This is a genomic window from Paenibacillus sp. DS2015 (assembly GCF_050433705.1).
In the GTDB taxonomy this organism is placed as follows: domain Bacteria; phylum Bacillota; class Bacilli; order Paenibacillales; family Paenibacillaceae; genus Paenibacillus_AQ.
Genome location: NZ_JBNPWS010000005.1, coordinates 57,672 through 115,342, shown reverse-complemented (window position 1 = coordinate 115,342; position 57,671 = coordinate 57,672). Strand labels below are relative to the sequence as shown.

Here is a 57,671-nt window from a genome sequence, read left to right as displayed (position 1 = left end):
TCGATCGTTAAATCATTAGAAGAAAAGAGAGCTGGCTTTAATCCAAATACGGGCCCTAGTCAATATTTCAAAGACTTCAATTATAGTAGAATGTTCCAATGGTAATCACTAAATTTCAAGGACGGAGTATGGCATGAAACAAAAAACCTTTATTATGCTGTTCGTAGCGATATTGATAGGTATCAGTATATACGTTAGCCCACTCTCTCCTGTGCAGGCAGCTTCACCAACGGTTGAAGTTCTAGTGGACTACGAGACAGCGAAGCCAGTGGCAGAACCCATCGGTGTTATTAAACATAATATGGAGATTAGCATTTCAAGATAATACAATCCTCTTCATAACTGCCTATAACAAGGAACAAATAATAAGTAGATAGGAAGACATGAGTAAGAGGGTACTAGAATCGAAGACAATTTACTTAGCTACAACGGATGAACAAAATATAATAAGAGGAGCCATAATCATGAAAAAAATCGCACTATTACTCACCCTTATCTTCACGTTCACCCTACTATCCACATCGTTCGCTTCAGCAGAGGATGTCAAGATTCGTGTTGTAGTGAACGGGAGAAAAGTTAATTTTCCAGATGCCCAGCCGTTTGTAGATGCCCAAGGCAGAACACAAGTGCCATCGAGATTTATTGCAGAAGCCTTAGGTGCAAGCACCACATGGAACGCGAAAGAGCAGAAAGCTTCGTTTGAATTAGAGAAGAATAAGCTCGTATTAACCATAGGACAGAGTAAGTACCTGCTAAACGGTGGAACCTACCGCATGGATACAGTAGCGATTGTTAAGAATGCGCGGACTTACGTACCTGCACGGTATGTGGCGCAAGCATTCGGGGCATAAGTGAAGTGGGACAAGGCGGTACGGACAGTGTATATCCAGACCAACACCACGGGAGAGGTGACGCCTGCACCGGAGCTTGTACCTGAAGGGGGAACGACGAAGAAGTATGGTGGGATCTCCTTTAACGATGTAACCGATGTCGATCAGTATGGTCGGATGACGAAGGAGAAATCCATTGAGTTCTTAGAGAAGCTTGCCAGCCAGATCACCTTCGTAAAGGAGAATGGCAAATATGTAATCAAATGCACGTATCCTAAATTGCCAAGTGAGCTTAAATGGTCGGTAGGGATTACCGTGGAAACTGGGGTGAAAAGTGAAAGCTGGAGTGGCTTAATTGAATCGAAACAATCGCATATTCCTTTAACCGGTTCTTTCACGAGGGAGGTAGCTTTTGTCAAGAATGCAAAAGATGTTGAATTGTATAGTCTGGTATTAACGATAAATCCTATAGATTATTCCAGGTTGGATGGAAATGATGCGAGTCCAGGGTTATTTGTGATCGATGTATCATCAGATGGATACAGGAGTGTTGGCTATGTTCCAAGAACCGGTCCTAGTCAATATTTTAAAGACTTCAATTATAGTAGAATGTTTCAATGGTAATCACTAAATTTCAAGGACGGAGTAGGGCATGAAACAGAAAACCTTTATTCTCGTCGTAGCGTTATTCATAGGTATTAGTGTATACGTTAGCCCCCTCTCTCCTGTGCAGGCAGCTTCACCGACAATTGAAGTTCTAGTGGACTACGAGACAGCGAAGCCAGTAGCAGAACTTATTGGTGTTATTAAACATAATCCAGCTGTGGAGCTGTGGCATTCTAGTGGAGGATACTGGAGTTACAATAATTTAATTATTAAAGACAGCCAGTTGGAGAATAGACTTAGTGATGCTGACAAACTTGCGGAAGCAATGGATAAGGGACTCAATAAAGATCCCAACAAAGAACCAACCAATATTATTCATTCCGAAATCCCTCTCAATAGTACCTTATATACGAAGTTGATGAAGGCGAACAAGGTGCAAGTGTATGTCTCCTCAACGATGAACGGGAAGAAATTGTCTGAGCTGTTCTATGAGAAGCCGACCGTCACCCTGAAGGACAACAAGGTCTATTTCGAAGGGAAGCCTAAGTTTCATTTTTACAATGAGGATAAAATGACTTATAAGACTTTTGTGGGTGATGAATTAGGGGTGACAATCCCTATTGTTCATCCGGATTTCGGCTATAACAGATATTCCATTTGGGGTAGGTCTTCTTCCGTGGGATGGGGGGCTACAAACGGTTTTTTTGATAAGGGTAAACCCTACGCCCCGGCTCCATCCGGTTCGGGCAAGATTGCGCCTAGTCAGATCATGAATGTTCAGGGGTACTTAAAGAACGGATTCACCGTGATAGCAAAGAATAACAAAGCTGTGACGAGTACGTTAAACTCAGGCACTGTATCCGTTGGCGATGGTACGTTTAATGGGGGTGGGGCAGTGGCCATTCACTTTGAATACCCCATTATGCTCTCGTTCTATACGGATGAGACCGAAGACCTCTCCGCTGAATTTGAATCTTTTCCACCAAGCTCTCCGGAAGGATCTAGTGTGGAGATCGATGTTCGCGTCGAATCGACTTTTGGATCTATACAGAAAGATGTTCCTTACCAGTGGGCTATTACCACCAAGAGTGGAGATCCCGTTCCGGTCACCTTCTCGGGTCATATTAAGAATGAGAGCAAAGGGAAGATCGCGAGCATTCCAGCGAAGGGAGAACGGTTGCTGACAGCGACCTTCATCATGCCCAATGAGGGTGTGAACATCACATTTGAAATCAATAAAGGGGGTAAGGCCCCGATCGAGGAAAAACTGGACAACAATGTGCTCCAGTCTACGGTTACGCTAAGCACCCCGATATCGCTTCCCTACGATCTACTTTCTAAACAGGTGAGATTAGAATTGCCAAGTAATACGGTGAAGTTGACTTTGCCAAGTTTACCAGATGCACAATGGACGGGAAATGCCAAGGGCGGTCTGCAAGTGTCCAATGGGACGGACGATTTACAGCGGGAGTTCGTCGTTCTCAATAACCCTGCCGTCAATGAGAACAGTGTGACCATTACCCGTACACCGGTGGCGACATTTACGATTAAACGCGAGGACTTCGGCGATGATCCATTGAACGAGAAATGGAAAAATTTAAGTGACCCAGGAGAGCCCTTAGAACGAATGGGAGAAATCCACAATTCAGGTTCGGTAAGTAGACCTTATCAGTATACGTATTCATGGCAGACGTGTTCCCGAGTAGAGGAAGAAGTCGTCTGTACAACTCATTCAGAGACCAGAAACGGAACCGTAACGAGTGAATTTAAATCCGACACGGTTCAGAAACCCTATCAGATGTATGTGTATAACGGGCGCAAAGAAATCCCAGAGCACACCTACCAGAATGTCATTGAAGATGATGCTCTAGATTCAAGGAAAAAGGAGCTCTATTGGACCAACGAACCTTATCTCTATTCTGTCATAAGGTGGATGCACCACCAGAATGTTAGTGGCGTGAAATATAACTGGACCCAAGTACCCGGTCAATACGAACGGTCATTCATTCAACAGGCGAGTGGAACAGTAGGGTGGACGGTAGGAAGTTCTATGCAAAATGAGTATAGCCAAGCTAGAGAAGCAGCTAGAAGTAAACTAAACAAGAAAGCACTCTATGATAAAGCCGTATTTGCAACCGATCAACAATTACAAAGCTATGATTACCCGATAAAATCAGGATATTATTTCAACCCCAGAGGGAGCTACAACTTGACCGTGAAGACGGTGGTATTCAAGCCGACGGATGGGGAGACGGAGGATCATCAGGATATGGTGAATGCCGTCATTAATTCATTCCGCTATGAGACAGATCTAATGTATATCAATAGTAACAAACAAGCGGTCAATATTCGGAACAAGCCTCTTCATCCGATCGGTGGAGGATTTGAACGAGAAACAGGCATTTTATCTGTGAAAAATAGCGAAAGTGTGAACAGAGTGAAGTTGATCAGTGTGCTAGATAAAAATACAGATGAATCCAGATATACAAAAGAAGTGAATGAGATCCCGTATACGGATGCACGTGGTGGGAGTTCTCATAAGTTCTGGAAGCAGGTTCTAGAAGGGTATAGCGAGTCGTACACCGAGGGTAGCAACACATATTATAACTACCGGGAATATGTGAAGGCAGGCCAGCATATGTACAAGATCACGGAAACGACACAGGTGACGATTGTCGTTAATCCAACCAATATACCACTATACACCCATGCCAACATGCCAAACGGTACATATGGCATCAAAGTATGGCTAGATGATACCGTCCTGTCGAAAGGAAATCATGCGTATAAAGTATTAGACAAGCTTGAGGGAATCGAAGCGTTGAACGCCATTCCAATCACCGTCGTGGGTTCGATGTACGATGATCTGAACAATTAAAATCATATAGTAGAAGATCCCATCCCCGCCATTACATCGAAGTCTAGTCCAGGATAAGCACGACTAGATGGGAAGGTAATGACGGGGATTTAATCATGCCAAGTTGAGAGGATTGGAGAGAGAGGCGTTGAATTATGAAACAGCGAGTCGAACCGGATAAGATCCGGGAGCTTTCAGGGGGAATGGAGCGTCTCAACCGTATCATGAATGATACAAGCCAGATGTATGCGGAGATGAATAAGCTCATAAAGGATATCCCCACCCAATATCCAGAGTCCGGCTATGTTCAATCGGCTACGCGAGAGGTCGATGACCTGCTGCGTGAGATTCGAAATCTAACGTTGTCCCTCCATGAGAGATTGGATGGCAAAGCGAGCACATTGAAGAAGACCGCCGGGCAGTATGAGGAAAACGAGGAGAAATTAAAGTTAATCCTTTCTAAATCCCCCTCGATCAGCTGGGTGAACATGGGGACGAAGTGGGACGGAAAGGTGGCGGTCAAGTCTTACTCAATCGATAGGTGGCAGTTATTTTTTCTTGAATTCCAAAAGAACTCCTTGGAGAAAAGCTTAAAGCCGTATCAGGGAGAACCGCAGATCGCCATCCTCCTCGAACTTCTGAAGACAGGAACGATAGTGGAACAGAGACAAGCAGTGGAGCAGCTTAGCCAAATCTCGCGAGCATTTGACGGCATTGAGCGGAGTCAGGTCGCCTATAGCATTTACAGTAAGTATGAGAATAGAACCTATATGGATGAAGTACAGCAACAGGCAGAGCAATATCGACTGGAGCTTAAAGCGCTAGGGATCTCAGATGAGTGGTATAACGCAGATGTGAATCTAACGCTGAACTATAGTCGTCCACCGCTAACGGCCTGTGATTTTGATCCGCTACAACAGGATGGCACACCAATGCCAACAGTACTTTGGGGAATTGAAGATCATCAGTTGACGAGCGACAAACAGATCGTTATTCTGCTATTAACAGACCAATACTTCCAGGCAACCACCAAAGAACAGCGAGAAGAGATCATACGAACAGCGAATGGGATTCGGGATGGAACGTTAAGTGCGTACCAGATTATTGGGAATAAGACGGATGAGAGTACCGTTTCTAGTATCATGCAAAGCTTGGTTAATAATAAGAAGGTACTGGAAGAGATGATGGGAAGCATCGAACATGATTCCAAGTTGAGCGTGTTTGCGAACATGAATCTTTCCTATCACACCGAAGCCGTAAATCAAGCGATGAAGGTATTGAATCAGGATTTACAAAGTGCAGAGAACAGCTTTTGGAACAGTGACACGTTTACTGATCCGAATTGGTGGAAAGATGAGAATAAGCTGGCGATTGTGGCTCAAGCGATCGCCCGTGAAGCCCTGTTGAACGGTAGCATGAGTCTCCCGGAGGTTCAATCTGGGAACAAGATGGCAGCAATTCAATATCTCACAGGGGCGTTGCCAACGAAAGAATGGGATGGCCCAACCTACGATAGGATTCAAGCGATCATGACGAGGTATAGCGTCGAAGGGAACCCAACCGTACTAACACCGGAAGTGCTGGGGGCCATTATAGATCGGTATAATCAAGAATTAAATGCACCAAGTATAAAATGGGGGCAGGTCGGATTAGGGGTAGTGCAAGCGATAGGTGGAGGATTTGAAACCTTTTTTGGCGTCACGCTCGGTATAGCAACATCCGAAACGGTAGTTGGAGGGTTGTTGGGAGCGTATGTTGCAACGCACGGATCAAGTAATGTGACCGGTGGGATTTCGCGAATATGGAACGGATTCAATGGATCTGATGCGGGGGACACGGCAAACTTTGAGAAGAATATGTTTGAGGGTGTTGGAGGTGAAGTAGGAGTCCAGCTCTATAACGGAATTGATTTGGCTGTTGCCTTCGCCCAACCCGCAGATTTAATTACGAAGATGATCTATAAGAGTCCAACGGCTGCAATCGATGTATATAAAGCTGGAATAGCCGTAGACGCTACAAGGTCCACTGTTACAACTACAAGTAAAACGACGATTGAGGGGACGGGTGATCTTAAATATACGTATAATATGGTTGAAAACCCAGGTCCATTAGCTGAAATAAATCCAGGAGCAGGAGCTACTTTTAGAAGTGGTATGTATAATATTGAAATACTTCAGCAAGATACTATTCTATATAGAGTAGGAAAAGCCGGTGGGGAGAAAAATGCCCTTGGGCAATACTTTACATGGAACCCCATAACTAGGATTGAGGGTAGGATTGATATGGCTATTAAACCACAATGGATTGACCCTAACACTGGAAAATTAACTGGGTCATCTCCCTTAGATTCGGTTTATGCAATAAAGATACCACAAGGTACAACAATATATGAGGGACCTGCGGCGAATCAAGGTAGTATCTACACAGGGGGAGGCAATCAAATATTCATTTCAGAACCATGGAAAATAAAAGGTGTACAGCCCATTTCAGAAACGCCATTGAAGTAATTAAGGAGATGACCTATCAAGTGGAAAAAGTTCAAGAAATAAAAAAATCATATGAAAGTTTATTAGTACTTCTAAAAGAACAGCATGATTCTGAGCTAAATTACATTATAAGTAAAATCGAGGAATCAATAGAACTCATAAATAAATATCCAAATGACCAAATGATCTTTGAGTTGAATGAAATATACCTAAAAATAAACAATGCAAGGGTTGGACTATCCGATTATTTTATCTGGAGGAATGATTTTGATGAAAGATTGAAAGCAAATGAGAAACTTGATGAATTAAAAATAAGACTTAATTCATATTTTTAGAATAGAAATAAAGGAATATAGAAGGTGGTAATTGCTTTTACAATTACCACCTTCTATATTTCCAAATTTAAGATTACAACTTAGGGGACGGGTAATCATATAGATGATTTGTTAAAGAAATCGACAAGCAGTGTCGATGATCTTACAGGCTATCTTAAGAAAATGGACGCATACAACGGAACAAATTATGCTGATGAGTTTGCATCATCAGGTAAGTGGCCAAATGAAATACAAATACCAAAAGACCCAAGCGTACTAAATGCAGATGGTTCGATTAAATGGTCGGAAGTTCCTAACGGTGGTTATGTCCTTGATAAAAATGGGAATGCAATAAAAGAAGTATTTGTACCTAAAACAGGAGACATTATCGATAGGTATGGGCCGCCAAAAGTAGATATACCTCACCTGTTATAGATGGGAAACCATATAATTATGACCAGAGGTCATTGCCATATGTAGAGGATGTAACAAAATATCATCAGTACGAAGTGATAGGGGACTTCAACGATATAAAGACTTATATTCAGCAAAGCCCTGATGTAAATGTTAGACTGAAGGCTGAAGCATATATGAAAAAATTTAAATTATCCTACGATGATCTAAAGGTACAGAAAGGTCATATTGCAGAAGGTTTTGGTACTTCGGGCAGAGGCATTCAATTTGAATTACCATTACCAGTAAATATGTTGGAGGATTTAGGTTTGTTAGTAAAAGTGAACTAGGAGAGTGATTTGTATGACAAGAGAAGAAACGTTAAAGATAATCGGAAATGAAAAATTAAAGAACTTCAATTGGTACGGTGACCATGCCTTAAGAGCGAATGAAGTTGTAATTAGAGAGGTATCTACAAGGTGGAGTGTCTATACGGCAGATGAGAGAGAAAGTGTAATCTCTGAGGTGGTATACGATTCTGAGAGTGATGCATTGGAAGACTTCATTAAAAGGTTAAGGGCGGATAAAATACTGAGTGAACTATAATACTGCCTAAACTATTTTGAAGGCTACCAAGTGTCGAATGAACCCATTATTCAACCAATAACACACTGAACCCATGTGATACCCGTAAATAGATTTCGTCATTTTGGTTGTACGCACAGTAATGCTTGAAAAGTATAACCTAATTAACGCTAAAGCGTTACATAAAACAGGTTGATTATGGTCAGATACCACCATGATTGATCTGTTTTTTGTTATCTTCGCTTTCTCACCGATTTTTCGAAGTTGTTTGCTATCGTAGAATACTCCGCCGCGATAGGAGAGTGAAGAGATAATTTCTGTAACTCCAAAGTGACATAGTCGACCACTATAGTACAGGGCTTGGAATATCTGTTTTGCTCGGCAACATTCAGGACATAAGCCGCGATAGTTATTGTGCAAGCCAATAAATCTGGTGACGACCAGTTGACATGACGAGGTATACCGTCGAAGGGAACCCAACCGTACTAACACCGGAAGTGCTGGGGGCCATTATAGATCGGTATAATCAAGAACTAAATGCACCAAGCGTAAAATGGGGGCAAGTCGGATTAGGAGTAGTGCAAGCGATAGGTGGAGGATTGGAAACCTTTTTTGGAGTCACGCTCGGTATAGCAACATCCGAAACGGTAGTTGGAGGGATGTTGGGAGCGTATGTTGCAACGCACGGATCAAGTAATGTGACCGGTGGATTTTCGCGAATATGGAACGGATTCAATGGTTCTGATGCGGGGGACACGGCAAACTCTGAGAAGAATATGTTCGAGGGCATTGGAGGAGAAGTAGGATTACAATTCTATAACGGAATTGATTTAGCTGTTGCCTTCGCCCAACCCGCAGATTTAATTACGAAGATGATCTATAAGAGTCCAACTGCTGCAATCGATGCATATAAAGCTGGAATAGCCGTAGACGCTACAAGGTCCACTGTTACAACTACAAGTAAAACGACGATTGAGGGGACGGGTAATCTTGACTTTATCGATGAGACAGGTCGTCTCGGTGGTAAACTGTATAGTGAAAAAGATTTAAATCTGTTAGGCAGCTATCTTGAAAAAAGAGGAATAACTATGAAAGTTGGAGATGAATTTGTACCATTTGGAAAAGGAGGCGGTTTTAACTATAATACTGCTACATTGGTACTGAGAAATAATCCAACACAATATGAGGTTTGGCACGAACTATCTCATATCATACAGTATCGAAGTATAGGAAAAGAAGCATATTCAACTCTACCACGTACTGGACGAGTTCCTATGAATGATTTAACACAATTCAATGCTCCAGAGCAATTCGTCTATGATATGCTTGCAAATGGCCCTAATAAATGGAATGCTTTAAATGAAGCCGAACAACTTCACGCTAGCTGGTATATAATGGAATTTGGGGGGTATCAGATAATGGAACTATCAAGAGAACAAGCAGAAAAATTGGCACTCGAATATGTGAATAAAGATACGAATGGAAATTACGAATTGATACTAATTAGTGTTGAGATCTCTAAAATTTCCCCTCAATATTGGGCTGCTGCGTTTGAAGTTAGAACTATAGAAGGACATTTGATAGAAGGACCTTTACTTATACTTGTTGATGATAATCTAGAAAAGGCAATGACTTTAGATGAAGCTGTAGAAATACATTTTGCTAATCGTGATAATTAAAGATTACGTAGGTGTATAAAAATCTATTGTGGCTACCCAGTACCGAATGAGCCCATCGGAATAACACATATAACCCATGTAATACCCGGATAGAGATTCCGCCATTTGGGCGTTACAATGAACAGGTCAATTATGGTCAGATACCACCATGATTGACCTGTTTTTTGTTATCTTCGTTATCTTACGATTTTTACAAATTCATTCGCAATGGGTATCCTTTTCATGATATGAACCCACCTGTTGCATGGAATGGCCAAATGGTGATCTGCTTCTTGACTAACATGAAGGGGGAGTTACTTAAATCCAAGCTTATGCGAGGATACCCAACCAAATCTTCACCGTAGTCGCTAAAATAAGGACAGCTAAAATGATTTGAAGAATTTTAGTGTTCATTTTTTTACCAGCCATTGCTCCAAGAGGAGATGCGATTATACTAGCTACAATCATGATTAAGGCCGGATAGTAATCTACTTGTCCTGTGGTTACTTTGCCTACCGTTGCACCAATTGAAGAGATAAAGGTTATCGCAAGTGAAGATGCGATGGTCACGCGTGTAGGGATTTTCAGAACGACTAGCATAATGGGTACTAATAGGAAGCCACCTGCTGCACCCACAACACCGGAACCTAAACCTACGATTAAAGCTAATATTGCGGCAAGCCATTTGTTGAATTTGACCTCGTTTAACGGAATATTATCTATTCCTTTCTTCGGAATAAACATCATGACTGCTGCGATTAAGGCTAGTACACCATAGACCATATTAATCCCGTCTTCTGACATGGACTGCGATCCGAAACTTCCAATGACACTACCGATTAATACACTGCCTCCCATATATATAATGAGCGTTTTATTCAAATATCCGCCCTTACGATAGGCCCAGACACCAGCAATCGAAGCAAATAATACTTGAACAGCACTTATTCCTGACACATCATGCGCACTGAATGCTGCGATACCGAAGATAGGTGGTATATATAGAAGCAGGGGGTACTTAATAATGGATCCGCCTATACCCAGCATTCCGGATACATAGGACCCAATAAACCCAATTAAAAAGATCGTAATGATAAATGTAATGTCCATATTCATTCTCCTTTATAAAAGAGAAGGGAACCCTATTGGTTCCCTTTTCTGTATCAACCTTTTTTAATCAAAAATTTAAAAATGCCGTTTTCTTCGGTAGATTCTAACAGCTCATGTCCACCAGATCTTGACCAAGCAGCTAAGTCTGCCTTAGCCCCTTTATCTGTAGCATGTATTTCTAACACTTGACCGGATTGTAAGTCATTCATAGCTTTCTTTGTTTTGACAATCGGCATGGGACAAGCTAGTCCCTGAGCATCTAACACTTTATCTACATTCATCATTCATTTCTCCTCTATTTGTAGTATCTATGTTATCTGAGTCAGTATTTCGTGATTAACGAACCGCACAACGATTCGGTCCAATTTCCATCTCACGTTGTTTCTCATCATCTGGCGTGATTTTACCCATATTCGTTTCACGGATTTCTTGATAGGCATTCGGTTGTGGAGGTAAGTTTCCTGTAACCATCTCTCTAAATTCTTGTTCATCCGCAATGTTTAAACCATGATTCTCCGCAAATAACGTACCTAATTGCTTAGCAACACTGCCGTTCTCATTTAGTTCTTCAATAATCATAAAGTGAGAAGGCAATACGATTAAATCATCGGATAATTCTCTATAACGGATATAAAGGGTTTCTCTCAAATCGCCCACCCAGTCCTCAGCTAATCCTGCTAGATCGGGTCTACCAATGGAATCAATGAATAGAATATCTCCAGACAGCAAGTACTTGTCATCGACAACAAACGATGTTGAACCAATGGTGTGACCAGGAGAATATATGGCATGAATGGCTATAGCTGTACTTCCAATGGTTACGACGTTCCCGCCTTCTAATGGCTGGTATTCAAATTGAACTTCTGTTGCATCTTTGGGAGGTAACCAATAGGTTGCATTCGTCTTTTCTGCTATTTGTCTTCCACCTGAGATGTGATCCGCATGTAAATGTGTATCTAACACATGTGTAATTCGTGCACCAATATGATCTGCGAAGTCTAGATAGACGTTTGTCATTCTTGTAGAGTCAATAACAGCGGCCTCACCGTTAGATATGACCATGTAAGATAAACAACCTTTACCAAGACGTACAAATTGATAAATTTCGCCACCATGAGTCAAATCCCCAATTTTGACGGGTTCTAAATGTTCACTCCAAGCTTTCATTCCGCCCTTTAAATAAGACACGGTAAGTCCGGCCTCAGATAACATTTCGGATACTAGAACGGAAGAGCCCTCCTTGGCACATACGACTAATATGTCCTTATTAGCTGGGATGTTTTTCATTACTTCTTCTACACCATCAAGTAAATCAAAGTAGGGGGTATTAAGGATCTCAATACTCTCGCCTTCAATTTTCCAATCTGTAAAATCGCCTTCATTCCGCACATCCAGAATAAATAGTTGGTCTTTATTGATTACTTTCTTAGCAACCTCTTTAGCTGTCATTTCTTTTACTGACACAATTTACTCCTCCTCATAATCATGAAATACACATCTATATAAACTCACACACACATCATCCTTAAATTTAGAATGTTAAGGTCACGTCGGCATCTTTAGCGAACTCTAAGAATGTTACAGCGCCGCCTACTTCAATTCCGTCTACAAAAGCCTCTTTCTCAAGTCCCATAACGTCCATGGTCATTTGGCAACCAATGAATTTCACATCCATTTCTTGTGCCATCGCAAGTAACTCTGGAATAGCAGGGACATTAGCCTTTGCGAATCCTTCGGCGAAATGTTCTTTCCCTTCTGGCATTGGAAGTTGTTTATTGGCTTCTTTATGAATAAGATTCAACCCTTCAAATGTAAAGAAGATGGCAACCTCTTGATCTGTTGCAGCTGCTGCTGTTGCGATGTTAAATACCTTATAAGCGTCAAATAGTCCGCCATTACTTGCGATGATTGCTACTTTTTTAGTCATGATGAATTCCTCCAAGGTTGTGTTTGTATTGTGTTTGATTAGTTTAGTGACTTTTCTACAGGGCCGTCCCATTGACTCATGCCAGGAATTACGTTGATAACGTGCTTGAATCCTGCTGATGTTAGTTTTTGTGCGGCTAAGTCACTTCGGCTACCTGTACGGCAAATGACATAGACTTCGGTATCTGGGTTCAATTCACTTAAACGTCCTTCTAGTTCCCCTAAAGGAAGTGATTTAGCGTTCGGAATATGATTAAATGCATATTCCGCTGATTCGCGAACATCAAGCACAGTGATATTGTGGTTAGAATCTAATTGTGCAAGAAGTTCTTGATTAGAAGTAACATGTTCATGCTTCTTGTCTGTTTCTTCTTCTCTGCTTGCTTTTCTCAAGTAATGTTTCAGAACAGTGCCTTCTTCAACGGTACCTAGATATTGATGGCCTGTACTTTCTGACCAAGCTTTCATGTCCGCCGTTGAACCTTTATCCGTCGCTTGGATTTCCAATACCTGACCGGGTTCCAAACCGTTCATAGCTTTTTTAGTTCTTACAATTGGCATTGGACATGCCAATCCTTTGGCATCTAAAACTGAATTTGTATTTATCATCATTATTCCTCCTTATTTATATACGAATGGGGGTATATTTTTGAGCGAAAAAATTATTCTTTTGGCCCATTATACTCAAGCATACCGCCCGTCATATTAAGTACTAGATATCCATGTTCTTCAAGAAACTTAGCAGCCTTTGAACTTCTGCCACCTGACCGGCATATGATAATATACTCTATTGTTTTGTCCAGTTGTTTCATTGTTGATTCAACTAAGCCTAAAGGAATATTTATCGCTGTAGGGATCATTCCTGTTGCCACTTCATCTTCTTCTCGCACGTCGATCATATGAATAGGAGCATTTTCTTTTACTAATGCCTCTACTTCAACAGGTGAAATTTCTTTCATACCTATATAGCCTCCTTTGATTAGCGCCAAGCACTCATGCCGCCTTTAACATTTGTTATGTTGTTGAATCCAAGTTTTTTTAACAACTTACTTGCTTTGCTACTCCTCATGCCACTTTGACAAATGACCACAACTTCTTGTTCTTTTGAAAGTTCCTGCGCTCTTTTTGGAAGATCAAACAAAGGAATATTATGAAAGCCCTTGATGTGATTACCTTTAAACTCGTTAGGCGTACGGACATCAATAAACTGTTTTCCCTTTTGAGTTAACTCTTGCTTTAACGCTGTCGTGCTGATATTCTTAATGCCCTTTACAGGCACTAATCGCTGATATACAAACCAAACAACGGCCACAATCATCACGGCATTTAGAATCGTACTCATCAGTTGAGAACCCCCTTTAGATTAGATAAATAAGTTGACGTTACCGTCTTCAGCATCTGCTAGATAAGCTGCTACTCCTGCATACTCAATTCCGTCTAACAATTCAGCTTGTTGTAAGCCCAATAAGTCCATGGTCATGGTACAAGCGATTAGCTTCACATCTTGTTCCTGTGCCAGCTCAATTAATTGAGGGAGGGTCAACGCGTTATGTTTTTTCATAACATGCTTAATCATCTTAGGACCCATTCCAGCAAAGTTCATGTTGGATAATCCCATCTTATCTGCACCCCGAGGCATCATTTTCGCGAACATTTTTTCAAGGAATCCTTTTTTTAGTGTCAATGGCTCGTCCTTACGTAAAGCATTTAGTCCCCAAAAAGTATGGAAGATGACAACTTCATGATCATAAGCGGCAGCTCCGTTGGCAATAATATAAGCTGCCATAGCTTTATCATATTCACCACTAAATAATACAATTGTTGTTTTTTTCTTTTCAATCATTCAAGTTTTCCCCCTGGTAAAATGATCCTTATACCCCTATGGGTATATTTTTGGATAAATTTTTTTCTATTTTTGCAATTGTCGTAGTAAGTAGCATAGCATCTAATGTCTATATACCCATACCCGTAAGGGTATATATTAAGGTAAAAAAAAGAATTCGTCAAACTCTTATTGGTTAGTTCCTAACCAACTATGATTACATTCGCTCACCGGTAAATAACACACAAGCTTGAACAGCTGGAAGGGGACTTGTTTACTTTTCGAATAAGAAGAATAATGAATATCGGGTCAAGTTGTTACCTGAATATTAGAGTGTTCATGAAGATTTATCTGCTTTTAATCAGTAATTCCACCGCTTCTTTCACAAGGTGTTCCGTTCCTTCGCCTTTCTCGACATTCTCCCTAACGCATTGTTCAAGATTTACACTTACAATGACGCCCATTGTACGATCAATAGCATTACGTGCAGCTGATAATTGCGTGACGATCTCTCTACAGTCTTTGCCTTGTTCCATCATTGCTTGTACACCCTTAATTTGACCTTCAATTCTTTTTAATCGATTGATTACACTCTTATCGTATTCCATACTCAGATTTCCACCCTTCTGTTCATGTTTTTCGTGAGATTCAGACCGGCAAGGCGCTTTATCTTTACAAACCCAGTGTATACCCCGACGGGTATATTGTCAAGGCAATGGAAAGGAGATTAAGACCGTATCGATGTAGCAGGGGGCTGTTTACTTTTGATAGATGAGGAGTGTAGAACTATCTTCTTTATCTCTAACAACGAAGGCAAGCGTACTTCCATCTCCGCTTACCGTATAGTGATCGATTCGATCATCCTCCCCGAGCTCAGGAACAAAGGTTGTACTTAAATCCTTGGTTTCCATATTAAATAGATGGAACTCTTCTTCATCTGTGATCAGCATGACGTTACCATCCTCAAGAGGGTAGGTGGTAATACCTTTGCCAATCTCGAAAGTTTCTTTTGTCTCTAAGTCAAAGGCCATTTGGAGCATTCCGTGATCGGCGTCCTCAGTGTAAAAAAGTACATAGCGATCATCTGTGGTTAGAATACTGCTTTGAGCTTTTTCATTGTTAGTAAAAATATTATCCGTCGTGTATACCCATTCCGCTTGCTTGGTTTGCAAGTCATAGGCAATAATTCCAACATTAAAGACAACCGCTACTAATTTAGACTGGTCTTGGTTCAAGGCATAGTGAGGATATATGGACAGTTCTTCTTGCGTCTCTGTTCTTATGGTCTCTGTTAAATCTATATCTGTGATTTCGTTAGTATCCATATTCCACACAAAGGGCCGAATCTTATCTTTCTTATAATCTTGAATACCGATAAACATCCGTGGATTTTCACTATAATTTGTACGAGACCCAGCCAGAATTTCATCACGATCACCGTTCAGGGTAAATGTTGCTGTTTCCTTTGTTATAGGATCATATTCCTTAATAGCATGTCGCTCAGATACGGGCTGATCCCAATCGGTATCGTTGTAAATGACTTTCCCGCTGTCAGACAAACTTTGAGAACCCATCTTCATCTCATCTAAGGACAATGGCTCATGGTTGCCACCACTCCAGACATGAATCCGTTTCGGATCAGCAGATTCTACATCCTGTTCACCCCAGATGAGGGTGTCTCCATCATTATCTAAGTCAAAGACTGTACTGGCTATGTATCCATCTATTGCGATAGATTCTACCTCTAAGTAAGCACTTGCGGTGTCTATATTTGTAGGGCTATTACTCGGTATGTCCTTTCCTTGGGAGGTAACTGGTGAATTCTTACTTGAGTTAACCTCACCACCCTCATCGGAGGTATTTCCACATGCGGTTAATAGGGATAACCCTAGTATGCTACTTAATATTGCTGTTCTCTTCATGGGTGCGCTCCTTAAATAGTGAATTCATGAAAATTTTAATCTTATTAATACTTAATGTAATTAACCAGTATGTAGAAACATCAAACTATTTTCAATTACAAATTCTGATAAGTGAATAAGTCATTTTTAGTAATAGAAGGAGGAAATTTAAATGGAAATACCCACAAAATATGAAATATAAGGTAAAATGAATGAAGATATAATGAGCAGGAGATGAGCTACAATGTCCATTAAGTTACAAGGTGAAAGAGTTGTTCTACGTGATGTGATGGAAACGGATCAGGTGGCTATGGGACAGAAGCATTTCGAATGTGGATCCATTATTTATTCAACAATGTAGACACGGTTCGCTTAGGAATCAGTACATGGTCGGGTAATGAAAGAATGAGAAGACTTGCCTCCAAATGCGGAATGATGGAAGAAGCTTGCATACGTAAGGCACGAATCGTTAGAGGCGAATATTATGATGCCATCAAGATGGGGATTCTTCGTGAGGAATGGGAACATACCTTGAAATAGAGGAGATGGGGCTGGATGAAGCCGAAGAAGAGATCTTCACTGCGACTGTTTGTGGGCAAGCGTTATTTCGTTTATCGAAGATATGTGAAGTGGATCATAGGTGCCGAACGTTACGCTAAGACGATCTCTAATCATTTATTAGACCATACAATTAGTTCTCATGCGACACCGCTATTAAGAGAATTGAAGAATGTAGATATGTGGATGCAGCACAACAAAGTGAACAATCTTCGAATTGCACTGAAACAATTGAACGGCATTGTCATTCAGCCAGGAGAAATATTTTCTTACTGGAGGCTCATTGGAAACCCGACAAAGCGTAAAGGTTATCAAGAGGGAATGGTGTTATTCTATGGAGATTTCAAATCAGGTGTTGGTGGAGGATTGTGCCAATGTTCGAATCTCATCTATTGGATTACACTCCATACCGCATTAACGATCACAGAACGGCATCGTCATAGTTATGATGTGTTCCCCGATGCGAACCGAACCCAGCCCTTTGGCAGTGGGGCGACCTGCGCGTACAATTATTTAGATCTACAGATTCGTAATGATACAGCAGTACCCTACCAACTACATCTTATGATGGAAGATAATCAGTTAGTAGGAGAGTGGCGTGCGCGGGAATCAGAACGATATACATATGAAGTCTACGAACGAGATCATCGAATGATCCTTGAACTATGGGGGGGATATACAAGGCACAATATCATTCATCGTAGAAAGCTGAATGCCGCCCAAGAATGTGTAGAGGATCAATTTATTACGGAGAATCATGCGATTATGATGTATCAGCCTCTATTGAAGGAGAGTGCAGAAGGAAATTAATATTTACATAACGTATCAACTGATTCAATTAATTTTTGCAGCACATTTGTATAAAAAGAGATTTATTGTTGTTTCTGGCAGATTGCCCTAGAATATAATTTTTGTGTGAAAACACTTCGAAAGGATTTGAGATGATTTGCTGAAAAGACTACTTAATATTATGATAATTATTTTTGCTTTTGTCTTCTTATATTTTGTATACAGAGTAGTATTTCAAATACCAACTGATCCTCAAAAAATTGCTGATATACAAATCAAATGGGGTATTTCAGCACTCCTATTGGTGCTTGCCCTCTTTACAAGATTTCGATTAAAATGAAATAATCCTTCCCAATTTGGGAAGGATTATTTTCATAACATAAGGTTATTCTTAGTTATATTTATGATTAAAAATATAATTTCTTATGGATTTATAGTGATTTTTCCAAACTGATACTTGTTAGGATTAAGAATTGCATATGGGTAACTTCCATATTTGGAGCTACCATTCCATAAATAATAGTTGCCACTGGAGACAGCCTTCTTGTAAATTAATCCAGTTTTTTAGAAGATGCGTCCTCCAGCCTCGCCAATTGTTGCCCTTGGCTTACAGTTGAAACACCCGAGAAGAGTTTAGCAATTGTACTCCTACTCAAAACTCTTTAGTTACGCGGCCTTGCCGCGTATATGTATGTCCGTGCATTAACAAATTCATTTTGTTTTCGCTTTTCTTCACCAACTAAGTCGATATTTAATGACATGAAAAATTCTCCCTTCCAGTCCCGTTAATATGTGAATAATTAAAACCTAAGCTACGATTGCAAGATTGTTGCTTAGGATTATGGCATTATGGCAAGGGACGAAAGAATAAAGGTTGAATAACATTCACCGTAAACAGTAACTTTATGAAAGTGAGCAGACTTAGAAGCCGTGGCTCTTGCCGCCGCTTTTGACGTAAGGAGATATTCAGTGCTGACTAACTAAAAATATTTCTTGAAATCGCTACCAAAGGAAGTTATAATAAACAAATCGAAACGTTTCACTAATATATATATATCATGTTGTGGTGAATGTTGTGAAACACGTATCCATGAAAGTTTAACGCTAATTATAATTGGGTATAACTAAGTAATACCTGAAATATCCCAATATAATCGCTTGTTACTGGGTTGTCGGTCTTTATAAAGTCCAATGTGTTGATTTTTTTATTTTTTTAGGAATTAATCGAAACGTTTCGATTAAAGTGCTTACAATGAGGATTTTACAAGCAATGAAATTTGATAATGGGGTGAATGAAGATGAAAAAATCATTAAAACTGATGTTGGCCGTACTCCTTACCTTTTCAATCGTATTAGCGGGTTGTTCGAGCAACAATACAAGCAAAGATGGAGACAAAGTTCTTAAAGTATGGATCATGGGTGAAGGGAGTAAGAATTTTCAGGAGATCGCTAAACCTTTTGAAGAACAGAATCCAGGTCTGAAGGTTGAAGTTCAGGCGATTCCATGGGGTTCTGCTCACGATAAGTTGCTAACAGCGATTGCATCTAAAAGCGGACCAGATGTAGTACAGATGGGGACAACATGGGTTCCTGAATTCGGTGGAGCAGATGTGTTGCTAGATCTGACATCCTACTTAGAACAGTATCCGAATCTAAATAAGGAAAACTTCTATGAGGGATCTGTAGATACAATGAGTGTGAATGACAAAATTGTGGGGATTCCATGGTATGTAGAAACTCGCGCGCTCTATTATCGTACGGATCTGCTAGCAGAAGTAGGTTACCCAGAGGGGCCGAAGACATGGGATGAATTAAAGGATGCGGGTAAGAAGCTGGTCGCAAATGGTGAAGGGAAATACGCAATACCTATTGACGCGAAGGATGCCAACTATCTAGCTATGTATGCGTATCAGAACGGAAGTAAGCTTATTGACGAGAATCGTGAAGCGCAATTGAACCAACCAGAATTTCAAGAGTCTATCGAATTTTTGAAGAGCCTCTATGATGAAGGCTTAACGCCAACAGGCAGTGACCGTGATATCTTTGCGGCATTTAAAGATGGTACATTCCCTATGTTCATTAGTGGACCATGGATGATTGCAAGTGTTAAGGAAAAGGCACCTGAGATTGATGGTAAATGGGCTATTGCTGTCTTGCCAGCTGAGAAAACAAACACCTCATTTATGGGTGGAGCTAACTTGTCGGTATTTAATTTCTCCAAAAATCAAGATGAAGCCGTTAAATTTATTTCTTATATGACTGACAAAGAGACACAATTGAAATGGTATGACCTAGGTAAAGATCTTCCTTCCGTGACAGAGGCTTGGAGTGATAGCAGATTAGCAGATCCATTGATCGCGACATTCGGAGAGCAACTGAAGAATGCTAAACCCGTTCCATTCGTAAAAGAGTGGGAGGAAATTAGTCAAGCCATAATAGCATCATTTGAGGAAATTACAGTCGGTGGAGTAGATGTGAAAACGGAGTTAGATAAATTGAATCAGAAGGCTACTGAAATTCTAAATAAACAATAATAAGCTTAGTTACACATGATCCGTACACACGCGGATGCAACCCGCCACTATCGTTGGAAGACGAAATAAGTCGGGTTGTATCCCGTTTATTTATAAAGGATAAACATAGGAGGTGAATGACCGTGCAGAGCATTTGGAAACGCTGGAATCAATATAAATATCCATACTTATTTATTGCACCAGCACTATTGCTATTAATTGTGTTCTCGATCATTCCAATCATCATTGCAGCTGTAATCAGTTTTACTAATATTAACTTAGCAGGACTTGCTAATTATAGTAATATCAAGGGTGTTGGGTTTGATAATTACTTCAATATCTTTAAAGATCCGATCTTTCTAAAATCTATCTATAATACCTTTTACTATGTTATTATCGGTGTGCCATTAGTTATTATCCTTTCTTTGACAGCCGCGATGCTACTGAATTATGGAACAGGTCTGTTGTTTAAAACATTCCGTGTTGTCTACTATATGCCTTCCATTACTAACATTGTTGCTGTGGCTGTGGTATGGGGATATTTGTATAATAGTCAGTATGGGTTATTTAATTATATTTTATCTTGGTTCGGTGTCCCTGGGCAGGATTGGTTACAAGACCCTGCACTTGCGAAGTTATCTCTAATTCTTCTTGCAGTATGGAAGTCTATGGGTCTGAATATGATCATTTTTCTGGCAGCACTTCAAGGTATACCTCGTTCTTATTATGAGGCAGCTGAAATTGATGGCGCTAGTAAATTGCGGAAATTTATATATATTACGTTACCTTTATTAAGCTTCGCTACGTTCTTTGTTACGATTACGACGCTGATCGGCTGGATTCAATTCTTCGAAGAACCGTTGATCATGACTAAGGGTGGCCCACTTAATTCAACAACTTCCATGGCACTCTTTATTTATAACAATGGTTTCCAGCTTAGCAACTTCGGCTATGCAGCCGCGGGTTCATTCGTTCTCTTCATCATTATTATCGCGGCAACGATTGTACAGTTTGCTGTGAAGAAGAAAGATGTAGAGTACTAGATGATGGCAATAAAGTCGATTCGTAATTGGAGGAGGACAATACAATGACAGCGAGAAGAATTGAGAAAGGGACGATGATAGCCCTTCTTATTATAGTAGGTCTTGTGATGATGATTCCGTTCATATGGATGTTCGGATCGTCGTTCAAGCCGGAGAATGAGTTTACAGCAATTCCGCCGACATTTATTCCTAAGCATCCTACATTGGATAATTATATTAATTTATTTGTTCAGCTGGATTTCTTAATATACCTTAAGAATACATTAGTCGTTGTTTTTTGGGCTTTTGTAGGGTTGCTACTTAATGCGGTTGCAGGTTATGCCTTTGCTAAATTTGAATTTCCAGGTAGAAACAAATTATATTACCTCGTGCTAGCCACGATGATGATTCCGGGACAAGTGACCATGATTCCCGTATATCTGATTATCAATCAAATGCATTTAACAAATACGATGGCAGGGATCGTGCTTCCGGGTATGGTCGGTGCGTTCGGGATCTTCTTATTCCGTCAATTCATGTCTACGATTCCTAATGATTTACTTGAAGCAGCGCGACTCGACGGTGCGGGAGAACTTCGAATATTCTTCACATTAATAATACCAGTTGCTAAACCTGTATTCGCAGTACAAGGAATATTAGCTTTTATCGGAGCTTGGAACAGCTTCTTATGGCCGCTCATTATGGCGAATGATGAAGATTTGTATACACTATCTGTTGGATTAGCGTTACTTAAAGGTCAGCATGCTTCCAATTTCGGATTACAAATGGCGGGTGCAGCATTTATGGTCATTCCCATTGTCATTATTTTTACATTCTTCCAGAAACATATTATTGAAGGCTATACGATCTCAGGTATGAAATAAATAAGCGGTTATGAATATGCGATTTGGATAAGGAGTGAGATGGAATGGCAACGATTAAGGATGTGGCGAAGCTAGCGGGGGTCGCTTTGTCGACCGCCTCATATGCGCTGAGTGGAGATAGTAAAGTGAGCGCGAAGACAAGGACGAAGGTGATTGAAGCTGCCCGAGAGTTGAATTACCGCAAGAATGGAATCGCCATGGACTTGAAGCGAAGCCATACAAAGACTATTGCCCTGATCCTGACGGATATGTCAGGCCCATATTATTCTGAATTGATCCACAGTGTACAAGAGGTTGCACTTGCCAATGGCTATGACCTCATTGCCTGTAGCTCTATGGGAGGGCGAGACTCAACAGCGGTTAAGTTCTTGCGTGAACAAAGAGTAGATGGTGCTATTGTACTTGCCTATAATATTCACGATGAAGTTCTAATAGAGGCCTCTTCGCAGGGATTTCCTATTATTGTGATGGATCGGGAGATATCAAGTGATTATCTGGTTAATGTTCTGGTTGATGGTGAACAGGGTGGCTATACGGCAACGCGTTACCTAATCGATCATGGACATCGTACCCTTGCTTATATCAGTGGGCCTGCCAACTCCTATGATAATCAACTGCGGTACAAAGGATTCTTACGGGCCATGGCAGAGGCTGGTTTAGAAGAACAGTCTAAATGGCGGCTTAGCGGTAATTTCGTACGAGAAGGTGGATATAGCGCCACCAAAATGCTTATTATGCAAGGTGAGCTTCCTTCTGCCGTCTTTTATGGTAACGATGAAATGGCTGTGGGTGGAATGAAAGCATTCGAAGAAAGTAACATTGCTGTCCCTTCGCAAGTTTCGATCATCGGATTTGATGACATTCAATTAGCGGAGTTTCAGAATCCGAAACTCACAACCATTCGTCAACCTAAGAGTGAGGCAGGTTCACTTGCTGCACATCTTCTGTTCCAGAAACTTGGCGGTGCAGAAGTGAATAGAGACTATAAACTAACGATCGAAATGGTGGAACGAAACTCTGTGAAATCAATGACTTAGCTTACATGGAAGGTAGCGTAGATGGATGGATTATGGATTGAATATCGATGATATCGAGTGGGTAGGAATCCTTCATAGAATGTGATGCGGGATTATAAAGAAATAGCTGTGGTCATGCCAAGGGAAGGTCTCAGCTATTAAAGGAATATGACGGGAAGAACCAATGTTGCTGTATCGATATTGCGGAACTTGGGATACAACGGAAGTAAGAAGTAAGTAAGAAGTAAGAAGTAAGAAGTAAGAAGTAAGAAGTAAGAAGTAAGAAGTAAGAAGTAAGAAGTAGGAAGTAAGAAGTAAGAAGTAAGAAGTAGGAAGTAGAAGTACAGGGTGACCACATTGGGGATGATGGGGACCCCGATATTTACCGTAGGTTGGATGGCTACCCATGGGTTAACCATATGATGAATTTGGCGCGTCTATGTATCGAAACGTTTCGATTTTGAATATGAATGATGAATGATGATAACAAATAGACGAGCAAATGATGAGAGATAGAAGAACGTTAATGGAGGATGATAACGGTGGATAACCAACAATTGTCTGGATTACTAGAACAGATGACACTCGAAGAGAAGATAGCACAAATGCTGCAATTAGTGGCGTCTTATTTCGTGGGATCAGAAGACGATGGTCAGATCACAGGTCCAATGGAATCGCTCGGAATCACAGAGGAAACAGTGAACCAAGCGGGTTCTATATTAGGACTAGGTGGGGCAGCGAAAGTAATCCAAGTGCAACAAGACCATCTGAAGAATGACCGATTAGGGATTCCGATGATTTTTATGGCGGATATCGTACATGGTTATAAGACTATTTTTCCCATACCGCTAGCTATAGGATGTTCATGGGATCAGGAATTAGCAGAACAAAGTGCGGCTATTGCAGCTAAGGAATCCGCAGTATCGGGTCTACATGTTACGTTTGCACCAATGGTTGACCTTGTGCGTGATCCACGTTGGGGACGTGTGATGGAGTCGACAGGAGAAGATCCGTATTTAAATAGTTTGTTTGCTCGTGCCTTTGTACGTGGATTCCAAGGGGAAGATTTAACGAATGACGTGAGCCGTGTAGCGGCTTGTGTGAAGCATTTTGCAGCATATGGTGCTGGAGAAGGCGGGCGTGAATATAATACGGTCGATCTGTCTGAGCGACAATTGAGAGAGTACTACTTACCTGCATATAAGGCTGCTTTGGATGAGGGCTGTGAGCTAGTGATGACCTCTTTTAATACCGTCCATGGTTCTCCAGCTACAGGGAATAGAACTTTGATGCGCGATTTATTGCGAGCAGAATTAGGCTTCGACGGTGTGCTTATCTCTGACTGGGGCGCGGTGATTGAGCTCATTGCTCACGGGGTTGCAGAAGATGAATCCGCAGCGGCATACCTAGCTGTTCAAGCTGGCGTTGATATCGAAATGATGACCTCATGTTATGTTAAGCATTTACCAGAACTCGTAAGAAGCGGCAAGGTGGAGGAGTCTCTGATTGACGAAGCTGTGCTACGGATATTGAATCTGAAGAACAAGCTGGGTCTATTCGATAATCCACTACGTGGAGCGGATCCAGAAGCTGAACGGGCAATCGTATTCTGTGATGAACATCGCAGTGTGTCCCGGGAGCTTGCGTCCCAATCATGTGTTCTTCTTAAAAATACAGGTGTTCTCCCACTTCAAGCCGAGCAACGAATTGCTCTAATCGGTCCATTCGCACAAAGTAAAGACATTCTCGGCTCATGGTCTTGGATGGGAGCTGAAGAAGATATTATGACGCTGGATACAGCTATTCAGGCTAAGGCTAAAATCACATCCTCTAATGTGTTAGTGGCTGAGGGTTCAGGTATCGATTCGATAACAGAAACGCAATGGAAGGAAGCGCTAGACGTTGCCCGTCAAGCTGATGTGATTGTGCTTGCTGTGGGTGAAAGCTCACATATGAGTGGCGAAGGCGGAAGTCGTGCGGACATTCGTCTACCCGAAGCACAACTTCAATTGATGGATCACTTAAGAACGTTGGATAAGCCCATCGTGACGGTAGTGTTCAATGGACGTCCTCTAGATCTTCAGGGTATCCATGATCAAGCAGATGCTGTGTTGGAAGCTTGGTTCCCAGGTAGTGAAGGAGCTACAGCAATCACTGATATTTTATATGGTGAAGTGAATCCTTCAGGGCGACTGTCCATGTCATTCCCGCATGCTGTGGGACAGGTGCCGGTGTATTATAACCATTTCAATACAGGCCGTCCGCAAAAAGAGTCCGAACCGGATAATCGCTACTCGTCTAAATATTTGGATATCCCGAATGAGCCCTTATTTCCATTTGGTTACGGTTTAAGTTACACGGAATTTAAATATGGTGAAATAGCACTCTCAGCGGAGGGAATAACGACAGACCGTCCTCTACAGGTTACAACAACGATCACGAACACAGGAGATACGGCAGGAGTAGAAGTTGTGCAACTCTATATCCGTGATATCACGGGCGAGGTTGTTCGGCCGATGAAGGAATTGAAAGCTTTCTCCAAAGTTCTACTGCAACCGGGAGAGTCTAAAGAAGTTAGCTTTACTGTGACTGAAGAGCAACTGCGGTATCATCATTCGGATTTGAGTTACACAAGTGATACGGGTGAATTTGCTGTATTTGTAGGAGCGAATAGTAGGGACGTATCGGAGCGTAGATTTCGTCTTTTGAAATAAATAGATAGATAAATCAACAGGATCGAGATAGGAGTGTTGAGAAATGACAACAAAGACGGATACGAAGCTTCGTCTGAGAGCGGGAAGTCTAGCTTTTACATTTTTACCGAGCGGGGATCTATATCAAGCTACTTGTGGAACAACGATGATCAACCAACTGTTATCTAATTCAATCGATGGCTCGCTAAACAATATATATTTACGTTTACATGATGAAGAGGGAATTCAGGCCTTTCCTTTGCTCGGGGTTAACTCTCGGAGTCGGGTTCGTAAGCTAGAACATGGGCTTGTATATGAGGGAGAAGTAGCTGATGTCCGTTATCAAGTGATGTTTACGCCGACGGAGCAAGGCATATGGTTCTGGGATATTAAAGTCCAAGGACAGGGTAAGCAGATAGATGTGATCTATGGACAAGATATCGGGAACGCTGATCCAGGTACGGTTCGGAGTAACGAGGCTTATTTATCACAATATATTGATCATACCGTATTTGAAGATGAGCAACATGGATATGTGGTATGTTCTCGGCAGAATCAGCCGCAAGGTGGAGCTTTCCCATACATTCAGCAGGGGTCGCTAACGAAGGCAGTTGGCTATTCGACAGATGGTTTTCAATTCTATGGATTGTCATATAAAGAAACGAATATACCCGCTTGCTTAACACAAGAGGCGCTAGCTAACGAAGTCTATCAATATGAATTCACCTATACAGCCTTACAATCGGAGCGTATTCAACTAGATGGAGAAGCTAGCTTCGTATTCTACGGAATCTGTAAGGATGATCATCCCACGGCGATCTCTACGCTAGAATTCGGAGACGAAGTATTACAAGCTCGTACAGCGGTGGAGACACTTAGCTTCGATGGAGGAACGCTTCTGGATCAGGTTTCTTTGCTTCCTTCCATGGGGACTCCGTTGCAGACGGAAGCTTTGACTACAACGGAAATAAATCGGTTATTCCCTAATCGTCATCAAGAGGAACTAGAAGGGGATGAATTGCTAGCTTTTTTCACAGAACGTTATGAGCATGTGGTGCTGAAGGGAAAAGAGCTAAGAGTCGAGCGTCCACACGGACATATTCTAATGAGTGGCGACAATGTGAGCCTGAAGAACCCTGTGATGACGACAACCTCTTATATGTACGGTATTTTTAATTCTCAGCTTGTGGTGGGAAATACGAATTTCAATAAAATGACGACAAATGCGAGAAATGCGCTCAATGTACCGAAAACATCAGGTCAGCGAATCTACGTGGAGATAGAAGGTACGTATCGATTATTGACCATGCCATCACTCTTCGAGATGGGGTTCAACTATGTACGCTGGTATTACAAAACACAAGATGATCTCCTGATCATCACCAATTTTACGACAGTAGACACGCCAGAGGTACGATTGAATGTCCGTTCTGAACAGGGCAAATCATACCGTTTTCTAGTGAGTAATCAGATGACGATGAATGTGAATGAATATGAGGTTCCTTATCATGTGCATGACCATGGCGAATATCTATCCTTTCATGCAGATGGGGCTTCGTTAAGTGCGGATATCTACTCGGCGTTGGAGTACCGTATTCATGTGGCAGGGACGAACATGACGGTTTCAGATGAGCGTAAGCTTGCAACCCATGTTGAAGCAGGAGAAGCCTCATTGACGGTGCTGGAACTGGATGCCAGCAGTGAATGGACGATGACTTTTCAAGGATTGCTGAATGGTGGGGAACTACCTGTAGTAGAGCGTCAGGCTGAAGAAGAAATAGAACGTTATCGGGAATTTATCCGCTCTGTGATGAATGGATTCCATTTATCAGCAGGGAATGGGGATGACGCAGAACTATTTAAGGTGAATGGACTCGCTTGGTGGTATACGCATAATATGCTTGTCCACTACTCTGTACCGCATGGTCTAGAGCAATATGGTGGAGCTGCATGGGGGACGCGTGATGTCTGTCAGGGACCTGTCGAGTACTTCATGGCGACACATAAATATGATCAGGTACGTGCTACAGTATTAAATATCTATTCTCATCAGTTCGAAGATGACGGTAACTGGCCACAGTGGTTCATGTTCGATCAATATACGAAGGTGCAACAGGAAGAAAGCCACGGTGACATTATTGTGTGGCCGCTGAAAGTACTTGGCGATTATTTGAATGTGACGCGCGATTATAGCATATTGGAAGAGCTAGTTCCTTATACAAACAAACATAACTTTGAGTTCACAACGGAAACGGCAACGATATTAGATCATGCCTATAAGGAAATTGAGTATATCAAGAGTCATTTTCTCCATGGCACGCATTTATCTTCTTATGGTGATGGCGACTGGGATGATACCCTTCAACCTGCTAATGCACATTTGAAGCAGTATATGGTCAGTAGCTGGACGGTTGCACTAACCTACCAGACCTTGAAGCAATTCTCACACGTAATGGAAGTTGTTGACGCGGCTTCAGCGGCAAGTTTGCGTAGTCTGGCTGAGGGAATCCAACGGGATTTCAACCACTATATGCTGCAAACCGAAGTCATTCCAGGTTTCTTATACATGGAGAACCCTGAACAGGTGAAATTGATGGTACACCCAAGCGACACGGAGACGGGCATTCAATATCGTCTGTTACCGATGACACGTAGTATGATCAGTGAATTATTGACACCTGAGCAAGCGGCTACGCATTACGACATCATTCGTGAACAATTGTTCTGCCCAGACGGTGTACGGTTAATGAATCGTCCTGCCCAATATGTGGGAGGCGTAAGCACCCACTTTAAACGAGCTGAGCAAGCCGCTAACTTCGGACGTGAGATTGGACTTCAATATGTGCATGCCCACATCCGTTATGTGGAAGCTATGGCGAAGCTCGGTAAACATGATGAAGTCTGGAGCGGGCTCGCGCGGATCAATCCAATTGGAATTCAAGATGTAGTTCCGAATGCCGAAATACGCCAAAGTAATGCGTACTTTAGTAGTTCGGATGGTAAATTCAACACGCGTTATGAAGCGCAGGAGAGATTTGATGAATTGCGTAGCGGACAGGTGCCTGTAAAAGGGGGCTGGAGAATCTATTCTAGCGGTCCGGGGATCTATATGAATCAGTTGATCTCTAATGCTCTAGGAATCCGCCAAGAGGCAGGTGACTTGATCATAGATCCTGTGTTACCAGAAACGTTAGAGGGTCTACATTTCGACTTCGAATATGCGGGAGCTCCAGTACAATTTGTATATCATTTAAATAGTGACGGAGCTCATCGTGTCACTGTAAATGGTCAGAGCGTTGCTACCGAGGAGACAACCAATCGTTATCGGACAGGTGGGCTTCGGATGGCTCGGAAAGAATTCGACCGTGTACGTTTGAACGGGACGAACATTGTGGATATCTATATGTAGAACGATATTAAATTAAAAGCTATATTAAAATTTATTCGGAACATTATGAAGACTCCGCTTTCCCTTTGGGGAGGGTGGAGTTTTTGGTGTTTTCTTTTATCTTACGCCGTTAGATGGTTATAAGATGTACATGTACGGGCAGGTTAAATACTGGGCTAAAACTGGACCATATAAATTGTTTGTATACCGTTTGGATGGTAAAAAGAGAAAAGACATTCAAACCTTTACTCTAAATGTATTTAATGATCCAATAAATAAGCTAAATGCCGTTCCTCCTCCGCCAAAGATATATAAAGGTAAAACGATTAAGTCTGGAGATATACATACTTGCGAAAAATGTATGGAATATCATGATCGTTATGTCTATAATCCTAGTAGCTCAGGTAGCGTCCCATCAACAGGATACGAAACTTGGTTTAGAGATATGTATGGGCCGACCGGTCTAACGCAGTTTTGGCAAGGTTCAGCAAAGTTAATTGCTTGTGATAATAAAGTAGGGAAAGAACTAGTTACTTGTATTGTGGGAAATATTGGTATGATACCGATTTTGGGTGAGGCTGCCGATGCAGTAAACGGAGTTATTTATCTAGTAGATGGACAGTACGGAGAGGCACTTTTATCGTTAGGTTCGATGGTCCCCATTGTAGGAGCCTTTGTGCCGGGTGCCAAGAAAGCCTTGCCAGCTTTCAAGAAGGTTAAACAGATTTATAAGAATAATCCTTGTGGTTGCTTGCCGTGAAAGGTAAAGGATGGGTACCGGCCGATGAACTGTCGGTAGGCAATGAACTGGAGATGAAAGATGGATCACTCCAAAAAATCAGTGCCATTACTCTTAGTAATGAATCAACAAGTGTGTATAATTTTACCGTTACCGATTTCCATACGTATTATATTTCAGATATTGGTATTCTTATCCATAATCTTCAAGCAGCATGTAAAATCGAAAATTATAAAAATTTGAGTCCAAAATTGTTGACAGATGTTAAGGGTACACCGAGTAAGGTTTTGACAGCTGAAATTGAGGAAGCAACAAATATGAAAAAACCTGATGGTTGGGTTTCTCATCATCTTGTGCCCTATGCTGACGCACGATCTCAAGCTGCGATAGATACAAGAAAAATATTGGATGATCTTAATATTAATCGTAACTCTTCTGGAAATGGAGTATTTTCACCAAAAGAAAAAGGATCGTCTACTACGATCATAGATGGCCAAACGATGGCTACGCATAATGGAGGACATGCCGTGAGTTACTATCAATTTGTTCTGAAGAGATTAGAGAAAGTAAAAGATAATGAGGTTAAAGTCCTTGAAGAGCTAGATTTTATTCGAGAAGAGCTATTGTTTGGAAGACTTAAAATTGGAAATATTTCAAATTGAAGGAGAATGGTAGAGTGAAAATTTATGAATTAAATGCTCATGATTGGACATCTATTAGACTAGAGACTCTCTATAAAATGACATATAAAGACTTCCCTGTTTACAGGGTTGGAAAGCCTGTTATTTCGGAACGTGTGAAGGAAGTCATCGCTCCAGTTGTTTCAAATGAAACTGAAATCTTACCATTAATACATGATGACTTGAATCTTCATGTATTAAACATAATCAATGTACTGGATTGTGTGGATTGGGAGCGTACAGACAGCCGAAGGTATAAAGATGGGTCATGGGCAGATTTTAATAAACTTGTATTTGATTTGAATAGAATTCCTGATAACACGTATATGTTTAAGATTAAAGAAGTAGCGACAGTAACAGTATACGTTACAGAAGCCTTTAAATACTTAATCGAAAGCAATAATCTGAAAGGTCTCGACTTTTGTGAAGTATATGATTCAGAATTCACAGAGGAAAAAGAACAAGAACAGAAGCTTGCTTATGAAGCGGCACTAGCAGCTGTTGATCATAATAAAGGGCAGGAATTTTCATATGAAGAAGCAGTGGATCGAGTGAATCAGGGAGCAGCAGTAGCCAGCGGTAAATGGAAGATGCAGTTGGATGATAAAGGTAGACTGTGGCTTGGCGAAATCATATTAGATTTAAGCTATCAATGGATTATGCCCGTATACATACCACCCGTGTTACTAGGCTTTCAGTGGCATGAAGTAGAGAAGTCAGTACTTTAACCGTTCAGCATAGCAATGAAAAGGGTCAGGAATCATGCGCTAAAGCGCATGATTCCTGACCTTGATAAATAAAATTTATGTTGGTTCAATCTATAAACTACGGATTGAAGGATTGAATGATGAATAACAGGAAGTCCTCCTGCTAATATGACTTGTATACTGCTGGGAGATCATCTAACTGGAATTTATCCACCTAATTCTTACACAACACCCGGCACAGACAACCCCAGACCCTCAGCTATACGCTGTCCGAATTCTGGATCAGCTTTATAGAAGTGTCCAATCTGGCGAAGCTTAATTTCGTCCAAATCGACAGGTGTCATCGCGCCCACAATGTTCTGAACGAGACGAGTACGTTCATCTTCACTAAGGAGACGGTATAAGTCACCTGCTTGTGTGAAGTGATCATGATGATCGTAGCCAACGCTATCCGCTTCGCCCGATACCTTGAAAGCCAACGGCTTATCCGCTGGAGATTCTGTAGGACCGCCGTAACTGTTAGGCTCGTAGTAGACGGAACTTCCACCATTACTATCTGAACGCATTTGCCCATCGCGTTGATAATTGCTGACTTTTGCATGGGGACAATTGATGGGTAGTGAATTATGGTTGGTGCCTACACGATAACGATGAGCATCAGAGTAGCCAAAGAGACGACCTTGTAGCATCTTATCTGGTGAAGCTTCAATACCAGGCACGAAAGAACCAGGGGAGAATGTAACCTGCTCCACTTCAGCGAAATAATTCTCCGGATTACGGTCGAGTACCATGCGGCCAACCTCGATTAATGGGTAATCTTTCTGCGACCACACTTTAGTAACATCGAACGGGTCGAAGCGGAAGGTGTCGGCATCTTCAATCGGCATGATCTGCACATGCAATCTCCAGACAGGGAAATCCCCCTGGTCAATCGCATTGAATAGATCCTCTGTATGATAATCTGGATTCTCACCTGCGAGCTTAGCTGCGAGGTTAACATCTAGGTTCTGGATGCCTTGCTCTGTTTTGAAATGATATTTCACCCACACCGCTTGGCCTTCCGCATTTACCCATTTAAAGGTATGACTTCCGAAACCATGCATATGTCTAAGAGTAGCCGGAATTCCCCGGTCCGACATTAGAATCGTTACTTGATGCAAGGATTCAGGTGATAGTGACCAGAAATCCCATACCGCATTCGGACTCTTCAAGTGTGTCTGTGGATGACGTTTCTGTGTATGAATGAAGTCAGGGAACTTAATCGCATCACGAATGAAGAAGACAGGAGTGTTGTTCCCTACTAAGTCATAGTTACCTTCTTCTGTATAGAATTTAAGTGCGAACCCACGTGGATCGCGTACCGTATCAGCAGAACCAAGTTCACCAGCTACGGTAGAGAAACGAGCGAACATAGGAGTGCGTTTACCTACTCCAGATAAGAAGGCAGCCTTCGTATATTTAGATAAGTCATTAGTCACTTCGAAATAACCGTGCGCTCCAGCACCCTTAGCATGAACGACACGTTCTGGAACACGTTCCCGATTGAAATGTGCGAGTTTTTCTAACAAGTGTACGTCTTGGATTAGTGTCGGACCGCGTGAACCGGCGGTCATAGAATTCTGATTGTCTCCAACAGGAGCCCCCGAGCTAGTTGTAAGTTTGTTGTTATCTACCGTCATTTCGGCAATCACCTCATCTAATTTTTTAATAATACTTACTATATATGCTCCGCTAAATAAAATCAATACTTTTTAATAATTATTCTAATCTAGTGGAAAAACTGACTTTTATTGAAAAAATACGGTTTATTAAACATCTCCTGCGCAATAGTCACGGTATAATAATAATGGATTATTCCAGAAAATAATATGACGAAACAAGCATGGGAGGTGAAATTTACGTTTTATTTGTAAGCGTAATCATTCATCTGAAAGTCTGTCTCACGATCTACAAATCGATAAATGGAAAGTGAAGGTGATCAGGGAAAATGGGGAAGATGAGAACAGCTAGTAAGCTTCTAACAGTAGTTCTAGGAGTAAGTCTAATGGTTAACATAACGGGTCTAACAACTGTGAGTGCCAAACCGAACCAAGAAGCGAGTAAGAGCGGAGGCATACAATTAGAGGACCTAGACAGAGGTCTAGTTGCAGCTTCGACTTCGGAGGGAGTATTTCTAAGCTGGAGGTTATTAGCCCATGAAGTCACAGGTCACTCGACGATTGGATTGACAGGCGTAGACTTCAACATTTACCGTGATGATATTAAGATTGCGACCGTGAAGGATAGCACCAATTTCTTAGAACAAGAAGGAACACTTGCGGCGAAGTATTCAGTATCTACGGTTATTAATGGACGGGAAGCAGAGCGAAGTGAGGCTACTACCCCTTGGAACAATACTTACTACGATTTGCCACAAACCAGCAGACGGTGTGACACCCGTGGGAGAAGCGTACACCTACTCAGCGAATGACATGAGTGTTGGGGATGTCGATGGAGATGGTAAACATGAGTTTTTCGTGAGTTGGGCGCCATCGAATTCTAAGGATGTATCCCAGAAGGGGTACACAGGTCCAACGTATATTGATTGTTACAAGATGGACGGAACGCTTTTATATAGAATAGATATGGGTGTGAATATAAGAAAACCGTTGAAAAACACGGACCAGCGTACACTCATTTAAAGGCGCTTCCATGCCCGCGCCCGAGTGTGACTAACGGTGACGGTGTACGGTCAGGAGAGGACGACCTTGCTACTTCCGAGAGGAAGGAGCGGCACAATATCGAGCGGAAACGCAACCATTGGGGAGGTCTGATGGGTTCAAGGTATTGGCAGTGTAAGAGCTGCGACCGGGCATGGATACGGAAACCTCATGACGATCCTACGTGGCGTAATGGAGTATAGGGTTTGTTCTATGTGTGATCTCAAAGCAACTATGTTTTGTGGTCACATATAGGGCAAACCTATGCCATTTCCTACTCAGAAGCCATAAAGCGTAGTGGTTTAAGACCTTAATCGTCAAGTAAAAGTTTCACTATAAAAGATAATATGATGAATATCGGAGTATAAGGATGTTCACAAGTCCGCCGAGTGAATCGATCGATTGTGGTCAACATGTTTTTCGTTGTCCATGATCGTGAGATGAACGAAGCGGTATAGATTTAGAATGTTGATTGTTATGGATCCAGCTGGAACAGAATGCTATGAGAGGATGATTGGATCGTATGAAGAAGAAAACTAAGTTGAGCGTTATACTTGGGGGTGCATTATCGGGTTTAGCTCTGATTTCTTTGCTGGAGTTGATTAACGTGGATAATAAAATAATTTCATACATTTCATGGGCTTTTACATTAGTGCTGGGATTGTATGGTTTGAGAGCTGAAAACCGTGGACGAGTAACGGATATGAAGGTCAGTTATGTGTATGATTGATTTTTGTGATTTTAGGATATGGTTGGATGATGTTATAAATCGTAATAGACAAGCGCAACAGTGTATATAAGCCTATAAAATAGGATGAGGTATTTTTAAGGTACTACATGTAGATGTCTTAGAATGTCTCTCAGAGGGTTATACGCGTTTAGATGGATGAGATGGGTTAATTAATTGCTTACTCTACTAGATTAAATCGATCTCAGTGGCGTTCAGGAGCAGGATCGCCTCTGAGTTATATTGAATGACTCATGAATGAATGTATCCAGATTCGTTCATGGTGTAATGATTTATATATCAATGGAAAATTCGTGGTGTATGCGTGGTTTGTATGTGAACGTGAATGAATGAACGGAGTTGATTTTATGAGTTGGTTATCGGTTTCTGAGGTGAGTGAACAAGCTGGCATACCGCCGGAGCCGGTTCGGAGATACATAAATATAACCTACATTTGCAGATCAAGAAGGGGCATAAATCGTATCAGATAGCGGAGAGCTGCGTTCCTGTGTTTATTCAAATCCGATCCCTGTATGCTGAGGGTAAACAGGCAGACGAGGTAGAGACAGCACTCGCCAGATCGGGACGACCGACAATCGTGACCGTGAATGAATCCGGTGACTCCGTGAACGTAAATATGGTCGAATCCCTTGCTGCGCTTGATTCTAAGATGAATGTAATTATAGGTATGTTCGTGAACGTGGATAAACGTTTGAAAGCCGGAGAGAAAAATCGTAACGAGGTAAATGAGGATATGAAGGCGATCCGTGAACAGGTGATGAATGTACATTCAGAGATGGCAGCCACAACGGAAAAGTTTCAGGAGATCTAAAAGGGCAATAATGAGATCTTATCGCGCTTGGAGATCCACGGTAAACGCAAGAAGTTTCTTGGATTATTTTAGGCGTATTGTTCCGGAAATTCTTGTTCTAATATAGGAGATGCACGTCGAAGTTGCTCCGAGTACCGTGGCGATGAATGACATAAAATTAACCTTATTCATAAATAATGTTAATTTTATGTCATTCATCGCTTCAATTGCTCTGATATAATTTCTACTAGGTAGATGAAAGGGGAATATGGAGTTGAAAAAACAAATTGTTGTATTAATGTTGTTAAGTGCTGTTTTGCTTTCGGGATGTGGTTCAGATAAGTCAGGAATTGTTACGCAAGGGGTAGGCGAGTCTCCTAGTAAACAGGTAACAACGCAGCCGGAACAAGAGACTAATGCAAAACTGATTGAAGCTTCGGAGAATAAAGAAGTGAAGCTTTATGCTGTCAACGAAACAGACGGCGAAGTTCAAGGGGTTACCGTAGATGTTAACGGCAAACGGAAGGAATTTGATTGGAAGATCGCAGATACAGGAACTAAACCGCAGGTATTCTATACTAATCTTACGGGTGACGGTAAGGAAGAAGCTGTAATCCTAATCCAGACTGGTCGAGGGACAGAGCTCGATACTTATGACATTCATGTACTTCATGCGGAGGATTTAACTGAAATTAAAGTACAAAGTTATGAGGACATTGTTACCGATCAGATTGAATCGCATGTTGCTAAAAGTGATGATGGTACATTAGCAATTACAGTTAAAACGCAAGGAAAAGAATCTAAATTCGATTATGGTTTTGATTCAGATCCAGATTATAATCAAGATGAGCTTGCTTTCGGTGGTGTAGTTATTTATTCATTGAAGAATCAAAAAATAAAATTGAGCCTCCCGGGATCTGTTGGCGTATCTCCCACATATGTGTGTGAGTTCAATATCACATATAAATTCGATAGTGCCAAGAATGAATTCGTTGCGGATCAAATTGAAGTTAAACCTATTGAAAAATAAAAAAAGGTTGACCAATTTGTGGTCAGCCTTTTTTTGGTGATTAAATTAAACGACATAATCAAAGAATGTGTGTCCACCGATTACGATTTTGGAGCTGACTACAACCGTGCTTCCACCTGGGAAATTATAATAAAGTTTTCCACCTGAAGTGTAACTCAGTTCTGCAAATCTACTGTTAGCAGTGTAGAAACACTTACTGGCGATTGGATTTGCATAGTTGCTTAAGTTTGAGGCTAAGTTAACAATGTTTGTCCAAACCGCACTGGTTTTATCAGGTTTCAGACATTGAGCCAAGTTAGGATTACCCTCGTTAAAGCAACTGAAATCATATGGGGCAAGCACTACTGCTTCAATTGTGTTGAGATTTTTAAACTCATTGTACGTGGAATTGTTTTTGCGGTTATTTATGACATAAGCAACACCTACACGAGAGCCTGAATCCCCCCGGGTTTCTCCCCAAAGGGTCCGGGCCAACAAATCCACGCTGTCACGTCCGTAAAGCTGAGATTTCGAAGTTAGTGGATCACCAATTGCCATTGATATTACCTCCTATGATTTGGAATCGCCTTTGCGGCGCTCTCTATATAAAGAGAAATGAGCCTCTGATTTTACAACCACTCTCGAAATTAATTCAGTTCACTAATATCGAAACACTGGATGACTTCTATCATTTTTAAATAGAGTTCTTGTTTTAAATCTTCTCGATGATCGGCGGGGACTTGTAATAAGGAGGTTTTGATCTTTGGTGTGAATGATTCTAAAATATGTAATGTTGCCTCTGGATCGTGGTGTTGCTGTGCTTGTACTAGCAATTCGGCGATCATAAAATCACTTCTTTACGTTTTTTTGTATTTCATTCTTCAAGCCATTAATAGCTTCGCTTAAATCGGATATTTTCTTTTCAAACCGAATAAGTAAATACAACGTGATTACGATGGGAAAGCCTAAATTAGCAATAAGCGTAGCAAGATCAACTTCAGACATCATTCCTCACCTTCTGTTATCAAACGCCGCAATTTAGCTAAACCTTTTAAGCGGTGTTTCGAGACGTTCTGTTGCGATACTCCTAATATCCGGGATATTTCCTTGTCATTTAGCTTTTGTACATAAGCAAAAGATAGAATCTGTTGTTGCTGCGCGGGTAGGGATTCATAAGCTTTAAAAAGGGAAAGATCCGTAATATGATCTTTTAGATTTGGGGATACAGATTTTGAATCATAAACGGTAAGTAAGCTGGATTCTAGGTTTTCATCGTTGTCTAAAGTTAGAGGGAATTGGTTATCCTTCATTCGTCTCTTTTTGTCATAATTTATAGAGTTGTAGTATATAAGATTGGCGATATACGTGATAAAACGACGATTCAAGCCATCATCTGTTTTCAATATAAGCCCCCCCCGTCCTTTTTGAAGAGATCACTCCTACCTTATAAAGAGAAATGAAATTCAGTTATTACAACCAATTTCCAAAAATAAAGAACGTGTGTTCTTATATTTTACCATTAATAGAGCCAAGGTCAAAGTTATCTAGGTAGATCAGGGAAGGCATGGAGGCATCATGTCCGCTCTGCGTTGTTGCGCTCCCATCAAGCAGCCTTGCATAAAGGCAGCACCATAAAAAAAGAACCGGCATACGATACGCCAGTTCTTGAAATAGAAGACACCAAAAAGGGTAACCCTCCTAATCTTGGGACGGTTACCTTTTTAAATTGTTAACATATATAACCATTTACTTTGCGTGTAGTACCAGCGAAGCTGACACTACACGCAAGAACATGTATTAAAGCAGAACGTAAACGTTCAGCAAACGGGACCGGAGAAAAATCCATTTAATTACATTAGCCTGCACTTGGTGACAGGAACGCCATCGCTCGTCGCGGATCTATTCGGTGATTGGAGAGAAGAGATGTTGGTGCGAACGACGGATAGCTCAGCCATTCGAATCTATATACGCACCGAGGTTACGAATCACAAATTGGTCATTTTAATGCATGATTCGCAATACCGCACAGGGGTTGCACGACAGAATACTACCTATAACCAGCCGACCTATCCAAGTTTCTATTTGGCATCAGATATGGATTGGGCCAAAGTTCCACTCTCAGAGGATCGCATGCCTAGCATTGTGAATACTATGGATACTTTGCTGGAGCAATATAAGGCATCTGGGGAGTTAAAGGGTGCTATCCAATCAGAGCTAACTAAGCTTATGAAGCAGGCTAAGCGTGATTTAGAGAAAGGGTCAAGTAAAGATGCTCTTAAATCTATGCAGAAAATCGTTACCGCGCTTGATAAGCACAAAGACAAACACAATAATCATATGTCCCGGCAGGTGGGGCAGAATCTAGCTTATTATGCAACACTCTTCCTTGCGGTTGGGAAAAAAGGATAAGTAACTCGATAGAACGAACTAAAGACCAGCCGTGGAATGATAGATTCTTGTACAGCTGCATGTCCAACATTATAGAGATCCTCAGTAAGCAAATGAACTCGTGAGTACTTTGCGGGCATCTGCTTACTGAGGTTTTTTTAAATATAGGTTCAAAATTTTACCATTTTGTCGTATGATATTACGATATATGCTGTAACTTATGACTCATTCAAACGTCTTATGATTAGATGCCTAACCAAGAGGGGGAGATGACATTTGGGCAAGCGTTCATTGTGGCGATATTTACAATACGGTTGTATAGGTGCTGTTTGCATCGTTATACCGATCTTAATATGGAATATGAATCAACCCGAGCTTGCTAAGACTATAGAGCCTACAGTGCCTATAGTGCCGGCTACAACGCCAACGAATGAAGTAGGGATAGTGGAGACAGCGGTAGGGGGTAGCGGAAGTCTTCTACAACCCGGAGACGAGATAACCATTAGGACCAGGACGGCTTATTTCTCGGAGCAACTCAGCGCGATAAACTCAATTGAAGATTGGAAAATACAATATTACAGCAAAGAAGGAGAGTCCCTTCCGGTGGAATCGGTAGGCGACGAGATGTTGTCTGTTCAGACATATGAACGGGGGACATTATGGATTCCGATCTGGTATACGACAGAGGCGTCTAGTCAGGTGGAGTGGACCGATCCAGGCTATGTTACAGTGCGCACAGAGGCGAATTTGTCTCTTGCACCAGAGAGTACTTTGAAGTGGGCCTTAGAAGGCAGGGAGGATGAGCTCGTATGTATAGCTAGGTGGAATGATTGGTATGGTGTGATCGTAGCTCCCTCCTTCTGGCATAAAGAATATGACATCTACCGCCCAGTTATGCTATGGGTTCATGAGCAAGACATCCTAGACAAACGGCTCATCGAGAAAGGTTTGTTTGATCCTGATTCAACAATGGCGACTGACGTTATTCGTAACCTCACAGAAATAAAGTTGGCAGAAGGAGCTAGTCAGGCTTCTGTAAGGAAATGGCTAGGAGAACCACATTACATAGAAACATCAGAAAATTTGGAACAGACCGGAGAGCCAATCCGGCTCGGTGTAACGTGGAGATATGAGCGTTCTGATGCCCAATTTACCGTATCGTTCTCTGCTGAAGATCGGTTAGAGCGGATGAATTGGATTCTGCCTACAGAGGGGAAGTCATGGGGTAATCTCTCTTCAGGCGACGACTACTATTTCACCTATGATTTCCCCACAACCCCTCTATCCGCTACGATAGATTGGACTCCTGTGTGGCATAATCAAGGGGATCTCAACTTCACGTATCTGATCGGGGCGAATGAAGAGGTTCTCCTAATCAAAGGGGATGACGGTGGCTTTAGTGGTATGCATAATGATTCCAGTATATATGCGGTGAATAGACAGACGGGTAAGAAACTCTGGCAATTGGATGCTGGATTCGGTTGGCTCACGGCGAAGTTAGATCATACAGGAGAGAATGTGACCCTCTTTTCCGATTATGACCCTAGTATTAAAGAGTATGTAAATAGGATACAACACATTCGTCTATCCGATGGTAAGGTGCTGTGGGAATACAAACCTTCATTAGGAGATGCGGGGATCGATATATCAGCCACCCGAGATTCTATTCTTGTATATGATCGGCAAGGGCCTGAAGATACAACAAGAAAGCTGGTTGTACTCGATAGTGAGACAGGCAAAGTAAAGTGGGAGAAGACACTGAGTGTTGATTACCAAATGTTAAATGAAGGTCCACAGGATCAATATGTTCTTATTCAGGATGATAATCAGCTTGAAGCTCTTGACTCTGATACGGGCTCCACAGTCTGGGAACGAGAAGTAGTGGATCAGCAAGTGACCGTTACCAATCCAGAGAAAGATCCCTACTATGCTGGGGGTGAGCGTATCGATCCGTTTGTTCCTAGAAGTTCGACACGTTGGGTGTTCCTTGGAGATCAGTGGCTTCTAATGAATATGAACTCAGGAGAGCAGTTGGCGGCATATGCGGCTAAAGCGGGCGAACGATTCGAGGTGATCGACGAGCGATATTTACTAGTACAGCGGTCGGACGATCATGAGGAGTCTAATGGAGATGGCGTTGAAACGGTATTCTATGATACTAAGAATAGTAAGGTATTATGGACGATGAAAGGTTTAGCTTCAAAAGGGGTCATCGAGGGGAAACGAATGTACCTTGTCGTCAATGGCGTTCCTACATCAGTGGATAAATTAAGTGGGAAGATTGTCTGGCAGATGGATACAACGTCTGGAGTGGGGGATTATCTCACTCAACTTACAGTAAGTAGTTACGCAGTTATGGATCAGTATCTACTCTTGCCTTATGGTAAAGATCTTTTGTTACTTGGCAAAAAGGATGGTAAAGTCATTGGACGTATCCAGAATATAAGAGTGGGTTACGCAGAACTTCGCGAGCAAGACACGAGAAATGGAACGATTAATATCGTAGGAAATGAGATTTATGTTGGTTCAGCTAACGGAGGTTTTGCACGATTTAATACGGAGACATTAGCGGAAACGTTAGTAGAAATAGACAATAGATTGAAGAAGAAATAATTAGCTATGCTGCATCAAACAGCCATAATCTACGGGTTTAGATTCTTATTTTTGTAACAACTAAGGAGGTGTCCCGCTGCCATTTATGGCTTGTGGGACACCTCCTTGCATAATTAGTTACCTTTAAATTATAACTGGCTTATTTCTTACTCTCTTCGCTACGAGCAATAATCATATCTACGAATAGATCAATTTGTGCAGTAATAGCAATGGGATCGTAGCGATAGTATGTATCGAAGTCATTGTAGAACAAGTGGTTATTCTTAGCCGCAGATAGACCATTCCATACGGAGGACTTCTTTAGCTCTTCAAGTTGAGCACCTTTTTTCTCTGGGTCATAGGTTGTCAGGAACATGTAATCCGCCGAATATTCCGGCAACACTTCCATGGACAGCTGTAAGGTCTGGTTCTCATTGTTGTTCTTAGCCGGCATATTCAGCTGCAGGGCGTTATAGAGAACTTGCCCACCGCGGCCAGCGTTGTCTCCGAAGATCCACAGATCACCTTTATCCGTCAGCTCATAGATTCCGAAAGTATCATTCTCATTCACAATACCTTTTAGCTTCTCTCGTCCTTCAGTAGCTTTTTGATCAAAGGCTGCTATGAATTCTTCGGCTTTGTCAGGCGCGCCTACAATGTCACCGAATAATTTGACCGTTTCATTGATGTTAGTAGTCGTCCCATAGGGGATGTGTAGGGTTGGAGCAATTTTGGACAAGGCATCGTAATTTTCATCGTACATGACTACGATTAGATCGGGCTTAAGCTCCAATGTTTTCTCAAGGTCTGTCGGATAGCCAACGTCCTGAGTTTCTTTAAGCAGTTCCACTAGGAATGGGTTGTCAAAAGCGCTGGGTTCAACACCGACAACATTAGCTCCCACAGAGAGCAGTTCCCCACCATAGTAATCCGTGATAATTCGTTGAGGTTTAACGGGAATCTGCACATTGCCCTTATCGGTTGTATAGCTGCGGAATTCTGTAGGGGCTGTTTCCGCCACTTCCACAACGGCTTCTTCTTTCTCAGGTGTTACCGTTTCCTCAACCGTTGCTGATGATGCAGGAGCTGGCTTATTGTTATTTGCTCCACCGCAAGCCGTTACGAATACTGTGAACAGTAGCATAAGGGCAATCGTTGCGAAGAGGGACTTTCTTTTTAACATGATAAACCTCCTAGTATAGTATATATCATCAATAATGATAATCATTATCAATATCGAAGTCTATCAGACGGGAATTCTTCTGTCAATGCACTTATCTATATTTTTCCATAGAATTCAGAATTCAGACCGAAAAGTACAACTTCTTCTACTATATAGAGTGTATAGGATGAGCTAAAAGGAAACTTATGATGATTCATTTCTATTGAATCGAGAAAAATTATTCGACAAACTTCTATTTTTGTTGACAAAAGTCATAGTGATCTTATAGGATAAGTGAAACTAGATAGATAAAAAGGGGAGATTTCGGTTGAAGAGAAGCTTATCGTTCGTATTATCCATGATTATGATCACTGTTTTACTAGCTGCATGTGGTTCAAATACCGAAAAAGACGAACAATCAACAAATTCCGGATCGGGAGATCAAGCCAAATCTAAAAAAATTGCACTGGTATTACCAGAAAAAATAGGCGTTAACCCATTCTTTGTTCAAATGGATGAAGGTTTCACTAAAGCAGGTACAGAATTCGGAGTAGAAGTGAAAACGATCCAATCTACAGATCCAGCGGCATTTGAACAAAATTTGCGTGCTGCAGTCGCAGAGAACTATGACTTGATCATTACGGCAACATTCCAAGCTGAGGATGCGTTGAAGAAGGTTGCTGCGGAGAATCCTGACAAGCCATTCGCTATTATTGATACAACAGTAGATCTACCAAATGTACGTAGTGTCGGTTTCCGTGAATATGAAGCTGCATACTTACTAGGTGCAACAGCGGGTCTATCAACAAAGACCAACATCGTTGGTATGGTAGCTGCCGTTGATATTCCACTTATCAAGAAATACACGGAAGGATTCAGCCAAGGCTTAGCATCTACGAATCCAGATGCGGAATTCCTTGTCAACTACGTGGGGGGATTTGCTGACCCTGCTAAGGCTAAGGAATTAGCGTTAGTGACCTTTGGTAAAGGTGCTGATTTCATTGCTGGAGCTGCAGCAACAGGTGATTTAGGGGTATTCGAAGCTGCTGAAGAAAAAGGATTCTATACATCAGGACAAGATGTGGATCGTACGGAACTTGATCCTGAGCATATCGTATTATCTCAATTGAAATCGACAGATACCGTAACTTATGAAACCGTAAAAGACTTCGTTAATGATACATTCGAATACGGCGCCGTGAACTACGGGTTGAAAGAGAACGGTGTTGGTGTAACATTTGTTACTCATGATAGTAAGTCTCCGCTTAGTCCGTTTATCGGGCAAGAAGTCATTGATAAAGTAAAGAAAATTCATGAAGATATTATTTCCGGTACTATTGTAATTAAAGATCCATTACAGCAATAATTGCGTTGTATGATGTGACAAGTTATTGCCGGTTGCCTATGAGCAGCCGGCTTTGCTGTTATTATCGGGGAGAGAATGATTGTAAACGTGGTGCCACAAGAGGAGGGAGCATGGGCAATGCTGCTACAGATGGAGAATATAACGAAACAATATGGTGGAGTTATCGCCAATCAAGGTGTTAATTTTGATCTGGTTGAAGGTGAAGTTCATGCACTCGTTGGTGAGAATGGGGCAGGCAAAACGACGTTGATGCGTATTTTATATGGGATGGAACAACCCACCTCAGGTACAGTCAGAGTACGGGGGGACAACGTTTCCTTTGCAGATCCTTCGAAGGCGATGGCCAGTGGCATTGGTATGGTGCATCAGCATTTCATGTTGTTTCCCTCGTTTACGGTTGCTGAGAATATCGTGATTGGGCGTGAGCCAGCGGCTGGCTTAAGATTTGATCGTAAAGCGGCCGCTTCTCTTGTGGAGGAGCTAGGAAGACGATATGGGATGCCTGTGGATCCCTGGGCTAAACTGTCCGATTGTCCGATTGGGATGCAACAGAGAGTTGAGATTCTCAAGGTGTTACATCAGGGAGCGGATATTATTGTATTGGATGAGCCGACGGGAGCCTTGACCCCCTTAGAGGTCAAAGAGCTATTGGCGAATGTAAAGGAACTAGCGAATCAGGGGAAAAGCTTTATTCTCATTACGCATAAGCTGCATGAAGTAATGGAAGTGGCGGATCGGATTACAGTGTTGCGTGATGGACAGGTGACGGGAACCCTTGCTGCGGCAGATACAGATATAGAACAGCTCTCTCGTCTAATGGTGGGGAGAGATCTCATTTCACTTGAGAAGAAGCCAGTCTCATTAGGAGAACCTGTTCTGGATATACAGGGAGCGGGGATCACAGGGCTTAAAGGTAAGCCGTTACTTCAAGATATTCATTTACAGGTTCGTGCCGGTGAAATCTTGGGTGTCGCAGGGATCTCTGGCAATGGTCAATCAGAGCTTATTCAAGCGATCTCTGGTATTCGGAAGATAGATGAGGGAACTATTCATCTCGTGGGTATGGACACTGCTGGAAAGACTGTGCGGGATATTCGTGAACGTGGATTAGCTCATATTCCCGAAGATCGTTACCTGTGGGGTGCTGCCAAAGATGCTACTGTGCTAGACAATGGACTGATGGGTCATCATCATAAAATTCAGAGTCGGGGTATGGTTAAACATAAAGTGGCGCGAAATACAGTAGGGCAATGGATTCGGCAGTTCGGCATTAAGGCAGGTTCGCTGGATGATAAAGTTCAATATTTATCTGGAGGTAATCTGCAGAAGCTGATTGCGGCGCGAGAATTTGCGCAAGAGACGCCTTTTCTCATCGCTGCAGAGCCTACGCGTGGGGTAGATATTGGGGCAATGGAAATCATTCATACCGAGCTTATTCGCAAAAGGGATGCTGGGGCCGGAATTCTACTTGTCTCATCTGAGCTAACCGAGATCCTACAGTTATCTGATCGGATTGTCGTGATGTATGAAGGTGAAATTGCGGGTGAATTATCTGCTTTGGAAGCCACAGAAGAGAAGATCAGTCTGCTAATGGCAGGGGGGAAACAACGAACATGAGTGTTATCAAACAGAGCTTACGCGGACTGATACAACCACTACTGGCTATTGTTATTGGTTTAGTAGCTGGAGCAATAGCGATTCTGATTGTCGGCGGCTCCATAACCGAGACTTACATGGAAATGTGGAATGGGGCGTTCGGAAGCTTCTATTTCCTAACGAATACGCTAGCACGGGCAACGCCAATTATTCTAGCTGGGTTAGGTATAGCATTAGCATTCCGCGCGGGATTCTTTAATATGGGAGCAGAAGGACAGATGGTTCTCGGAGGATTATCGGCTGCGCTTACGGCTCTTTATTTTCCAGGGCCTGGGTGGCTCGTGTTGATCGTATCTATTGTAGCCGGAATTGTAGCTGGTGGATTGTGGTCTGTTCTGGCGGGTTGGCTCGATGCACGTTTCGGAATGAACCTACTTATTACGACATTACTCCTTAATTATATTGCGACTCTCTTTGCAGGATATATGGTAGCTTATCCGTTCAAGGATACAACGGGATCTGCAGCTATGGCTCAGTCAGCGATGATTGATCAGAGTGTGTGGTTGCCTAAATTATTTCAAGGTATGGGTCTGCATGCTGGATTTATTCTAGCTATTCTAGCTGCTGTCTTATTATATTTCTTTATGAAAAAGACGGTAGCAGGTTATGAGATTAGAATGCTCGGCAGCAATCCTCTCTTTGCCTCTTATGGTGGAGTACGACGAGGACGCATGATGATTATCGCGATGATCGTTAGTGGTGGGCTTGCGGGTCTTGCAGGAGCAGGCGAGGTGCTGGGTACTCAATATCGATTCCTAGATGGTTCCTTATCCTCAGCAAGTTATGCTTGGAGTGGTATTATGGCCACGCTTCTAGCGAACTCTCATCCTCTAGGGACGGCACTCGCAGCGATACTACTTGCAGCGCTACAGACAGGTGCGATGGGCGTTGAAAGAAATACAGATGTTCCACTTGAAGTGGCAAGTGTCATTCAGGCAGTACTTACTTTATTCGTATCTGCAAGAATAGGCTATACATTCTGGAAGCGCAGAAAGGAGAAACAATCGAATGGGACAACTTCTTGATGCCGCTCTATTCAGCTCTATGCTTCGTGTGGTGACACCGATTCTGCTTGCTGCCTTAGGTGGAGCGCTCTGTTCGAGAGTGGGTCTATTTAACGTAGCCTTAGAAGGATTCGTTCTTATGGGGGCATTCTCGGGTATCGTGGGCAACTATCTTTTTGGTAACGTATGGCTTGCTGTGTTGTTCGCCGTACTGTGTGTGATGTTGTTCTCGTTAATATTTGGTTATATTAGTATTAATCTTAAGGCTAATGTTATTGTCGTCGGGATTTCGCTGAATTTCTTGGCAGCGGGACTCACAACTTTTCTATTACGGGCGATCTTTGATGTTAAGGGAGCATATTATGATAACAATATGGTTGGCCTTCCGAAATGGGATATCCCCTTCATCAAAGATATTCCTTGGTTAGGTGACGTTATTTCGGGGCAAAGCCCACTTGTATATATTGGCCTTATCTTGGTGTTCGTTCTACAATTCTTCTTATTCAAGACTATCGCAGGCTTTCGGTTGCGTTCGGTGGGGGAGAATCCAGTAGCGGCCCAAAGTATCGGGATTAAAGTTCGTAAACATCAATATAGCGCTGTACTGGCATGTGGCGTACTCTGTGGTTTAGCTGGAGCACAACTTTCGCTTGGACAGGTCACCATGTTTACAGAGGGTATGACAGCAGGACGTGGTTTCATTGCACTCGTAGCTACGATGCTTGGACAAGCCAGTCCGATAGGGGTAATGGCATCGAGTATGTTGTTCGGATTTATGGATGCTGTGGGAATACGCCTTCAGGGTTTCTCTATGCCGTCTCACTTCACACAAATGTTACCTTATATAGTAACGCTAATTGCGATGTTCTTCTTCAAAGATCGGAGTTATCTAGAGGATGCACATAAAGCTGGCGGAAGCTCACGCTAGAATAGATAGGAAGATAGGAAGATAGGAAGATAGGAAGATAGGAAGATAGGAAGATAGGAAGATAGGAAGATAGGAAGATTGGAATACGGGAGGAACCCTACAATGCATAAAAAAGCTGATCGTCTGAAATCTGTAAAAGCCCCTAAAGCTCAGCAGTTGGATACTACGCTACAACATCGTCTGCCTCCGGGACAGTCATTGACCGAGAAGTTCCCTATATTACATGAAGGGGAAGTTCCTGAATATGATCTGGCAACTTGGAGCCTGCGTATATTTGGCGAAGTTGAAGAGGAAAGGACGTTTACTTATGATGATCTGAAGGCGATGCCGCAGTCGAATACTGTTAGTGATATTCACTGTGTCACGCGTTGGTCTAAGTTCGATACTCCTTGGGAGGGCGTGCGTTTCACGGATTTATTAAAAGTGATCCAAGTGAAGCCAGAGGCTCAGTTCGTTATGATTCATGCGGATCCTGAATACGATACGAATCTTCCGCTAGTAGATTTGATGAATGAGGATGTTCTACTAGCTTTTAACTTTGATAATAAGCCCTTAACGGCTAAGCATGGCTGGCCACTACGACTTGTTGTACCCCATTTATATTTCTGGAAAAGCGCGAAGTGGATTCGGGGAATTGAATTCATGCGCGAGGATCGTCAGGGCTTCTGGGAAAACAATGGCTTCCATAACACGGCTGATCCGTTCCTTGAGCAACGTTTCTCAGGTGAAGATCTCCCTATTCCTGAAGATGAGTGGACACGGAAGGAGTTCGATTAAAGATGTTGATGTCAATTCTGCAAATAGATTCAGAGGATATTCCCCCATATGCGATTGTATGCGGAGATCCGAAGCGAGCTGAGATGATCTCTCAGAGACTTAAAGGGGCTAGAGAGTTAGCATTTAGCCGTGAATATCGTACTTTTGTGGGCGAATATGAAGGTGTGAAGCTCGCTGTGGTGAGTCATGGTGTGGGTTGCCCTGGTGCGGCTGTCTGCTTCGAGGAATTAATCCGCGCTGGTGTGAACACTTTGATACGAGTCGGTACAGCTGGGTCATATTCAGAGGATTACCCTGCGGGCAGTCTAGTTGTTAGTACAGCTGCGGTTCGTACGGATGGGTTAACACGTCAGTTGGTACCCGAGGGTTTCCCTGCGGTCGGAGATAGTCAGGTCGTTAATGCGTTGTACCAAGCGGCTACGCTAGGAGATGGAGTGACTGCTAAAGGTATTACGGTAACACTGGACGCCTTTTTTGCCGGTGTTGAGGAGATTCCTCATCTAAAGTATAAGCAGGCAGGGGCCATTGCCGTTGAAATGGAGATTGCAGCTCTTTATATCGTTAGTACACTTCGAGGGGCTCGTGCCGGAGCGATCCTAGCGATTGACGGTTATGCGGATGCTGAATTAGCTGAGGTCTATGATCCACATACGGATGCAGTGGCGCGCGCTGTTGAGCGAGAGATTGAGGCTACCCTGCGTGCTATCGTGACATTAGCGCATGAAGATGAGGCGGGAAGAGCCTGATAAGTCATTGTAATTGAAGTGGAAACCGTTACGAATGAATCAAGGAAGCCTCCTAAACCACAAAAGTGGCTAAGGAGGCTTCTATTTAGATTGAGCTAAAGACAAACCCTCATATTCATGATTTTCTTTAGAAATGATTGAACTTGGGAGCGCAAACTTTAGTTCAATCTATATATTTATATTATTATTGTTTGTTGACTCCCAGTTATTGAACTTGGGGTTGCTGATTGAGAATAGCCGTTTTCGTAACCAACTGTTGTGATAAATCAGCTTGTAAAAAATTGATTTGTTGGATGTTTGCTTTCAATTTACTTATTCGACTCATTTTACTGCTTAAGTCGTGGGCTGAAGTACTTAATTCCATATCTTTTTGTAATTGATTTATTTTAGAAAGTGCCTTTTCGGCCTTTTTCTTTTCATTATCACTTTTGATATGAATTTCAGCTATTTCCTTATTTAATCTATCTACAATAGATTTAGTGAAACTAATAGCCATTCTGATACCCCCTAATTGCGTAATAACGCTGTGACATCATTCTACTATAAATCGACCATTTTTTCTTGTCAATTTGATTAATTCTCCAACATTCTAGGGTTTATAAATGTTAGTGCTTGATATAAAGCCTAATGGCTTCTTTTTATATGCGGATTAACCGTGAAGTAATATTTTGGGAGTTGAAACTATATAAGAACATGCGTTTCCATTATGATTTTAATAATAGAAGTGTTAACTTGGCACGTTGTGGCTATGTTTGGTAAGCTGTTCACTACATAGGGTAAGAATAGTGATAGTTAATAGGATAGATGCTCCTGATTATTTGAATTTTGAGTGGGAGGAATCGACTATGAAATTGTACGTAACCGTTAAAAGTTTGGGTAAACGTAAGAATATACTAACCAAAATTGAGATAGAGCTTCCGATCATTCCGACAACACTGAAGGAGCTTATTACGGAAGTTGTTATTGTGAATGTGCAGGAGTTAAAGGATAAGCAACAAAGTACTGCGCTGATGCCATTCTTAACAGGGACGGAGATCAAGGCGCGTGGAGAGAGTGGAAAGGTAGGATTCGGCTCGGTGTATAACGAACAGAGTCCTGATGTTGCGAAGGCGGTAGGGACCGCATTATTAGCTTTTGAAGATGGATTATATAAAGTATTTATTCGTGAAGAAGAGCATAGTCAATTGGAATCACCGCTTAAGCTTATGGAAGAAGATGAAATTGTATTTATCAGGTTCACAATGTTAGCTGGAAGCTATGGTTAAGGGGAGATAAGGAATAATGGAGAAACATGCACAAGAGAATCGTTATTATGCATTATTACAAGAAAGAGCAGCGGGGTTAGATCCTCATCTCTCTCCACTAGCGAAATTAGTGGTAGAGTTGGGACAAGAGGAGTATGTGCGTCAGGGTGAAGATTGTTTCTTGAAATGCGAAGAGATATTGTATTCACTTGCTGCGGGGAATGATGAGATATTATTCGATCCACTGGTGAAAGTTGTAAAATTACTTACGAATGAGTACACGGGAGAGATATTGGATTATATTACTAATCATGCGACTGGATACCCTTATGGCACAGGATATGAACGTAGACCTTTTCGTACATCGGAACGGAGTGCCCATATGGGCCAGGTGATTAGCAAGATGAGTTCGCTTCTATCCATGGATTGTCATGAATTCGCAATTATAGATTATTTGACGTTAACGGATTATCCGTTGAAGCAGAATTATCAGTTGGCACAGGTGATTAGTGATGTCATCGCTTTCGAGCTGGATTGTAACAATACAGAGGTCATTGCGGCACTTAAGGAAATTGTATATGGAGATAATCAGACGGCATTACTTACTCACGGGATGATTAAAGGGATATTCATGAGTCACGATGCGGACTTGTATGTGATGATGGGTGAGCTATTAGCAGCTGCTCGATTACAAGAGGGGCTTCGTCAATCCATCGTGGAACGAATGGACGAGGGAACGCTTGAGGCGAACCTGTACATGTTGAAGGTCATCATTGACAAAGGTTTTATTCGTTATAGTTCTGTCGTGAGAGCGCTTGGTGTATGGACAGGTATGGGGCTGGAATCAGCGAATCAACGTGTAGCGGGACAATTGATCGAAGGCGCCTATCGTGTCTTAAGTGATGAATCCATTCGGACGTCATGGTTGTCTAGTGACAATGCGAACCACGTCTATTTAAGTTTATGGGCTACAGCGGTATATGAAGAACGTGATTTATTCATTGGAATTAAACACTTGATGGAGCAAGGTGCGCTGTATCAGCAGATCATTGCACAGTATGTACTTGTGAACAGTGAGAATAGAGAGATTCGTTATGGGATTGCTAGACAATATCTAGATGTTACGGACCCTGAATTACAGTATTGGATTCTATCCAACTACAGTTATGAGTACACACATAATTGGCTAATAGAGGAAGAGAATGGGCCTAGCGTCTCGGTTGAACGTATGCCACTTCTGGAGGACAAAGAAGAACGTCGACGTGAATTTGAACAGCTCATGGGAATGTTCCTTGGCATGACTCTCAAAGGAATATCCGCACCTTCCAAAGTGTTAGATTTTGCGCATGTTCATTACACGCCAGACCTCCCTATTCGTAAGATGCTATACCTGGCTGCTTATGATATGGACAAGGAATGGATTGCCACAATCATTGCCTTAAAGGATCGATTAAGTGCGGATATGCGGGGTGAGTTGTTATCTTATTTCATGCAGGATACGGATGATTTAGCACAGCGTGAATTTATATTCACGTCTCTATCAGATAAAAGTATGAGTAATCGTGAGAAGGCACTCGATAAGGCTAAGAAGTTGATATTATCGGACGATGAGTTGAAGCAGGTAGAAGCTTTGTTAAAGTTGAAGACAGGTTCCTTACGTCAAAGTGCGATTGAATTACTGTTGCGTCAACCTGAGGATAGCGTGAGGATCTCTCTAACTCGGTTGTTACAAGGTAAGAGTGAATTACAGCGCATAGCAGGGTTGGAGTTGATTGTCGTGATTTATGAGGATAGTGAACGGAAGAAGCAGTATGAGGGCTTGAGTTCGTTGCATCATTTCATTGAGAATCCCACACCTAAGGAACAGCAATTGATAGGAAGACTTAGTCACAAGAATGAATATACGGCAGCGAATGGCTTCGGTCTATTTGATCCCAATACCATCGAGCCTTGGCTTACAGAGACTCCGGTTATAGGAGAGTTCGAGTGGAGTTATATCTTCAGGTTGTCTGCGGAAGATGTTATTCGTTTTCTCACTGGGCTGGAGCAAGAAATTCATAATCATCGTGATCATGAGTATGAGGTAGAGTATTACTCTGGTTATAAGGATACGTTGCTGTTGGGTGCAGACTTAAGCAGGATTCGTCCGTTTCAAGAGGAAGAGAACGAGACATCTGAGCTTGCGAAGTATCCGCTACACGAGGTGTGGAGAGATTACTTGGAGCGGAGCAATCTAGGAGCATATGAATTAATGCAGATCTATTTCTATTCTCAACTTGCCCCACTGGATCAGACGTTGGACAATTATTGGGGTTTCACTGATGAGATGGATTATGCTGAGCTTGAGAAGCATACGCTGTTGGAGGGTTGGCGTAAGGAGTTTACCGAGCAGGTGTATCCGGTTACCCATATTCAAGAGATCAAAGATGCGCTCAAAGGATTTAAGTATAGCAATCAGATCAGCAACCTTCTCTTTGCTTACTTCATGGATAGCGATAAAAGCTCGACATTTGATTTAACGATAAATGCTTTGAATGCTTTGATGCAAGCGATGCCTAAGAAAAAGGTATCCAAAGAGTGGGTAATATTGAAGATCTTAGCGACTCCATGGCTCGCAATGGCCCGAAATCGTATCCATGATGATGACAGCTTTAAGCGAGTGTTCCATACTTTCTATGCATTTAATAGGATGAATCCAGAGGAGCATATGGATTCGGTACTTGAGCTAAAGGACTATTTCCGTGCCTTTGAAGCGGGGATGATCGGTACAGGAGAAGTATATCTGGAGTTATTAGGTAGCCAAGACAGTCGCTATCATATTCGTAACATGACATCTAAGCGATATGATGGGATAGACCATGGGATAGACCATAAGCCTGAGTTAGTTACGATTCGTCAGACAGTTGTTGAGAGAATTCTAGATGTGGAGCTCGAACGTGGTGATCTAGCTACGGAGGTAACCCCTCTAGCCATGGGGCTGGAGCGAATCGAGGGTATTGAACATTTCATTCATATATTATCGGGCTTACAGCACGAAACTTTCATCCGAGGTTATGTCTATGGATATGGGGATAGCATTACGAAGAAGGAATCTTTCAGTCACCTGCTTAAGAACAGTTATCCACGTGAAGGTGAAGATGATACTCTTTTGAGACAAATGCTAATAGGTCTTGATATTACGGAGAAAAGATTGCTAGAAGCAGCTATGTACGCTCCTCAGTGGTTAGATATTGTAGCTAAGTATTTGAATTGGGAGGGTCTGCGCAGTGCGGCTTGGTATTTCCATGCGCACATTAATGAAGGTTTCTCCGCTGAGAAAGAAACGGTTGTAGCCCACTATTCACCGATCTCAGGGCAAGAGTTTAATGATGGTGCCTTTGATATAAGATGGTTTAAAGAGGCTTATGATACGTTGGGAGAGCAGCGGTTCGACTTATTGTACGATTGTGCTAAATATATCTCCGCCGGTGCCAATCACCGAAGATCACAACTTTTCGCAGATGCCACACTGGGGAAGCTAGATATTAGGGAAATACAAAAGTCCGTAGAAGATAAACGGAATAAGGATCATTTGCTCTGTTATAGTCTTATTTCATTGCGAGACGATCGTGACCAAGATATTCGTGAACGATATGAATTCATTCAACGTTTTCTTGTGCAGAGTAAGAAGTTTGGCGCTCAGCGTCGGGCAAGTGAAGGCATGACTTCGCAGATTGCCCTTAGCAATTTGGCGAGAAATGCAGGGTATGGAGATGTTATCCGGCTGATGTGGGATATGGAAGCGCGGAAGTTGGATGATATGCAAGCTTTCTTCCAGCCACATAAGCTAGATGAGGAGACGACAGTACAGCTTCGTATTGATGAAGAGGGGAAAACGGTAATTGGCATTACTCGAAAAGGTAAAGCGTTGAAATCCGTTCCTGCAAAGTACAAGAAGGATGAATATATTGCCGCTTTGAAAGAAATGAAGGTTGAATTGACAGATCAATACCGGAGAGCGCGTAAGGAGCTAGAACGCTCTATGGAGTCAGGTAATACATTTACTTTGCAAGAATTGAAGGGGTTATCAGGGAATCCGGTCATCACACCCCTATTGCGAACGCTGGTGTTTAAAGCGGGAGAGGTGCTGGGATACTTCGATGCAGCCACACTCGGACTCATCGATCCAGCGGGTAAATTAGTTCTGATTGGGGATAAGGAAGAACTCCTCATTGCGCACCCCCTTCATTTATATAAAAGTGGCCACTGGAGTCAGTATCAGAAGGACCTATTCAATCGTCAACTCCGTCAGCCATTCAAGCAGGTGTTCCGTGAGTTGTATCTTCCAAATGTGGATGAGCTGGCTCAGGGTACGATATCTCGCAGATATGCTGGGCATCAAGTACAGCCGGGGAAAACGGTCTCCTTACTCAAAGGTCGTCAGTGGACCATTAGTTATGAAGAGGGACTTCAGAAGGTATACTATGCAGAGAATCTGATCGCCAATCTTTATGCGATGGCAGATTGGTTCTCTCCTTCGGAGATTGAAGCGCCTACGCTTGAGACGGTTCAATTCTTTGATCGGAACACCTATAAGAGCGTTGCCTTGGATAAAGTTCCTCCTATCCTATTCTCAGAAGTGATGCGCGACGTAGATTTAGTCGTGAGTGTGGCGCATGTCGGCGGCGTGGATCCAGAAGCCAGCCTGACAACGATAGAAATGCGAAGCGTGATTGTCACAGAGTCACTTCGCCTCTTGAAGATTGATAATGTTCGTGTAGAAGGTAATTATGCTCGAATTGATGGCTCTCTTGGTGAGTATGGGGTACATTTGGGTAGTGGTATGGTTTACAGACAAGCTGCAGGCGCGATGCATATCGTTCCTGTACATTCACAGCATAGAGGCCGAATATTCCTACCGTTTATAGATGAAGATCCGAAGACAGCGGAAATTCTGTCGAAGATCGTCATGTTGGCTGAGGATAAGAAGATTAAAGATCCGCAAATTCTAATGCAATTGCAATCATGATGAAAGAGGATGGACTTTTTACAGATCTATCCAGAAGACAATTGGCATAATATGCGGGGGAGGGGTACCCTGTTGAATAACTGAATTTATGCGCAAGTCACGCTATAATAAAAGTATGGAATAAAAGTATGGAATAAAAGTGTGGAATAAAAGTGTGGAATAAAAGTGTGGAATAGAAGCTTAGAGTAGAGGTCTAACATCCGGTTAATGGATGTTAGGCTTTTTTTTATTGTTATAATAATAGGCTTACCAAAGCCTTGAAGGAAAGCTGGGAATAGGCTACAATCGGTGTAGAATCTATTCAGAAAGGGGACTTAAGCGTGAACAAACCGTCGACAACGAAGAAATCAGCCACGTCTTGCCCCTCGACGTACAAGACATTCAGCATTGCACTCCAAGCCTTGGTTTTCCTGAATAAACAATCTAACAGATGCTCGAGCAGCGACATCGCATCATTTCTTCATTCTGAAGCAACCGTGTTACGCCGTATATTCGCAGCATTATCCCGTGAACAAATTATTCAATCCCGTGAAGGCAGAGACGGTGGATACCGACTGGGAAGAAATGCTGAATCCATTAGTCTGGCGGATGTCTATTCTGCACTGCAAATTCACGATGCCATTAGTGACAGTATGTTGGATGCCGTTAGTGTGCATTGCTACGGTCATCAGATCAATGATGCTTTCTCAGATGTCTTAGCAGATATTGAAGAAAGTACACTTTGTGTGCTTAAATCACGGACCATCGCGGATATTTCCGGAAAAACCATTTGATTATTTGGTGTTGACAATAAAATATATTGGATATATACTGTGCGAATAACAACACAGTAAAATCATACAATTAACTGTGCATTTAAATGCACAATATAATGTTAGGAGGTTATGATCTATGTCAACTCAAACAACACAAGATTTCCATAGCGTTGTAAAAAGTCGTCATTCTGTTCGTCAATATGATTCGTCAGTGAAAATTTCAAAAGAGGAAATGACGGAAATACTTCAGGAAGCCATTCTAGCTCCATCTTCAAGCAATTTGCAGCCGTGGCGTTTTCTCGTGATTGAGCAAGAGGATTTGAAGAAAAAGCTGCATCCCATTGCCTTTAATCAGGGTCAGGTACTACAGGCATCCGCTGTTATTGCCGTTTTTGGGGATATGGAGTGGTATGAGCATGCGGAGGAAATCTATTCCGATGCAGTTAAAGCCGGCTTTATGACAGAAGAAGTCAAGCAAGCATTTATTGCATCAGCCGAGAATGTATATCGCCATATGGATGAAGAACGCAAGAAGAGTATTCTCTATACGGATGGTGGTCTAGTCTCCATGCAGCTCATGCTTAGTGCACGCGCAAAGGGCTATGATACAGTGCCAATGGGCGGTTATGATAAAATAAAACTTCATGAAGAATTCAATATCCCGACCCATTATGAGAGTATCATGCTAATTGCCATCGGCAAAGCTGAAGGTCCGGTTCATCCAACCTCTAGACTTCCACTGGAGAAGGTGACCTATTGGAATGAAATGAAATAACGAAGCATGATCTTTGATCTGGTCACACAGCGCCAATAAGGAAGCCTCATTTTGCGGCTCTTGGCTCTTGAGAAAGTCTCGCTAGTATTCGTAGTCAACGATCCCTGTGGAGCAACTTAATTTGTGAAACCTTGGTATTCGTGTTAACATAATGGCAACTATAATGATCGGAGGGTTCTCGAAGATATGTACATTAATTTCCGTTACAACACTTTGTGCCACTAATTGAATAGTGCAAAGGCTCTGCTTCTTTGGTAGAGCGAACGGGATGAGTCTGTATATTTTTCGAGGTACCCAAAAATGATGGATTACGTAGATATGTGCGTAAATACATGGGAATCAAGAAAGAAGGCGAAATCTGCCTTCTTTTTGTTTTTTTTGAGATGATTTATTTAGAAAGACTATAAGGTCACATGATGATGTGGCCTGAGGTTCTTTCCTTGTAAATGGATTACTCAAACTTTTACTACCTCCCATCATAAGACTATTCCGTTCGCTCAAACCACAGGAGATCGGCCTGAGGTTTTTTATTATGAGGAATGAGATG

General features: G+C 42.1%; 54 protein-coding genes and 2 pseudogenes (1 of these 56 only partly in view). 38 read left to right on the top strand and 18 right to left on the bottom strand.

Going from position 1 to position 57,671, the window contains the following annotated elements; all coding sequences use genetic code 11:
• The 11 genes from J2T13_RS06965 to J2T13_RS06915 all read left to right on the top strand — a co-directional run.
• Nucleotides 1-105 carry the 3' end of a copper amine oxidase N-terminal domain-containing protein gene (locus J2T13_RS06965; protein WP_429369654.1) on the top strand. It extends 882 nt beyond the left edge of the window, so the window shows 105 of its 987 coding nt (coding positions 883-987); its start codon lies off the left edge, out of view; the stop codon is at nucleotides 103-105.
• Between the two features lie 28 nt (nucleotides 106-133).
• Nucleotides 134-325, top strand: coding sequence for a hypothetical protein (locus tag J2T13_RS06960; protein WP_429369652.1), 192 nt, complete (start codon nucleotides 134-136; stop codon nucleotides 323-325).
• Nucleotides 326-464: 139 nt separating this feature from the next.
• On the top strand, nucleotides 465-851 hold the full coding sequence (locus tag J2T13_RS06955; RefSeq protein ID WP_429369650.1) for a copper amine oxidase N-terminal domain-containing protein: 387 nt from the start codon (nucleotides 465-467) through the stop codon (nucleotides 849-851).
• Nucleotides 852-1,454 (top strand): hypothetical protein, encoded by a 603-nt coding sequence (locus tag J2T13_RS06950; protein ID WP_429369648.1) that lies wholly within the window; start codon nucleotides 852-854, stop codon nucleotides 1,452-1,454.
• Between the two features lie 28 nt (nucleotides 1,455-1,482).
• Nucleotides 1,483-4,314: a hypothetical protein gene (locus tag J2T13_RS06945; RefSeq protein ID WP_429369646.1), complete on the top strand. Its 2,832-nt coding sequence runs from the start codon at nucleotides 1,483-1,485 to the stop codon at nucleotides 4,312-4,314.
• A 134-nt stretch (nucleotides 4,315-4,448) separates the two neighbouring features.
• A complete protein-coding gene (locus J2T13_RS06940) occupies nucleotides 4,449-6,800 on the top strand; it encodes a hypothetical protein (protein WP_429369644.1) in 2,352 nt (783 codons plus the stop codon).
• Between the two features lie 20 nt (nucleotides 6,801-6,820).
• Complete coding sequence (locus J2T13_RS06935) at nucleotides 6,821-7,114, top strand: hypothetical protein (protein ID WP_429369643.1); 294 nt, start codon at nucleotides 6,821-6,823, stop codon at nucleotides 7,112-7,114.
• A 108-nt stretch (nucleotides 7,115-7,222) separates the two neighbouring features.
• The gene (locus J2T13_RS06930) at nucleotides 7,223-7,528 is read left to right on the top strand and encodes a hypothetical protein (protein ID WP_429369641.1); all 306 of its coding nucleotides are present in this window, start codon (nucleotides 7,223-7,225) and stop codon (nucleotides 7,526-7,528) included.
• A gap of 32 nt (nucleotides 7,529-7,560) precedes the next feature.
• Nucleotides 7,561-7,836, top strand: coding sequence for a hypothetical protein (locus J2T13_RS06925; RefSeq protein ID WP_429369639.1), 276 nt, complete (start codon nucleotides 7,561-7,563; stop codon nucleotides 7,834-7,836).
• Between the two features lie 13 nt (nucleotides 7,837-7,849).
• Complete coding sequence (locus J2T13_RS06920; protein ID WP_429369637.1) at nucleotides 7,850-8,092, top strand: Imm59 family immunity protein; 243 nt, start codon at nucleotides 7,850-7,852, stop codon at nucleotides 8,090-8,092.
• 428 nt (nucleotides 8,093-8,520) lie between these two features.
• The gene (locus J2T13_RS06915; protein WP_429369635.1) at nucleotides 8,521-9,750 is read left to right on the top strand and encodes a zincin-like metallopeptidase toxin domain-containing protein; all 1,230 of its coding nucleotides are present in this window, start codon (nucleotides 8,521-8,523) and stop codon (nucleotides 9,748-9,750) included.
• Between the two features lie 309 nt (nucleotides 9,751-10,059).
• Here J2T13_RS06915 and J2T13_RS06910 read toward each other — a convergent pair whose 3' ends face one another.
• The 10 genes from J2T13_RS06910 to J2T13_RS06865 all read right to left on the bottom strand — a co-directional run bounded on the left by J2T13_RS06910 (nucleotide 10,060) and on the right by J2T13_RS06865 (nucleotide 16,509).
• On the bottom strand, nucleotides 10,060-10,839 hold the full coding sequence (locus tag J2T13_RS06910) for a sulfite exporter TauE/SafE family protein (protein ID WP_429369633.1): 780 nt from the start codon (nucleotides 10,837-10,839) through the stop codon (nucleotides 10,060-10,062).
• A 53-nt stretch (nucleotides 10,840-10,892) separates the two neighbouring features.
• Nucleotides 10,893-11,120: a sulfurtransferase TusA family protein gene (locus J2T13_RS06905; protein WP_429369815.1), complete on the bottom strand. Its 228-nt coding sequence runs from the start codon at nucleotides 11,118-11,120 to the stop codon at nucleotides 10,893-10,895.
• A 55-nt stretch (nucleotides 11,121-11,175) separates the two neighbouring features.
• On the bottom strand, nucleotides 11,176-12,288 hold the full coding sequence (locus tag J2T13_RS06900) for an MBL fold metallo-hydrolase (protein ID WP_429369813.1): 1,113 nt from the start codon (nucleotides 12,286-12,288) through the stop codon (nucleotides 11,176-11,178).
• An 82-nt stretch (nucleotides 12,289-12,370) separates the two neighbouring features.
• Nucleotides 12,371-12,766 carry a DsrE/DsrF/DrsH-like family protein gene (locus J2T13_RS06895; protein ID WP_429369631.1) on the bottom strand — a complete coding sequence of 132 codons (396 nt, stop codon included), beginning with the start codon at nucleotides 12,764-12,766 and terminating at the stop codon, nucleotides 12,371-12,373.
• 38 nt (nucleotides 12,767-12,804) lie between these two features.
• Nucleotides 12,805-13,374, bottom strand: a complete 570-nt coding sequence (locus J2T13_RS06890; protein ID WP_429369811.1) for a sulfurtransferase TusA family protein — start codon at nucleotides 13,372-13,374, stop codon at nucleotides 12,805-12,807.
• A 53-nt stretch (nucleotides 13,375-13,427) separates the two neighbouring features.
• Nucleotides 13,428-13,724 (bottom strand): rhodanese-like domain-containing protein, encoded by a 297-nt coding sequence (locus J2T13_RS06885; protein ID WP_429369629.1) that lies wholly within the window; start codon nucleotides 13,722-13,724, stop codon nucleotides 13,428-13,430.
• Nucleotides 13,725-13,744: 20 nt separating this feature from the next.
• Entirely contained in the window at nucleotides 13,745-14,107 is a 363-nt protein-coding gene (locus J2T13_RS06880; RefSeq protein ID WP_429369627.1) for a rhodanese-like domain-containing protein, read from the bottom strand.
• Between the two features lie 21 nt (nucleotides 14,108-14,128).
• On the bottom strand, nucleotides 14,129-14,608 hold the full coding sequence (locus J2T13_RS06875) for a DsrE/DsrF/DrsH-like family protein (RefSeq protein WP_429369625.1): 480 nt from the start codon (nucleotides 14,606-14,608) through the stop codon (nucleotides 14,129-14,131).
• 326 nt (nucleotides 14,609-14,934) lie between these two features.
• Entirely contained in the window at nucleotides 14,935-15,195 is a 261-nt protein-coding gene (locus tag J2T13_RS06870; protein ID WP_429369623.1) for a metal-sensitive transcriptional regulator, read from the bottom strand.
• 150 nt (nucleotides 15,196-15,345) lie between these two features.
• A complete protein-coding gene (locus J2T13_RS06865) occupies nucleotides 15,346-16,509 on the bottom strand; it encodes a hypothetical protein (RefSeq protein ID WP_429369621.1) in 1,164 nt (387 codons plus the stop codon).
• Between the two features lie 279 nt (nucleotides 16,510-16,788).
• Between J2T13_RS06865 and J2T13_RS06860 the strand changes: the two are divergent.
• The 6 genes and pseudogenes from J2T13_RS06860 to J2T13_RS06835 all read left to right on the top strand — a co-directional run.
• A pseudogene (locus tag J2T13_RS06860) lies at nucleotides 16,789-17,028 on the top strand (GNAT family N-acetyltransferase); the annotation flags it as partial.
• Between the two features lie 15 nt (nucleotides 17,029-17,043).
• Nucleotides 17,044-17,856: a VanW family protein gene (locus tag J2T13_RS06855; protein WP_429369619.1), complete on the top strand. Its 813-nt coding sequence runs from the start codon at nucleotides 17,044-17,046 to the stop codon at nucleotides 17,854-17,856.
• Nucleotides 17,857-19,133: 1,277 nt separating this feature from the next.
• On the top strand, nucleotides 19,134-20,369 hold the full coding sequence (locus J2T13_RS06850; RefSeq protein WP_429369617.1) for an extracellular solute-binding protein: 1,236 nt from the start codon (nucleotides 19,134-19,136) through the stop codon (nucleotides 20,367-20,369).
• A gap of 116 nt (nucleotides 20,370-20,485) precedes the next feature.
• Entirely contained in the window at nucleotides 20,486-21,391 is a 906-nt protein-coding gene (locus J2T13_RS06845) for a carbohydrate ABC transporter permease (RefSeq protein ID WP_429369615.1), read from the top strand.
• A gap of 44 nt (nucleotides 21,392-21,435) precedes the next feature.
• The gene (locus J2T13_RS06840; RefSeq protein ID WP_429369613.1) at nucleotides 21,436-22,254 is read left to right on the top strand and encodes a carbohydrate ABC transporter permease; all 819 of its coding nucleotides are present in this window, start codon (nucleotides 21,436-21,438) and stop codon (nucleotides 22,252-22,254) included.
• 44 nt (nucleotides 22,255-22,298) lie between these two features.
• Nucleotides 22,299-23,291 (top strand): LacI family DNA-binding transcriptional regulator, encoded by a 993-nt coding sequence (locus J2T13_RS06835; protein WP_429369611.1) that lies wholly within the window; start codon nucleotides 22,299-22,301, stop codon nucleotides 23,289-23,291.
• Between the two features lie 137 nt (nucleotides 23,292-23,428).
• Here the strand turns inward: J2T13_RS06835 and J2T13_RS06830 are convergent, their stop codons facing one another.
• Complete coding sequence (locus J2T13_RS06830) at nucleotides 23,429-23,689, bottom strand: hypothetical protein (protein WP_429369609.1); 261 nt, start codon at nucleotides 23,687-23,689, stop codon at nucleotides 23,429-23,431.
• Between the two features lie 114 nt (nucleotides 23,690-23,803).
• Between J2T13_RS06830 and J2T13_RS06825 the strand changes: the two genes are divergently transcribed.
• From J2T13_RS06825 to J2T13_RS06805, 5 genes are all read left to right on the top strand, one after another.
• Complete coding sequence (locus tag J2T13_RS06825; RefSeq protein ID WP_429369607.1) at nucleotides 23,804-25,984, top strand: glycoside hydrolase family 3 N-terminal domain-containing protein; 2,181 nt, start codon at nucleotides 23,804-23,806, stop codon at nucleotides 25,982-25,984.
• 43 nt (nucleotides 25,985-26,027) lie between these two features.
• Nucleotides 26,028-29,372 (top strand): GH36-type glycosyl hydrolase domain-containing protein, encoded by a 3,345-nt coding sequence (locus J2T13_RS06820; protein WP_429369605.1) that lies wholly within the window; start codon nucleotides 26,028-26,030, stop codon nucleotides 29,370-29,372.
• A 340-nt stretch (nucleotides 29,373-29,712) separates the two neighbouring features.
• Complete coding sequence (locus J2T13_RS06815) at nucleotides 29,713-30,111, top strand: hypothetical protein (RefSeq protein ID WP_429369603.1); 399 nt, start codon at nucleotides 29,713-29,715, stop codon at nucleotides 30,109-30,111.
• Complete coding sequence (locus tag J2T13_RS06810; protein WP_429369601.1) at nucleotides 30,108-30,752, top strand: polymorphic toxin-type HINT domain-containing protein; 645 nt, start codon at nucleotides 30,108-30,110, stop codon at nucleotides 30,750-30,752. Before J2T13_RS06815 ends, J2T13_RS06810 begins: the two co-directional genes overlap by 4 nt.
• A gap of 14 nt (nucleotides 30,753-30,766) precedes the next feature.
• Entirely contained in the window at nucleotides 30,767-31,498 is a 732-nt protein-coding gene (locus J2T13_RS06805) for an imm11 family protein (RefSeq protein ID WP_429369600.1), read from the top strand.
• Nucleotides 31,499-31,698: 200 nt separating this feature from the next.
• Here the strand turns inward: J2T13_RS06805 and katA are convergent, their stop codons facing one another.
• Nucleotides 31,699-33,156: a catalase KatA gene (gene katA, locus J2T13_RS06800; RefSeq protein WP_429369809.1), complete on the bottom strand. Its 1,458-nt coding sequence runs from the start codon at nucleotides 33,154-33,156 to the stop codon at nucleotides 31,699-31,701.
• A 365-nt stretch (nucleotides 33,157-33,521) separates the two neighbouring features.
• Between katA and J2T13_RS06795 the strand changes: the two are divergent.
• The 4 genes and pseudogenes from J2T13_RS06795 to J2T13_RS06780 all read left to right on the top strand — a co-directional run.
• Nucleotides 33,522-34,119, top strand: a pseudogene (locus J2T13_RS06795) (rhamnogalacturonan lyase); the annotation flags it as partial.
• A 580-nt stretch (nucleotides 34,120-34,699) separates the two neighbouring features.
• Nucleotides 34,700-34,906 carry a hypothetical protein gene (locus J2T13_RS06790; RefSeq protein WP_429369598.1) on the top strand — a complete coding sequence of 69 codons (207 nt, stop codon included), beginning with the start codon at nucleotides 34,700-34,702 and terminating at the stop codon, nucleotides 34,904-34,906.
• A 505-nt stretch (nucleotides 34,907-35,411) separates the two neighbouring features.
• A complete protein-coding gene (locus J2T13_RS06785; protein ID WP_429369596.1) occupies nucleotides 35,412-35,735 on the top strand; it encodes a hypothetical protein in 324 nt (107 codons plus the stop codon).
• Nucleotides 35,736-35,988: 253 nt separating this feature from the next.
• Nucleotides 35,989-36,744 (top strand): hypothetical protein, encoded by a 756-nt coding sequence (locus J2T13_RS06780; RefSeq protein ID WP_429369594.1) that lies wholly within the window; start codon nucleotides 35,989-35,991, stop codon nucleotides 36,742-36,744.
• 45 nt (nucleotides 36,745-36,789) lie between these two features.
• Here the strand turns inward: J2T13_RS06780 and J2T13_RS06775 are convergent, their stop codons facing one another.
• The 4 genes from J2T13_RS06775 to J2T13_RS06760 all read right to left on the bottom strand — a co-directional run bounded on the left by J2T13_RS06775 (nucleotide 36,790) and on the right by J2T13_RS06760 (nucleotide 38,126).
• On the bottom strand, nucleotides 36,790-37,281 hold the full coding sequence (locus tag J2T13_RS06775) for a cell wall hydrolase (protein WP_429369592.1): 492 nt from the start codon (nucleotides 37,279-37,281) through the stop codon (nucleotides 36,790-36,792).
• An 89-nt stretch (nucleotides 37,282-37,370) separates the two neighbouring features.
• Complete coding sequence (locus tag J2T13_RS06770) at nucleotides 37,371-37,568, bottom strand: helix-turn-helix domain-containing protein (protein WP_429369590.1); 198 nt, start codon at nucleotides 37,566-37,568, stop codon at nucleotides 37,371-37,373.
• 4 nt (nucleotides 37,569-37,572) lie between these two features.
• Nucleotides 37,573-37,731 (bottom strand): YvrJ family protein, encoded by a 159-nt coding sequence (locus J2T13_RS06765; protein ID WP_429369588.1) that lies wholly within the window; start codon nucleotides 37,729-37,731, stop codon nucleotides 37,573-37,575.
• Nucleotides 37,728-38,126, bottom strand: coding sequence for a sigma-70 family RNA polymerase sigma factor (locus J2T13_RS06760; protein ID WP_429369586.1), 399 nt, complete (start codon nucleotides 38,124-38,126; stop codon nucleotides 37,728-37,730). The genes J2T13_RS06765 and J2T13_RS06760 overlap by 4 nt, the downstream gene beginning before the upstream one ends.
• Nucleotides 38,127-38,592: 466 nt before the next feature.
• Between J2T13_RS06760 and J2T13_RS06755 the strand changes: the two genes are divergently transcribed.
• Both J2T13_RS06755 and J2T13_RS06750 read left to right on the top strand, forming a co-directional pair.
• The gene (locus tag J2T13_RS06755) at nucleotides 38,593-39,132 is read left to right on the top strand and encodes an FIMAH domain-containing protein (RefSeq protein WP_429369807.1); all 540 of its coding nucleotides are present in this window, start codon (nucleotides 38,593-38,595) and stop codon (nucleotides 39,130-39,132) included.
• A 255-nt stretch (nucleotides 39,133-39,387) separates the two neighbouring features.
• The gene (locus J2T13_RS06750; RefSeq protein WP_429369584.1) at nucleotides 39,388-41,724 is read left to right on the top strand and encodes a PQQ-binding-like beta-propeller repeat protein; all 2,337 of its coding nucleotides are present in this window, start codon (nucleotides 39,388-39,390) and stop codon (nucleotides 41,722-41,724) included.
• Between the two features lie 139 nt (nucleotides 41,725-41,863).
• Here J2T13_RS06750 and J2T13_RS06745 read toward each other — a convergent pair whose 3' ends face one another.
• Complete coding sequence (locus J2T13_RS06745; protein WP_429369582.1) at nucleotides 41,864-42,886, bottom strand: ABC transporter substrate-binding protein; 1,023 nt, start codon at nucleotides 42,884-42,886, stop codon at nucleotides 41,864-41,866.
• Nucleotides 42,887-43,193: 307 nt separating this feature from the next.
• Between J2T13_RS06745 and J2T13_RS06740 the strand changes: the two genes are divergently transcribed.
• From J2T13_RS06740 to J2T13_RS06715, 6 genes are all read left to right on the top strand, one after another.
• Nucleotides 43,194-44,231 carry a BMP family lipoprotein gene (locus tag J2T13_RS06740; protein ID WP_429369580.1) on the top strand — a complete coding sequence of 346 codons (1,038 nt, stop codon included), beginning with the start codon at nucleotides 43,194-43,196 and terminating at the stop codon, nucleotides 44,229-44,231.
• Between the two features lie 117 nt (nucleotides 44,232-44,348).
• On the top strand, nucleotides 44,349-45,848 hold the full coding sequence (locus J2T13_RS06735) for an ABC transporter ATP-binding protein (RefSeq protein ID WP_429369805.1): 1,500 nt from the start codon (nucleotides 44,349-44,351) through the stop codon (nucleotides 45,846-45,848).
• On the top strand, nucleotides 45,845-46,912 hold the full coding sequence (locus J2T13_RS06730) for an ABC transporter permease (RefSeq protein WP_429369578.1): 1,068 nt from the start codon (nucleotides 45,845-45,847) through the stop codon (nucleotides 46,910-46,912). Before J2T13_RS06735 ends, J2T13_RS06730 begins: the two co-directional genes overlap by 4 nt.
• Nucleotides 46,896-47,819 carry an ABC transporter permease gene (locus tag J2T13_RS06725; protein ID WP_429369576.1) on the top strand — a complete coding sequence of 308 codons (924 nt, stop codon included), beginning with the start codon at nucleotides 46,896-46,898 and terminating at the stop codon, nucleotides 47,817-47,819. The genes J2T13_RS06730 and J2T13_RS06725 overlap by 17 nt, the downstream gene beginning before the upstream one ends.
• Before the next feature lie 102 nt (nucleotides 47,820-47,921).
• Nucleotides 47,922-48,596 carry a sulfite oxidase-like oxidoreductase gene (locus J2T13_RS06720; RefSeq protein WP_429369574.1) on the top strand — a complete coding sequence of 225 codons (675 nt, stop codon included), beginning with the start codon at nucleotides 47,922-47,924 and terminating at the stop codon, nucleotides 48,594-48,596.
• A gap of 2 nt (nucleotides 48,597-48,598) precedes the next feature.
• On the top strand, nucleotides 48,599-49,342 hold the full coding sequence (locus J2T13_RS06715; RefSeq protein WP_429369572.1) for a nucleoside phosphorylase: 744 nt from the start codon (nucleotides 48,599-48,601) through the stop codon (nucleotides 49,340-49,342).
• A gap of 205 nt (nucleotides 49,343-49,547) precedes the next feature.
• Here J2T13_RS06715 and J2T13_RS06710 read toward each other — a convergent pair whose 3' ends face one another.
• A complete protein-coding gene (locus J2T13_RS06710; protein WP_429369570.1) occupies nucleotides 49,548-49,838 on the bottom strand; it encodes a hypothetical protein in 291 nt (96 codons plus the stop codon).
• A 349-nt stretch (nucleotides 49,839-50,187) separates the two neighbouring features.
• Here J2T13_RS06710 and J2T13_RS06705 point away from each other — a divergent pair, with 349 nt between their 5' ends.
• The 4 genes from J2T13_RS06705 to J2T13_RS06690 all read left to right on the top strand — a co-directional run bounded on the left by J2T13_RS06705 (nucleotide 50,188) and on the right by J2T13_RS06690 (nucleotide 57,124).
• Nucleotides 50,188-50,607 carry a hypothetical protein gene (locus J2T13_RS06705; protein WP_429369568.1) on the top strand — a complete coding sequence of 140 codons (420 nt, stop codon included), beginning with the start codon at nucleotides 50,188-50,190 and terminating at the stop codon, nucleotides 50,605-50,607.
• Between the two features lie 16 nt (nucleotides 50,608-50,623).
• A complete protein-coding gene (locus tag J2T13_RS06700) occupies nucleotides 50,624-55,594 on the top strand; it encodes a DUF4132 domain-containing protein (protein WP_429369566.1) in 4,971 nt (1,656 codons plus the stop codon).
• A gap of 320 nt (nucleotides 55,595-55,914) precedes the next feature.
• Entirely contained in the window at nucleotides 55,915-56,367 is a 453-nt protein-coding gene (locus tag J2T13_RS06695) for an RrF2 family transcriptional regulator (protein WP_429369564.1), read from the top strand.
• A 118-nt stretch (nucleotides 56,368-56,485) separates the two neighbouring features.
• Nucleotides 56,486-57,124, top strand: a complete 639-nt coding sequence (locus tag J2T13_RS06690; protein WP_429369562.1) for a nitroreductase family protein — start codon at nucleotides 56,486-56,488, stop codon at nucleotides 57,122-57,124.
• The last annotated feature ends 547 nt before the right edge of the window (nucleotides 57,125-57,671 follow it).

What these genes read in the sequence shown, in the direction of transcription:
- J2T13_RS06960 (WP_429369652.1), top strand. Translation starts at nt 134, where the DNA reads ATGAAACAAAAAACCTTTATTATGCTGTTCGTAGCGATATTGATAGGT.
- J2T13_RS06735 (WP_429369805.1), top strand. Translation starts at nt 44,349, where the DNA reads ATGCTGCTACAGATGGAGAATATAACGAAACAATATGGTGGAGTTATC.
- J2T13_RS06700 (WP_429369566.1), top strand. Translation starts at nt 50,624, where the DNA reads ATGGAGAAACATGCACAAGAGAATCGTTATTATGCATTATTACAAGAA.
- J2T13_RS06720 (WP_429369574.1), top strand. Translation starts at nt 47,922, where the DNA reads ATGCATAAAAAAGCTGATCGTCTGAAATCTGTAAAAGCCCCTAAAGCT.
- J2T13_RS06885 (WP_429369629.1), bottom strand. Translation starts at nt 13,724, where the DNA reads ATGAAAGAAATTTCACCTGTTGAAGTAGAGGCATTAGTAAAAGAAAAT.
- J2T13_RS06910 (WP_429369633.1), bottom strand. Translation starts at nt 10,839, where the DNA reads ATGGACATTACATTTATCATTACGATCTTTTTAATTGGGTTTATTGGG.
- J2T13_RS06835 (WP_429369611.1), top strand. Translation starts at nt 22,299, where the DNA reads ATGGCAACGATTAAGGATGTGGCGAAGCTAGCGGGGGTCGCTTTGTCG.
- J2T13_RS06955 (WP_429369650.1), top strand. Translation starts at nt 465, where the DNA reads ATGAAAAAAATCGCACTATTACTCACCCTTATCTTCACGTTCACCCTA.
- J2T13_RS06815 (WP_429369603.1), top strand. Translation starts at nt 29,713, where the DNA reads ATGGAATATCATGATCGTTATGTCTATAATCCTAGTAGCTCAGGTAGC.
- J2T13_RS06840 (WP_429369613.1), top strand. Translation starts at nt 21,436, where the DNA reads ATGACAGCGAGAAGAATTGAGAAAGGGACGATGATAGCCCTTCTTATT.
- J2T13_RS06765 (WP_429369588.1), bottom strand. Translation starts at nt 37,731, where the DNA reads ATGATGTCTGAAGTTGATCTTGCTACGCTTATTGCTAATTTAGGCTTT.
- J2T13_RS06725 (WP_429369576.1), top strand. Translation starts at nt 46,896, where the DNA reads ATGGGACAACTTCTTGATGCCGCTCTATTCAGCTCTATGCTTCGTGTG.
- J2T13_RS06880 (WP_429369627.1), bottom strand. Translation starts at nt 14,107, where the DNA reads ATGAGTACGATTCTAAATGCCGTGATGATTGTGGCCGTTGTTTGGTTT.
- J2T13_RS06770 (WP_429369590.1), bottom strand. Translation starts at nt 37,568, where the DNA reads ATGATCGCCGAATTGCTAGTACAAGCACAGCAACACCACGATCCAGAG.
- J2T13_RS06775 (WP_429369592.1), bottom strand. Translation starts at nt 37,281, where the DNA reads ATGGCAATTGGTGATCCACTAACTTCGAAATCTCAGCTTTACGGACGT.
- J2T13_RS06900 (WP_429369813.1), bottom strand. Translation starts at nt 12,288, where the DNA reads ATGACAGCTAAAGAGGTTGCTAAGAAAGTAATCAATAAAGACCAACTA.
- J2T13_RS06710 (WP_429369570.1), bottom strand. Translation starts at nt 49,838, where the DNA reads ATGGCTATTAGTTTCACTAAATCTATTGTAGATAGATTAAATAAGGAA.
- katA (WP_429369809.1), bottom strand. Translation starts at nt 33,156, where the DNA reads ATGACGGTAGATAACAACAAACTTACAACTAGCTCGGGGGCTCCTGTT.
- J2T13_RS06915 (WP_429369635.1), top strand. Translation starts at nt 8,521, where the DNA reads ATGACGAGGTATACCGTCGAAGGGAACCCAACCGTACTAACACCGGAA.
- J2T13_RS06830 (WP_429369609.1), bottom strand. Translation starts at nt 23,689, where the DNA reads ATGGTTAACCCATGGGTAGCCATCCAACCTACGGTAAATATCGGGGTC.
- J2T13_RS06845 (WP_429369615.1), top strand. Translation starts at nt 20,486, where the DNA reads ATGACCGTGCAGAGCATTTGGAAACGCTGGAATCAATATAAATATCCA.
- J2T13_RS06890 (WP_429369811.1), bottom strand. Translation starts at nt 13,374, where the DNA reads ATGATAAATACAAATTCAGTTTTAGATGCCAAAGGATTGGCATGTCCA.
- J2T13_RS06940 (WP_429369644.1), top strand. Translation starts at nt 4,449, where the DNA reads ATGAAACAGCGAGTCGAACCGGATAAGATCCGGGAGCTTTCAGGGGGA.
- J2T13_RS06730 (WP_429369578.1), top strand. Translation starts at nt 45,845, where the DNA reads ATGAGTGTTATCAAACAGAGCTTACGCGGACTGATACAACCACTACTG.
- J2T13_RS06875 (WP_429369625.1), bottom strand. Translation starts at nt 14,608, where the DNA reads ATGATTGAAAAGAAAAAAACAACAATTGTATTATTTAGTGGTGAATAT.
- J2T13_RS06905 (WP_429369815.1), bottom strand. Translation starts at nt 11,120, where the DNA reads ATGAATGTAGATAAAGTGTTAGATGCTCAGGGACTAGCTTGTCCCATG.
- J2T13_RS06920 (WP_429369637.1), top strand. Translation starts at nt 7,850, where the DNA reads ATGACAAGAGAAGAAACGTTAAAGATAATCGGAAATGAAAAATTAAAG.
- J2T13_RS06825 (WP_429369607.1), top strand. Translation starts at nt 23,804, where the DNA reads ATGATAACGGTGGATAACCAACAATTGTCTGGATTACTAGAACAGATG.
- J2T13_RS06870 (WP_429369623.1), bottom strand. Translation starts at nt 15,195, where the DNA reads ATGGAATACGATAAGAGTGTAATCAATCGATTAAAAAGAATTGAAGGT.
- J2T13_RS06850 (WP_429369617.1), top strand. Translation starts at nt 19,134, where the DNA reads ATGAAAAAATCATTAAAACTGATGTTGGCCGTACTCCTTACCTTTTCA.
- J2T13_RS06790 (WP_429369598.1), top strand. Translation starts at nt 34,700, where the DNA reads ATGAAGAAGAAAACTAAGTTGAGCGTTATACTTGGGGGTGCATTATCG.
- J2T13_RS06895 (WP_429369631.1), bottom strand. Translation starts at nt 12,766, where the DNA reads ATGACTAAAAAAGTAGCAATCATCGCAAGTAATGGCGGACTATTTGAC.
- J2T13_RS06820 (WP_429369605.1), top strand. Translation starts at nt 26,028, where the DNA reads ATGACAACAAAGACGGATACGAAGCTTCGTCTGAGAGCGGGAAGTCTA.
- J2T13_RS06705 (WP_429369568.1), top strand. Translation starts at nt 50,188, where the DNA reads ATGAAATTGTACGTAACCGTTAAAAGTTTGGGTAAACGTAAGAATATA.
- J2T13_RS06690 (WP_429369562.1), top strand. Translation starts at nt 56,486, where the DNA reads ATGTCAACTCAAACAACACAAGATTTCCATAGCGTTGTAAAAAGTCGT.
- J2T13_RS06855 (WP_429369619.1), top strand. Translation starts at nt 17,044, where the DNA reads ATGAAGCCGAAGAAGAGATCTTCACTGCGACTGTTTGTGGGCAAGCGT.
- J2T13_RS06745 (WP_429369582.1), bottom strand. Translation starts at nt 42,886, where the DNA reads ATGTTAAAAAGAAAGTCCCTCTTCGCAACGATTGCCCTTATGCTACTG.
- J2T13_RS06865 (WP_429369621.1), bottom strand. Translation starts at nt 16,509, where the DNA reads ATGAAGAGAACAGCAATATTAAGTAGCATACTAGGGTTATCCCTATTA.
- J2T13_RS06715 (WP_429369572.1), top strand. Translation starts at nt 48,599, where the DNA reads ATGTTGATGTCAATTCTGCAAATAGATTCAGAGGATATTCCCCCATAT.
- J2T13_RS06945 (WP_429369646.1), top strand. Translation starts at nt 1,483, where the DNA reads ATGAAACAGAAAACCTTTATTCTCGTCGTAGCGTTATTCATAGGTATT.